Origin of the sequence: Aliikangiella maris (genome assembly GCF_040719265.1) — a bacterium.
In the GTDB taxonomy this organism is placed as follows: domain Bacteria; phylum Pseudomonadota; class Gammaproteobacteria; order Enterobacterales; family Kangiellaceae; genus Aliikangiella; species Aliikangiella maris.
The window spans coordinates 230,687-288,357 of the sequence record NZ_JBFDAH010000002.1; the positions used below are offsets into that span (position 1 = coordinate 230,687).

At 38.5% G+C, this 57,671-nt stretch carries 45 protein-coding genes and 1 pseudogene (2 of these 46 running past the window's edge); 27 read left to right on the plus strand and 19 right to left on the minus strand.

Annotated features, from left to right (window positions below):
- A protein-coding gene (locus ABVT42_RS03015; RefSeq protein ID WP_353873625.1) for an EAL domain-containing protein crosses the window boundary here: on the plus strand, window positions 1-2,539 show its 3' portion. The gene continues 1,718 nt to the left of window position 1, outside the view; the window shows 2,539 of its 4,257 coding nt (coding positions 1,719-4,257); its start codon lies off the left edge, out of view; it ends in the stop codon at window positions 2,537-2,539.
- A 522-nt stretch (window positions 2,540-3,061) separates the two neighbouring features.
- On the opposite strand, the gene ABVT42_RS03020 is transcribed toward ABVT42_RS03015, so the two are convergent.
- The gene (locus ABVT42_RS03020) at window positions 3,062-3,271 is read right to left on the minus strand and encodes a cold-shock protein (RefSeq protein ID WP_353873626.1); all 210 of its coding nucleotides are present in this window, start codon (window positions 3,269-3,271) and stop codon (window positions 3,062-3,064) included.
- Window positions 3,272-3,747: 476 nt separating this feature from the next.
- Between ABVT42_RS03020 and ABVT42_RS03025 the strand changes: the two genes are divergently transcribed.
- Entirely contained in the window at window positions 3,748-4,326 is a 579-nt protein-coding gene (locus tag ABVT42_RS03025; RefSeq protein WP_353873627.1) for a TlpA disulfide reductase family protein, read from the plus strand.
- A gap of 281 nt (window positions 4,327-4,607) precedes the next feature.
- Here ABVT42_RS03025 and ABVT42_RS03030 read toward each other — a convergent pair whose 3' ends face one another.
- Window positions 4,608-6,452 (minus strand): beta-ketoacyl synthase, encoded by a 1,845-nt coding sequence (locus ABVT42_RS03030; protein ID WP_353873628.1) that lies wholly within the window; start codon window positions 6,450-6,452, stop codon window positions 4,608-4,610.
- Window positions 6,453-6,557: 105 nt separating this feature from the next.
- Between ABVT42_RS03030 and ABVT42_RS03035 the strand changes: the two genes are divergently transcribed.
- Window positions 6,558-7,547, plus strand: coding sequence for a GlxA family transcriptional regulator (locus ABVT42_RS03035; protein ID WP_353873629.1), 990 nt, complete (start codon window positions 6,558-6,560; stop codon window positions 7,545-7,547).
- Here the strand turns inward: ABVT42_RS03035 and ABVT42_RS03040 are convergent, their stop codons facing one another.
- From ABVT42_RS03040 to ABVT42_RS03050, 3 genes are all read right to left on the minus strand, one after another.
- Entirely contained in the window at window positions 7,548-8,045 is a 498-nt protein-coding gene (locus ABVT42_RS03040; protein ID WP_353873630.1) for a DUF4124 domain-containing protein, read from the minus strand.
- A 253-nt stretch (window positions 8,046-8,298) separates the two neighbouring features.
- Window positions 8,299-8,634: a hypothetical protein gene (locus tag ABVT42_RS03045; RefSeq protein ID WP_353873631.1), complete on the minus strand. Its 336-nt coding sequence runs from the start codon at window positions 8,632-8,634 to the stop codon at window positions 8,299-8,301.
- Between the two features lie 320 nt (window positions 8,635-8,954).
- Window positions 8,955-9,923, minus strand: coding sequence for a DMT family transporter (locus ABVT42_RS03050; RefSeq protein WP_353873632.1), 969 nt, complete (start codon window positions 9,921-9,923; stop codon window positions 8,955-8,957).
- Window positions 9,924-10,236: 313 nt separating this feature from the next.
- On the opposite strand from ABVT42_RS03050, the gene ABVT42_RS03055 reads away from it, so the two are divergent.
- The 5 genes from ABVT42_RS03055 to ABVT42_RS03075 all read left to right on the plus strand — a co-directional run bounded on the left by ABVT42_RS03055 (window position 10,237) and on the right by ABVT42_RS03075 (window position 15,154).
- Window positions 10,237-11,676 (plus strand): aminotransferase-like domain-containing protein, encoded by a 1,440-nt coding sequence (locus ABVT42_RS03055; RefSeq protein ID WP_353873633.1) that lies wholly within the window; start codon window positions 10,237-10,239, stop codon window positions 11,674-11,676.
- Between the two features lie 217 nt (window positions 11,677-11,893).
- Window positions 11,894-12,286, plus strand: coding sequence for a hypothetical protein (locus ABVT42_RS03060; RefSeq protein WP_353873634.1), 393 nt, complete (start codon window positions 11,894-11,896; stop codon window positions 12,284-12,286).
- 134 nt (window positions 12,287-12,420) lie between these two features.
- On the plus strand, window positions 12,421-12,834 hold the full coding sequence (locus ABVT42_RS03065) for a GFA family protein (RefSeq protein ID WP_353873635.1): 414 nt from the start codon (window positions 12,421-12,423) through the stop codon (window positions 12,832-12,834).
- 464 nt (window positions 12,835-13,298) lie between these two features.
- Window positions 13,299-14,309 (plus strand): DsbA family protein, encoded by a 1,011-nt coding sequence (locus ABVT42_RS03070; protein WP_353873636.1) that lies wholly within the window; start codon window positions 13,299-13,301, stop codon window positions 14,307-14,309.
- Between the two features lie 617 nt (window positions 14,310-14,926).
- Window positions 14,927-15,154: a DUF6316 family protein gene (locus tag ABVT42_RS03075; RefSeq protein ID WP_353873637.1), complete on the plus strand. Its 228-nt coding sequence runs from the start codon at window positions 14,927-14,929 to the stop codon at window positions 15,152-15,154.
- A 255-nt stretch (window positions 15,155-15,409) separates the two neighbouring features.
- On the opposite strand, the gene ABVT42_RS03080 is transcribed toward ABVT42_RS03075, so the two are convergent.
- A complete protein-coding gene (locus tag ABVT42_RS03080) occupies window positions 15,410-16,591 on the minus strand; it encodes an aminotransferase class V-fold PLP-dependent enzyme (protein WP_353873638.1) in 1,182 nt (393 codons plus the stop codon).
- 521 nt (window positions 16,592-17,112) lie between these two features.
- On the opposite strand from ABVT42_RS03080, the gene secA reads away from it, so the two are divergent.
- Both secA and mutT read left to right on the plus strand, forming a co-directional pair.
- Entirely contained in the window at window positions 17,113-19,815 is a 2,703-nt protein-coding gene (gene secA / locus ABVT42_RS03085) for a preprotein translocase subunit SecA (protein ID WP_353873639.1), read from the plus strand.
- Between the two features lie 160 nt (window positions 19,816-19,975).
- The gene (mutT, locus tag ABVT42_RS03090; RefSeq protein ID WP_353873640.1) at window positions 19,976-20,368 is read left to right on the plus strand and encodes an 8-oxo-dGTP diphosphatase MutT; all 393 of its coding nucleotides are present in this window, start codon (window positions 19,976-19,978) and stop codon (window positions 20,366-20,368) included.
- Between the two features lie 126 nt (window positions 20,369-20,494).
- On the opposite strand, the gene ABVT42_RS03095 is transcribed toward mutT, so the two are convergent.
- Together ABVT42_RS03095 and ABVT42_RS03100 are read right to left on the minus strand one after the other, a co-directional pair.
- The gene (locus ABVT42_RS03095; protein ID WP_353873641.1) at window positions 20,495-22,672 is read right to left on the minus strand and encodes a M3 family metallopeptidase; all 2,178 of its coding nucleotides are present in this window, start codon (window positions 22,670-22,672) and stop codon (window positions 20,495-20,497) included.
- Between the two features lie 477 nt (window positions 22,673-23,149).
- Window positions 23,150-23,629, minus strand: a complete 480-nt coding sequence (locus ABVT42_RS03100) for a hypothetical protein (RefSeq protein WP_353873642.1) — start codon at window positions 23,627-23,629, stop codon at window positions 23,150-23,152.
- Between the two features lie 104 nt (window positions 23,630-23,733).
- Here ABVT42_RS03100 and prfB point away from each other — a divergent pair.
- From prfB to ABVT42_RS03125, 5 genes are all read left to right on the plus strand, one after another.
- Window positions 23,734-24,832 (plus strand): peptide chain release factor 2 gene (prfB, locus tag ABVT42_RS03105; protein ID WP_353873643.1). Its coding sequence is split into 2 segments (ribosomal slippage): window positions 23,734-23,808 and window positions 23,810-24,832, totalling 1,098 coding nucleotides; the frame shifts between segments, so codons are not numbered across the junction.
- Window positions 24,833-25,043: 211 nt separating this feature from the next.
- Entirely contained in the window at window positions 25,044-26,612 is a 1,569-nt protein-coding gene (gene lysS, locus ABVT42_RS03110; RefSeq protein ID WP_353873644.1) for a lysine--tRNA ligase, read from the plus strand.
- Window positions 26,613-26,819: 207 nt separating this feature from the next.
- Complete coding sequence (locus ABVT42_RS03115; RefSeq protein WP_353873645.1) at window positions 26,820-27,701, plus strand: substrate-binding periplasmic protein; 882 nt, start codon at window positions 26,820-26,822, stop codon at window positions 27,699-27,701.
- 56 nt (window positions 27,702-27,757) lie between these two features.
- The gene (locus ABVT42_RS03120) at window positions 27,758-28,153 is read left to right on the plus strand and encodes a hypothetical protein (RefSeq protein ID WP_353873646.1); all 396 of its coding nucleotides are present in this window, start codon (window positions 27,758-27,760) and stop codon (window positions 28,151-28,153) included.
- Between the two features lie 255 nt (window positions 28,154-28,408).
- A complete protein-coding gene (locus ABVT42_RS03125) occupies window positions 28,409-28,843 on the plus strand; it encodes a DUF4399 domain-containing protein (protein ID WP_353873647.1) in 435 nt (144 codons plus the stop codon).
- Between the two features lie 70 nt (window positions 28,844-28,913).
- On the opposite strand, the gene ABVT42_RS03130 is transcribed toward ABVT42_RS03125, so the two are convergent.
- The 7 genes and pseudogenes from ABVT42_RS03130 to ygfZ form a co-directional block, all read right to left on the minus strand.
- A complete protein-coding gene (locus ABVT42_RS03130) occupies window positions 28,914-29,447 on the minus strand; it encodes a hypothetical protein (RefSeq protein ID WP_353873648.1) in 534 nt (177 codons plus the stop codon).
- A gap of 233 nt (window positions 29,448-29,680) precedes the next feature.
- Window positions 29,681-30,532 carry a helix-turn-helix domain-containing protein gene (locus ABVT42_RS03135; protein ID WP_353873649.1) on the minus strand — a complete coding sequence of 284 codons (852 nt, stop codon included), beginning with the start codon at window positions 30,530-30,532 and terminating at the stop codon, window positions 29,681-29,683.
- Between the two features lie 268 nt (window positions 30,533-30,800).
- Entirely contained in the window at window positions 30,801-32,543 is a 1,743-nt protein-coding gene (locus ABVT42_RS03140) for a sodium:solute symporter family protein (protein WP_353873650.1), read from the minus strand.
- 97 nt (window positions 32,544-32,640) lie between these two features.
- Window positions 32,641-32,874: pseudogene (locus tag ABVT42_RS03145) on the minus strand (DUF4212 domain-containing protein); the annotation flags it as partial.
- Between the two features lie 40 nt (window positions 32,875-32,914).
- Window positions 32,915-36,436, minus strand: a complete 3,522-nt coding sequence (locus ABVT42_RS03150) for a DUF6701 domain-containing protein (RefSeq protein ID WP_353873652.1) — start codon at window positions 36,434-36,436, stop codon at window positions 32,915-32,917.
- A 93-nt stretch (window positions 36,437-36,529) separates the two neighbouring features.
- On the minus strand, window positions 36,530-37,366 hold the full coding sequence (locus ABVT42_RS03155) for an HDOD domain-containing protein (RefSeq protein WP_353873653.1): 837 nt from the start codon (window positions 37,364-37,366) through the stop codon (window positions 36,530-36,532).
- 13 nt (window positions 37,367-37,379) lie between these two features.
- The gene (gene ygfZ / locus ABVT42_RS03160) at window positions 37,380-38,285 is read right to left on the minus strand and encodes a CAF17-like 4Fe-4S cluster assembly/insertion protein YgfZ (protein WP_353873654.1); all 906 of its coding nucleotides are present in this window, start codon (window positions 38,283-38,285) and stop codon (window positions 37,380-37,382) included.
- Window positions 38,286-38,461: 176 nt separating this feature from the next.
- On the opposite strand from ygfZ, the gene ABVT42_RS03165 reads away from it, so the two are divergent.
- Complete coding sequence (locus ABVT42_RS03165) at window positions 38,462-38,719, plus strand: FAD assembly factor SdhE (RefSeq protein WP_353873655.1); 258 nt, start codon at window positions 38,462-38,464, stop codon at window positions 38,717-38,719.
- A 183-nt stretch (window positions 38,720-38,902) separates the two neighbouring features.
- Window positions 38,903-39,568 carry a hypothetical protein gene (locus ABVT42_RS03170; protein WP_353873656.1) on the plus strand — a complete coding sequence of 222 codons (666 nt, stop codon included), beginning with the start codon at window positions 38,903-38,905 and terminating at the stop codon, window positions 39,566-39,568.
- Window positions 39,569-39,594: 26 nt separating this feature from the next.
- Here the strand turns inward: ABVT42_RS03170 and nadB are convergent, their stop codons facing one another.
- A complete protein-coding gene (nadB, locus tag ABVT42_RS03175; RefSeq protein ID WP_353873657.1) occupies window positions 39,595-41,202 on the minus strand; it encodes an L-aspartate oxidase in 1,608 nt (535 codons plus the stop codon).
- A 483-nt stretch (window positions 41,203-41,685) separates the two neighbouring features.
- Between nadB and rpoE the strand changes: the two genes are divergently transcribed.
- The 3 genes from rpoE (at window position 41,686) to ABVT42_RS03190 (ending at window position 44,395) form a co-directional block, all read left to right on the plus strand.
- Window positions 41,686-42,267 carry an RNA polymerase sigma factor RpoE gene (gene rpoE / locus ABVT42_RS03180; protein WP_353873658.1) on the plus strand — a complete coding sequence of 194 codons (582 nt, stop codon included), beginning with the start codon at window positions 41,686-41,688 and terminating at the stop codon, window positions 42,265-42,267.
- 603 nt (window positions 42,268-42,870) lie between these two features.
- Window positions 42,871-43,650, plus strand: a complete 780-nt coding sequence (locus ABVT42_RS03185) for a sigma-E factor negative regulatory protein (protein ID WP_353873659.1) — start codon at window positions 42,871-42,873, stop codon at window positions 43,648-43,650.
- 235 nt (window positions 43,651-43,885) lie between these two features.
- The gene (locus ABVT42_RS03190; protein ID WP_353873660.1) at window positions 43,886-44,395 is read left to right on the plus strand and encodes a SoxR reducing system RseC family protein; all 510 of its coding nucleotides are present in this window, start codon (window positions 43,886-43,888) and stop codon (window positions 44,393-44,395) included.
- An 85-nt stretch (window positions 44,396-44,480) separates the two neighbouring features.
- Here ABVT42_RS03190 and ABVT42_RS03195 read toward each other — a convergent pair whose 3' ends face one another.
- Complete coding sequence (locus tag ABVT42_RS03195; RefSeq protein WP_353873661.1) at window positions 44,481-45,452, minus strand: phosphotransferase family protein; 972 nt, start codon at window positions 45,450-45,452, stop codon at window positions 44,481-44,483.
- A 250-nt stretch (window positions 45,453-45,702) separates the two neighbouring features.
- Here ABVT42_RS03195 and ABVT42_RS03200 point away from each other — a divergent pair, with 250 nt between their 5' ends.
- The 4 genes from ABVT42_RS03200 to ABVT42_RS03215 all read left to right on the plus strand — a co-directional run bounded on the left by ABVT42_RS03200 (window position 45,703) and on the right by ABVT42_RS03215 (window position 48,740).
- Window positions 45,703-46,155, plus strand: a complete 453-nt coding sequence (locus ABVT42_RS03200) for a TlpA disulfide reductase family protein (protein WP_367023437.1) — start codon at window positions 45,703-45,705, stop codon at window positions 46,153-46,155.
- 13 nt (window positions 46,156-46,168) lie between these two features.
- The gene (locus ABVT42_RS03205) at window positions 46,169-46,399 is read left to right on the plus strand and encodes a DUF4266 domain-containing protein (RefSeq protein ID WP_353873663.1); all 231 of its coding nucleotides are present in this window, start codon (window positions 46,169-46,171) and stop codon (window positions 46,397-46,399) included.
- The gene (locus ABVT42_RS03210) at window positions 46,390-47,682 is read left to right on the plus strand and encodes a DUF3570 domain-containing protein (protein ID WP_353873664.1); all 1,293 of its coding nucleotides are present in this window, start codon (window positions 46,390-46,392) and stop codon (window positions 47,680-47,682) included. The genes ABVT42_RS03205 and ABVT42_RS03210 overlap by 10 nt, the downstream gene beginning before the upstream one ends.
- Before the next feature lie 158 nt (window positions 47,683-47,840).
- The gene (locus tag ABVT42_RS03215) at window positions 47,841-48,740 is read left to right on the plus strand and encodes an FAD:protein FMN transferase (protein ID WP_353873665.1); all 900 of its coding nucleotides are present in this window, start codon (window positions 47,841-47,843) and stop codon (window positions 48,738-48,740) included.
- A 131-nt stretch (window positions 48,741-48,871) separates the two neighbouring features.
- On the opposite strand, the gene ABVT42_RS03220 is transcribed toward ABVT42_RS03215, so the two are convergent.
- Entirely contained in the window at window positions 48,872-49,408 is a 537-nt protein-coding gene (locus ABVT42_RS03220; RefSeq protein ID WP_353873666.1) for a PepSY domain-containing protein, read from the minus strand.
- A gap of 519 nt (window positions 49,409-49,927) precedes the next feature.
- Between ABVT42_RS03220 and ABVT42_RS03225 the strand changes: the two genes are divergently transcribed.
- The 3 genes from ABVT42_RS03225 to ABVT42_RS03235 all read left to right on the plus strand — a co-directional run bounded on the left by ABVT42_RS03225 (window position 49,928) and on the right by ABVT42_RS03235 (window position 57,645).
- A complete protein-coding gene (locus tag ABVT42_RS03225; RefSeq protein ID WP_353873667.1) occupies window positions 49,928-55,720 on the plus strand; it encodes an alpha-2-macroglobulin family protein in 5,793 nt (1,930 codons plus the stop codon).
- 279 nt (window positions 55,721-55,999) lie between these two features.
- Window positions 56,000-56,722, plus strand: a complete 723-nt coding sequence (locus ABVT42_RS03230) for a DUF3581 family protein (protein WP_353873668.1) — start codon at window positions 56,000-56,002, stop codon at window positions 56,720-56,722.
- Between the two features lie 209 nt (window positions 56,723-56,931).
- Window positions 56,932-57,645 carry an AAA family ATPase gene (locus tag ABVT42_RS03235; RefSeq protein ID WP_353873669.1) on the plus strand — a complete coding sequence of 238 codons (714 nt, stop codon included), beginning with the start codon at window positions 56,932-56,934 and terminating at the stop codon, window positions 57,643-57,645.
- Window positions 57,646-57,666: 21 nt separating this feature from the next.
- Here the strand turns inward: ABVT42_RS03235 and ABVT42_RS03240 are convergent, their stop codons facing one another.
- Window positions 57,667-57,671 carry the end of a PepSY domain-containing protein gene (locus ABVT42_RS03240; RefSeq protein ID WP_353873670.1) on the minus strand. 847 nt of this gene lie beyond the right edge of the window, so the window shows 5 of its 852 coding nt (coding positions 848-852); its start codon lies off the right edge, out of view; its stop codon occupies window positions 57,667-57,669.

The window sequence follows — 57,671 nt, forward strand, 5'->3', positions numbered from 1 at the left end:
AGATCTTGTAAAAAAATTTAATGTTAGAAGCGAAAATCCGTTGTCTAGCAATATTATTAATGACCTGCTTGTCGCAGATAAAAATACGGTATGGATTGCCACGGGAACAGGCGGGATTAATCAGTTGATTATCAACGGTAATGAATTGATCGCTAAAAAAATATTTACATTTGGAAAAAATGCCGACAATAATATTATTTCAAATTTACTTAAGCTAGATGGTGATAAATTATGGTTTACTACGGTTGAGAAAATTGGTTACTTAAATATAAAGACAGGTGACTATAAGTATTTTCCATGGATGACAAATGCGGGGCAAAACTATGTGGAGGGTGGACGGTTTGTAGATGAAAACGGTATCTTTTATTTAGGTGGAAGTGAACTTTCAATTTTAAATCCTCAGTTATTTCAAAATAAGCCGCATCAACATAATGTTAATTTAATGGCGGTTGAAAAGTTACATCAACCATTAGATAATTTTTTTCCATTGAGTCATTTAAAGCAGTTTGAATTTTTTCCTGAAGACAGCTTGATATCTTTCTATTTCTCATGTGGCTGTTATGCTTATCCCCAATTGGCAAACTATGAATATCGCTTAAAAGGTGTCGATGCACAATGGATCCCTGCAGGAAATATTAATCATGCAAACTATACTCACTTACCTTCTGGTGAATATGAATTTCAAGTCAGAGCATTTAGCATCAACGGTGACTGGGAAACAGCTGCTGCCAGCTATCCGTTAATTATTCATCCACCGTTTTGGAAGAGTGACATTGCTTATGGTATTTATTTAGTTTTATGCTTGTCGTTGTTTACTGTAATTTTGCACTTTAGACGAATAAAAAATAAAAAAGAGCAGGCCGCGGTAGAAGCCATTCGGCAAAGCGAGTCGCGCTTAAAAGATGTATTGTGGGGGAGTGGTGATGAACTCTGGCAGTGGAATCTTAAATCAAATTTAATTTTATTAACTAACAATATCAATCATCATTCTAGTACTTGGGATAATGCAGTTGAATATGAATCCATTTTTAACTTAATACACCCTGATGATCAGGTTAAAGCTAAAACAACTTTAGAGCGATATTTGCAAGGTGAGAAAAGTTACTATGAAACACAATATCGAATTTATGATGAATATTATGATAATTGGCGGTGGGTGTTGTCTCGCGGCAGAGTGGTTGAGTATGATGAGCAAGGTTTACCCTTAACTATTGCGGGTACACGTAAAGATATTAGTGAGCTTAAAAATACGGAAAATCAATTAAGACAGCTGGCTAATTATGATCAATTAACAGATTTACCGAATCGTTCTTTCTTTCACGAACACTTAACTCATGCTATTCATTTAGCGGCTCGATTTAAAGAGCGAGTAGCCTTGCTGTTTTTTGATCTAGATGGATTTAAACGAATTAATGACTCGTTGGGGCATAGTGTTGGTGACCAGTTATTACAAGCCGTTGCCTCTAGATTGCGTAATTTACTCGATGAAACCGGATATATTGCCCGGTTAGGCGGTGATGAGTTTACAATTATTTTGGAACGAGTTGTTGAACGACAAGATATTTTAGTGATTCTTGAACAGGTTAGTGAGAAGCTCAATCAGCCTTTTCAACTTAATGGCCAAAATGTAATTACTTCAGTTAGTATTGGCGTCGCGATTTATCCAGAAGATGGAAAAACCCCTGATATTTTGTTGAAAAATGCTGACATTGCGATGTACGAAGCAAAGCGCAAAGGTAAACGACAATATTGCTTTTTTGAATCGCAAATGAATGAGATATTAGTTAAACGACTGAATATTGAAACCGAACTTAGTCTTGCGATAGTGCATAATCAGTTTGAAACTTACTACCAACCTAGAGTTTGTGTTGCAGATAATCAATTAATTGGATTTGAAGCACTGATACGCTGGCATCATCCCCAAAAAGGATTTATTTCTCCAAATGAGTTTATTCCAATTGCTGAAGAAACTGGTCAGATTTTACAAATTGGTGCCTGGGTACTCAAAGATGCTTGTCAACAATGTGCAGTTTGGCATCGATCCGGAAATAAAGTGAGAGTTTCTGTTAATATATCTGCACTTCAGTTTCAGCAAACCGATCTGTTCGACAATGTAGAATTTGCTTTGTCCCAATCGGGGTTGCCTGCAAAATATTTAGAATTGGAAATCACGGAAGGAACATTAATCCATAATATTGAACATACGCGAAGTGTTATCCTTAAATTAAAAAGTCTGGGTATTAACATTGCGCTGGATGATTTCGGAACGGGTTTTTCATCATTAGCGTATTTGCAGCAATTGCCTCTAGATGTGCTTAAAATTGATCGAGTTTTTATCAATCAACTAAGAAGTTCGAAAAAATCAGTACGTCTTTCGCGAGCGATTATCAATATGGCGCACAGTCTTGATTTAGAAGTGGTTGCGGAGGGAATCGAAGAAGCCAGTCAGTTAGCATTTTTAAAAGAGGCTGGGTGTGAGGAATATCAAGGGTATTTATATGGAAAACCGGTTCCAGCCTGTGATATACGTTTTGATTAGAGCGATTGTTTTCAGGTTGTTTAGTAAGAACTTGGTGAGATTCAATAAATAAGGTAACGAAAAGCGCGGACCAATTAGTTTTGTCGCTATCTTTAATAACATAAGCACGAGATATGAGAACTGTGGGCTCTATAAAGGGATACTCATTCTAATGAAGTATTGAATCTATCAGAAATGCTCATCTGGTTAGCAATGTTAGCCCAAAAATCCTGCCGCATCAAAATGCAGACTCTTCAATACAATAGTCATTAATAATGAACTGTCTCTTTAGAAATAGACATGAAGCTTTAGATGTGTGCATGGCAAAGCGTCTGTGGCTATACAGGGGGCTAGTTGGGTATTACCTGAAATTAATAAGGATAAACACTTATTAATTGGCTAATCTAGTCAATTATAAAGATAAAAAACAAAGGCAAGCTAGATACTTGCCTTAACGGTATCCCGTTTTAGCGGTAAAACAGTAAGAATTTTTCAAAGATAGCTTGTTATGACTATCTTTATTGAATATTACTTGCTGAGTTCTTATTGAAGAGGAACGATGTTTTCCGCTTGTGGCCCTTTTTGACCTTGAGTAATGGTGAATTCAACTTTTTGACCTTCAGCCAAAGTTTTGAAACCATCTCCAACAATTGCACTGAAATGAGCAAATACATCTGGACCGGACTCCTGCTCAATAAATCCAAAACCTTTAGATTCATTAAACCATTTTACGGTGCCTGTAGTAGTAGACATAAATTTTAAATCCTGTTTGTAAACGAATAACTAACACCCTAATATAGGGCAATTTGCTGGAAGCGGTTGCTATAAATTATGATTAATAAAACGAGGTGTTTGAAACAGACTTCGAAATAGAGTACATAAATATGGAAACTGACATTCAAGCTTAAAGAATTATATACGACTTTATGGTTTTAGCAATGTGAATTTGGTAAGACCAAGGTGATTATAGAATAATCGATTTGGAATTCAAATATTTTATACAAAAATTTGACAAAAAAAGTGGTTTTCCTTGGCTTAATCTCATTGTGGAAGAATAATTAATGATTTTAGCGACCAAAAATTGACACCTTATAAAAAGCAAACTATACCAGAAGGGGATTTATCCAATAATGATTTATTGATAATCTCTTTTGGCTATTATAATGTTAGTGTAGAGACGAATTTAATAGAAAGATTACCTTAATAAATTAAAGGTTACTTGGTTTAAAATGTCGATTAAAAATAAAAAGGTTAGTTTACGACAACTGATGCCAATTATTGTGATTCTGGTGTTAGGTGTGTTGCTCGTTTGTATTGCGATGATTAATGGTGTAAATCAAGGGCAACTCGATTTTGAAGATAGTGAGCATAATCAAATTTTTTCTAGAAGTGCTGCCGACTATCCCGGCTTTGATTGGCAGTTAACGAGCTTAAAAAATGAAGTGGTTCGTCTTTCTGATTTTCAGGGACAGCCGGTACTTTTGGTGTTTTGGGCAACTTGGTGCCCTTACTGTAAACAGTTATTACCAGGAATTGAAAAGCTGCATGAGCAGTATGCGCATCAAGGGTTAAAAATTATCGGGGTAAACATTAATGAAGACTGGAAACCTCATGTTTACTGGGAAAACCACGGTTATCAGTTTGATAGTGTTTTAGAAGGTGACGAAATTGCTCGACATTATGGTGTCGCAGGGACTCCTACGGTCGTCTTTATTGCGCCGAGCGGTAAAGTTATGGGAGTAAAAGCTTTTCATGATCCGAAAAACCCTTTACTTGAAAAATTTGCCAATGCTTTTACAAAAAATTAAATGAGAAATGTGAATTGTTAATACTCAAAAAGTTATCTGTTAAATCGCTTTCTTAATTTTCAAAGCCATGCTTATTTTGTCAATTCTAACGTCGTTATTAGTGATCAGCTTAATGCTTACACAATTAAAACTTTAGCCAAATAATGGGATGAGTAAGTTAGCCCGAAAGAGAAGCATCTCGTTCAAATAAAGAAATAAATTAACCAGATAAGTTGATTTTTTAATAATATTAACAGGGAGGTTAAACTGGCTTATAAATACTAATAAGCCAGTTTAAATAACTAATCGCAGTAATCTGAATAAGGATTTTCAGTCGAAAACTTAAGTTGGTTTTTAAATTTATCCAGACTAATTCCTTCAGTGGTAATTTTAAGATGTTCTGCTTCCATGACCTCAGTACCAAAGTGATAAATCAATTCTTTATTACCATTGATTACTGATTCGTCATATTGTTTAGCCACTTGTTTTACCGCTTGATTTTTTTCCTGGTAAGTTTTAACTACGGCTTCACCATATTTATGTGCCAGCATTTGCATGGTGGTTTGCGGTGATAAAATTAAGGCCGAAGCATTATTTCCACCAAATCCTTTTGAATTAATTACGGTCGCTTTAATTTGTTCGCCCCGTTCACCAACATAGGTATGCTTAAGGCAAAATGACAAATTCGAATCAAAAACATCATCGGCAATTTTTTCGATTGTATTGATTGCAGGAATATAACCATACTCCCAAACGCCGAGAGAAGCTGCCAGTTGATCGCCAGCGGCAGGTCCCAGAGAATGACCAATATAAGCTTTTATTGCTGCTACCGGCCATTTTTCAATTCCAAATGTTTTTGCAATTTCATTTAAAATATGTGATTCAGTCACCCGGTTTTGAGGAGTACCTGTACCGTGTGCTTGCACGTAGGTTTGTTTAATGCCTTCATCACCTAAAATATTTTTAGCCAGTGCCATTGCTTTAGCTACAGTAATATAGTTACCAATACCTGGAGAAGAAATTGACTTTTTATTGGCATCGGCGTTAACAAACACATCAGGAACCGCAGCATAAATTGTAGCGCCCAGTTCGAGAGCAAGTTCATCATCCATTAAAATAAAAAATTGTGATGCTTCTGCTAGGGTAAATCCGGCATTGTCTGAAAATGGACGACAAGCGCGGCGATTATTGGCTTCTTGAGTATTATCGAGTGCTGCAATTTGAGCATCCTCAGCCAATGCTCCCATAGCTTTAAAGCCCTCAACGACATCTGGTTCAAGCGGTGCTTCTGCGCCGCCGACAATAACGACCCTGGCTTGGCCTGATTGTATATCGCCGATTCCTTGTCGCAAGTTGTATAACAAGGTTGCACAAGCGCCCATGTTGGTGCCAGTCGTGCCAACGCTATTGATAATGTAACTGTTGATAAAGTCGGCCGGCATTTGAGCAAGCATCAATGGCATTTGCTTGGATGATACGCGACCGCCTTTTAACATCGCCTGATGAAGACCTTTACCGCCATATTCATCAAGTTGACCAATCGCTGAACCGGCGTAAACTGAAATTTGTGATGGATCTATGTGATCTAGTATGGTTTGCCATTCGATGCCTAATGAGCGAATAGCATCAGTTGCACCATAAACCGTCAATTGAAGGCCTTTGGGCTGGTTTCGTGAGGTGTAAAGCTTGCCTGCATCAAACCCTGTAGGCAATTGTGCGCCGCTAGTAACTGCGGGTTTGTGATAATCGTAAGTCATCACTTCCAGAGAGCCTGCAACCGTCACGCTGACTCGCTCATTATCTAACTCGCTGATAGACCAGTTATCGGGCAAGTTTTCGGGTAAATCGCGCTTGTTGGTTTCAAACTTGATGTCTTGTCCGTTTGACTTCATAGTCGTTTTTCGGTGTAAACGGATACCATTAATATCAAACGTCTGGGGTTCAATTTTTCGAATCAGTGTATGGTCAAGCATGTACTCACGCTGATCCGCTTCAACGCCCATGAGATTGGCCAGCCCTTTAAACATTGGTTGAATATCATCTTCTTTGAGGGCATCGTGTACCAATCGGCGATAACCATGATGAAATGAACTTCTACCTGCGGCGTTTATTCCGCCAAATCCGACTATTACGGGTAATTTCTTCATAAAACCCACTAAAAATGACAAAAAAATTACAATGTGAATATAGTTTATTTGACCTTCACCAAAATGGTATAGGATAATCAAGCCAACAATTTGTAGGAAACGGCCATGAACCCCTCAATTTTCGTGTGTTACCCCAAAGCTTTGCTGACGAGTATTACCTTACCAATGGAAATGATCGCTGCCGCTACGTCAGTGGCGCGTATAAAGTGCTGCTCTAATCGACATTGGCGGTGTCATGTGGTTTCATCATTGAATAATTTGCAACCGATTGAATTTGCTAACGGTATCAACATATTACCCGCGTTTTCTATCAACTCTGCCCCGCTGGCTGATACGATTTTTTTGCCACCTATTTGGGGAAAGCCGGATGTTATTGTTGAACGATCCCCCCAACTTATCGACTGGATTGTGAAATGCTATGAGTCAGGCGTGCAAATCTGTGCAACCGGAACAGGGGTTTGCCTTTTGGCCCATGCTGGATTGTTGGATGGAAGTATTGCCACAACTCACTGGTATTACTTTGATGAGTTTGCCCGTAAATACCCCCAAGTTAATTTGCAGCGTCACCATTTCATTACTCAGGCTGGTAGGTTGATCTGTTGTGGCAGTATTAACGCGCTTGTTGATTTGACCTTATATTTTATAGAAAATCATTTTGGTACTGAAGTCAGTCAAGTGATAGAGCAGCATTTCAGTCATGAAATCAATCGAACATACGACAAACCTTGGTATAGCACTGGCGCTGCCCGGCATCCAGATGAGGGGATTATTGAAGTACAGCAGTGGATGAAGTCTCATTATTCTCAAAATTTTAATTTAAAAGCCTTGGCCGATTTGGCAAATATGAGCGTCCGTAATTTTTCGCGACGATTTAAAGCCGCAGTTGGTAAATCTGCGTTGACCTATGGCAATGACCTAAAAATGCAGATGGCAAGAGACTTACTAAAAAACAGTAATTTAAGTTTGCAAGACATTGCCGATCAGGTAGGGTTTAAAGATAGCGCCTACTTTTCACGACAATTTAAGCTAAAAAATAAAATAACACCAAGCGAATATCGTGAAATGGTGCGAGGAAAATTATTTAATATTGAATAATTAATAACATTCCCTGAGCACTTGCCAGCGTTTGTCTTTTAGCTCATCTTCCTTGCGGTCGTATGAATAGGTTTTACGGGCTCTGAGATCATTTTCATGTTGCTTGATTTCCCGTTTTAACTTTTCGCATTTTGATTCATTATTGGTTGATGTTTGTCTACTGGCTGTTGAAGTTTGATAAACAGGGGCTATTTTTGGGGATTGGCTAAAAGATGTTGTTTTAACATCATCAATCGGGATTTGTTTAACTTCGAGTGAAGTATCTGCGGGAGGTGTTTCGCTAAAATGTATTTTCCCCTGTTGATCAGTCCAACGATACATAAATTGCGGCTGTGGTTCTATTGTTGGCCCGGCCGGTTGAGAAGTGGTCACCGGTTGAATAGTTGGTGGCTGTTGTACTGGCTCGGTCATAATATTTTGATATAAAGCCATTAAAGGCTCTCGAGCAAAAAGCACCGCAGCAGCAATGATTAAAAATAAAATAAACACAATTCGCATAAGTGAAAAATTATCCAATGTTAAATACAAACTTAATTCTAGCAAAATTCACTATAGAGTGGCATGACAATATATTTTAATTGCTTATTAAAACTCTACTATTGAATAAAAACTTAATGGTGGACCCTGCCCGTATTAAGATTCAATTGGACCGGGTCCTAAAGACGACTGTTAACTTGTTTTATTGTGAGGCATATTGGGAAGAGTTAACGACATTTGAGGTTATCTGTTTTTTTATAATGGTCTTTGTTCATTATAAAACATTAAAACGCACGATATCATAGGAGTTACAAGTTGTTCTCACTTCAAAGCGGTGGTTACCTTGTGGTGCTTTTTGCGAAAATTGTACCGAAAGTTGATCGTAGAAGTTTGCTTGTCCAATCTGGACGCCGTCTAAATACCAATAAGCGGTATGTTGTCCACCCGCGCAGGTTACACCAAAACTGGTTGTAAAGTAGTTATTATAAGAGTTGCCACTAATCGGGTAGACAATATTCACTGGCGCATTGGCAGAAAATACAACAGATGAAGCAAGAGAAAGACTAGTGATAGTAATAGCTTTTGCTAAGAGTTTATTAAAATTCTTCATGAGGTGTCTCCATTTATGTAAGGTTGAATTAACTGCTTTGCTTTTTTGAAAAAGCAACCTTAATAGTAACAACTTCGTATGAATTAAAAGTTGAAAAATAAATTTTACCCTGTATAAAAATTAATATTTTAAATATTATAGCAGGTTGAAAATTTAACTTGTTCGAATTTAATCAAAAGTCAGTTGTATAGAATATTTCTTACTAAGAAAAGAAATAGAAAATGAAAAGCTAAATTACTGAAAACTCAAATAACTAATTAAAAAAGCCCAACCATAATGAAGATGGGTGGTTGGGCTAAAAGGGCACTTAACAGTGCTGACTAACTCGGTTGCTTAATTTTCTTATTATCTTCAAGGGTGCATAAATTCTCGGTAACGATTGGCTCTGGATTCAAGCTGGCGAAAAACTGCTTTACTTTTTGAGCTGGAATTAAAACAAGTAAATTGCCGGTTGCAACAAATAAAAAACCGATAAAAGTAAAAATTGTCCATGTGAATCCTTCAAATAGCGTGCTTAAAATGACAGCGACAATCGGAAATAAAACAATGCTGTAGCTGGCTTTATCGGGACCAATGTTTTTAAGTAATACAAAGTAACTGTAAAAAGCAATTACAGTGCCAAATACCGACAAGTACAAAAGCGAAATTAAATAGCTGGGTTGGGTGCTTATTGTAAATTCAACTTGATTGAAAAATGCAACCAGCGTTAAACCAACGGTGCCATAAAGCATTCCCCAACCACTTGATTGTAAAACTGGATAGTGGTGGTTTGAATTGCGCACACTAAGCATATTACCTAATGAAGCAAAAATAATACCCGCCAATACATAGAAAATACCTGACCAGGTAACTTGTGCAGATGTCTGTTGACTGATTTCAGGCCAGAATAATACGGCAATTCCTGCAACACCAATTGCGGCTCCAAGGTAGGTTTTCAGCGTAATCTTTTTGCCAAAAAATATTCGCGTATTGACAATGTTCATTAAGAGTAACATCGAAAAAACAACCGATGTCATGGCAGAAGACAAATGTTCTTGTGCTTGATAGAGCATCAGATAATTGAGGCAAAAGTTCAGTATTCCTAATAATGCAATGAATAAGTGTTGTTTAAACGTAAACTTCAAGGATAATCCAAAAAGTCTGCAAAATATTAGAATTAAAATGGCGGCAATCAGAAATCGGTAAATTAGCGAAGCTTCGATTGCAACATCGCCCAATTGAAACTCTATTGCAATCCAGGTCGAACCCCAGATTAAAACGGTCAACACATAAAGTAATGTATTTTTCATAACAAATAACTCTATCACCTACAGTAAAGTGATAAATAATGGCAAGGATGATCAATATACGCTTTATGTGTATACTTAACATATACAGAAAAACAAAAATACGACATATACAGATTTTGTTTTGAGATATTTGCCTTCGCTACGCTAATTGAATAAGTTTATTTAAAATAAAGTAAGTCAAGTAAGAATGTAGATGGAGGTTTTGTTGTTCTGCTTAGGCAAGCCGTTAGACTAAACTGGCAAATGGAAGTGTAGTACAAATCACTTTTATGCATAATAGTTCGTTGATTCGAATGGTATAGAGAGTACTTTTATGTCGAGTATTATTCAAAAAAATAGTCAGCAATTTTTGTATCAGCAAGTCATCGAGTTGATAGAGGCAATGCAAAGCGCCGGCTCTTTACGGGCAGGAGATAAACTGCCATCGCTGCGCAAGCTTAGTCAACAGTTGGATGTGAGTATTCCTACCATCAAACAGGCTTACATTGAACTGGAAAGGTTAGGGCGTGTTGAGGCTCGTCCCAAGTCGGGGTATTTCATTCGTTCGGGTGGATTCGATATTTCGACGCCGAAAAAACCAAAATTTATTTCTCGTCCGGTTCCCGTTCGCTGTCAAACTTTAATCGAAGAAGCTTATGATGCGGTTCATTCCACCAATATTTTGCCACTCGGTATTTCCCATCCCGTGATGGCGTGTCCAGCAGATAAAAATCTGGCGCGAATAATGCGCCGAGTATTAGCCTCTGCTGGTCCTAAAGTCATGGCATATGGCCCAATGGATGGATATTTACCCTTAAAACGCCAAGTCGTTCAACGCTACCTTGAGCGAGGTGTCGCGGCGAGGCATGAAGACTTAGTGATCACTAATGGTGCACAAGAAGCTTTGGCTATTGCGGTTCAGTGTGTCGCTAAACCTGGAGACATTGTTGCCGTTGAGTCACCAACCTATTTTGGTATTTTAGAATTGATCGAAAACTTGGGAATGATGGCTCTGGAAATACCAACTTGTGACGAAGGCCTTTGTCTGGATGATTTGGTGGAATCTTTAGATAAACATGATGTAAAAGCCTGTTTGTTTTCATCATTGATTAATAATCCTACCGGGGCGGGATTGAGTGATGAAAAACGCCAGCAATTAGTCGAAATTGTTGAATCAAGAAATATCCCTTTAATTGAGGATGATGTATACAGCGAACTACATTTCTTCGATAAAGACACAATACCGATGCAGGCTTATTCGAAGAAAGGATTAGTGATTACTTGTAGTTCATTTTCTAAAACTGCCGCGCCAAGTTATCGAATTGGCTGGGTGCTTTCTAATCGCATTGAACAACGAGCCAAAGGATTTAAGCGTGCTATTTCATGTTCATCGTCGTTACTCAATCAATGGGTTATCAATGAATATTTACGTAGCGGCGACTTTGATAGAAATATTCGCCGGCTACGCCAGATACTGCGCACTAACAAAGACCGTATGCGTAATTTAATCGCAGAATGTTTTCCGCCCAAAACGCGTGTATCTGATCCCAAAGGTGGTGGAGTGGTGTGGGTTGAATTGCCTGTTGGTTGTGATTCAACCGCTCTTTTTCATAAAGCGGTTGAAGCGGGAATAAGCATTACGCCAGGTACTCTGTTTTCTGCTTCAGGTAAATACAAGCGTCATACTCGAATTAGTTATGGCTTACCTTGGACAATAGAAGTCGAAGCCGCAATCGAAAAACTCGGGCAGATTGCTTATCAATTATTAGAGTGAGTTAAAAAATAGTAGACCATCATGTCATTAAAGAATAGTATTAGTGTCGATATTGGACTAAATTAGTGATTTATGTTTTGTTACCAAATGAAGCAAACAAACACGCTAATTATTGGTAATTTAAAATACAATACAGAGAGGTTATCAGTAAATTGAGTTGTAGGACTAGATAATTCTTAAAACATTGGCAAAGTTTTGCTTGTTAAAGGGGACCATCATGGAGTCAATCGTATTACCCGTTAAGCTGGAAGATAGTTTGGAAGGACTCGCTGAATCTGTTGGATTACTTTCACAAACGCCACACAGTCTAAAAATACAGTTTCAGACTAAAGACGCGATATTAGGATTAATCAAAAGTGGTGTTAAAGTAATTGAAATTCCAATGAAAAATGTACTGGAAATCAGTATTAAAAAAAGTATTTTCAGTCATAAAATTATTATCAGTGTTGATGATCTAAATTACGTATCACAGCTACCTTACACTGGTAATCATGAAATTTCTCTAAGTGTCTCTCGCAAAAATATCGATCAGGCTATCGATTTTGTACGCTCAATTCGTTTAGATATGTCAGAGCGTGTATACAACCAAGCAATTAAAGATGCCTCTTAACACTTTGATTCACTATTAAAAGTACATTGATGACAAGCTTGATTTGTTAATTTTCCACAAAAAACACTGCCAAAATATATAATATTGCAAAGTTTAAAATATCATAGAGTATTAATTAATAAGTAGGTCTAGTTATGCCTGTTACTGTTCAATGTTTGTGCCATGCTGTTTCGATGACTGTCGAAAATCCGCATCAATCCGTTGGTGTGTGTCACTGCTCTACTTGTCGAAAATGGACTGGTGGACCAATGATGGCTGTTGATTGCGAATCGGCAGTAGCCATTACCGGTAACGATTCATTGGGCATTTTTCAATCATCCGAATGGGCCGAAAGAGGATTTTGCCAAAAGTGCGGTACTCATTTGTTCTATAGAATTAAACAAACTAACCAATATATTGTACCTGTTGGTTTATTTGATACGGCAAACGAATTTAATTTTGATCACCAGATTTTTATTGATGAAAAGCCTCACTATTATGATTTTGCCAATAAAACACACAATATGACTGGTGCAGAGGTTTTTGCAAAATATACTCAAGGGGAATAAAATTATTTAAATTTATTGTGCATAGTACTACTTTAGTAGGAGTCGTCTTTTCTTAATTGGCGGGTCTTTTATCGAGCGACACGGATAAATTCAAACTTTCTTACCCCTATATTTCAGCTTCAGTCCGACTGTTTAGTTTAATTCTAGCGATTTGCAATTTATCTTCTACTATTTAGGTACGAGAAACATTGATCGTTTTGTATGGCCAATTGCGATTAAATGTGAATATTAACGGTATCATTATTATCGTAAGCATTTTCTTATTTTTTTATATGAAATTTTTGCTAATTGAGCCAAACCACTAAAAATGTTCATCAAATGCTTTTTCTTTGTAACATTCAATTGAATGTCCCGGTCATTAGAATTAGTATGAGGTCAATTAGTGACTTCTGTTTATCAGATTAATTATTTTAATCATTTAAAATATAGTGAAATTTAACCACTTAGCCCTATCAGGTAACGCCATGCATACCCTAAATAAGATTTCTTTAATTATTTTATTCCTGAGCATAATGTGTTCAGCCGCTTTAGCAAAAGGACAATCGTCTGTTGCAGCTACGATTAATGGTGAAAGTATTACTTTCGAACAATTAGATAGCAGCAATAAAATTCAAATTTATGAAACTGAGCTAAAACTTTTTGAATTACGTTCTAATCAACTTAAAGATATTTTGATTCCAAAATTTATTCAATTAGATAATCGAAGTAAAGGATTGACGACACAACAATATATGGATAAATACATTGTACAGTCGATTGAGATCTCGCCTCAAAAAATTGAAGAATTTGCTAAACAACAAAAAATACCCGACGATAAATTAGATGACGGCTTAAAAGATCGCATTCGTAGTTATCTAAATCGCCAAAATATTGCAACAGCAATGGAAAGTTGGTATCAAAAACAATTAAATAAACACCAAGTAAGTATAAATCTGAAAAAGCCGATAGAACCAAAATTTGAAATTGATGTTGGTAGTGCACCTTATTTAGGCAAAAAAGATGCGCCAGTAACGATGATTGAATATTCTGATTTTGAGTGCCCATTTTGTGCTCGTGCAAATGATACGGTAAAAACGCTTCTCAAAAAATATGGCGACAAGATCAAATTTGTTTATAAACATTTTCCTTTAGATTTCCATAAAAATGCACAAAAGGCTGCCGAGGCGAGTATGTGTGCTCGTGAACAGGGAGAAGATTATTTTTGGCAACTTCATGATCAAATGTTTGATGATTATCGCAATCTTTCGGTAGGGGTGATAAAGGACAAAGCTAAAGCTTTAGGACTAGATACCGAACAGTTTGCTAATTGTTTAAATACTGATAAATATGCAGACTATGTTGCGCAAGATTTTAAACAAGGACAACAATTGGGAGTTGCCGCAACTCCCGTTTTCTTTATTAATGGTCGTATGATAAATGGCGCTCAACCTGTTGATATTTTCATTGATAAAATAGAACAAGCTCTGGCTGAGTAGTTATTGAGGCCATCGCAGGGTTACGCGCTGGTTGATGTAATCTGCGAATGCTCACAATAGGCTGTGTTCGTATGACACAGCCTTTATGATTTTTAGTCGGTCGCTTGATTGTAATAGTCGATGCTCTTTATTGTGCAGACTTATTTTAGAACTCTTAAAATTAACGGTACAACACGCAACTGCTCAGATGACTTTCATTGACTTAACTGGATAAATCTCTTGATGTAAACCGCAAAAACAAACAGCGCAATCGACCTCATGTATAATCTATAAATGCTTAGCTTGTAACCATGCGATCATATGACTGCATGACTACATAACTCAAACCGCACAATCTAAATGGTCATCGGACCAATAGCAAATATTTTCTGTTGCGACAGTTAATTTAAAATTTGTTGACTTCTTATTGAATATTTAATCAGGTCGGACTTTTTAAAAACTATTTGCGAGTGACTTAGATAATAATTCCTGAGTAAAACAGTCAAGATTATGTCAATTTTAAATGACATTATTATAAGAAATGGCTTACAAGAATTGAGGACATTTCGCCTGCCAAAAAAATCACTTGAGTACTAAGATCTTTAAATGTGATAACAACAATAGCAATTGGGAATCGTATGATAGGCAGATTAAATTATCGACGCAGTGATCCTTTAAATGTAACTTTTCATCAAACTGAACGAATGTTCAACAATGAACTTGGATTTTTTTATAAAGTTCGAGGTGGTAAAGCCAATGGTCCGTTTAGATCGTTGGAACATGCAGAAAGTGATTTAACAATTTTTATCAAGATTTTGAGAATTGAACAAGAGTTAGACACTGAAAATTTGCAGCTTCTTTCTTGAAGTGTCCGTTATAACCAGAAATCAGCAATATAAGAATTCATTATTGCCTGGGTGTTCAGACAGTGATGCTTAAGATGAAGAGCGAAGATCAAAGTAACAAAACTTAAATCTTAACAACAGGTCTGAGCAGTAGTTTGGTGAATCTCGTTGCTGTTCACCATTCAGCTACAAAAAACATCTACGAAAAATCCAAAATGATAAATATTTTTAAATTGTGTAAACTGGAGCATACCGCAAATATTTTTGGACAAACGATTAGTTTAAAATCGCAGGTAGCTTTTTCAAACACGTTAACAAGTTCATGATGTCCTGCTCCGTGTTATACATGGCTACCGATACTCGAACGCAATGCTTAAGCTTCATTGCCGCTAAGCAAGGTTGTGCACAATGATGACCGGCTCTCACTGAAATCTGGTTATCAGCCAATACAGTTGCAATATCATGAGAATGAAAAGCCTTGCTTGTAAATGATATTAAGTGCCGACTATTTAATGAAGAATGTATTTTAACATTTAAACTTTTCAGCTGGTGGAGTGCTAATTGAATCAGTTGGTTTTCGTGTTCCCAAACTGCATGCTTGTCGAGTAAATTAAAGTACTTGAGTGCAGCATTCAAGCCCACTATTGCTGGCATGTTTGGCGTTCCAGCCTCAAATTGTGAAATATCATCATTCAATAAATAATTTGAATGCGTAACGCGCTTGACAATGCCTCCCCCCAAATGATGCGGCGTAAATGCTGACGGTGTTCGGCAATATAAAACACCAATGCCGCTGGGCGCATAAAGTTTATGACCTGAAAAAGCATAAAAATCACAATCAATCGCCACAACATCGACAGGATAGTGTGCTATCGCTTGAGCGCCATCGATTAGCGTTGTTACGCCATAAGATTTAGCCAGTTTCATCATTGGTGTTAAATCTAAAAAATTGCCTAATACATTACTGGCCTGAGTACAGGCAAATATTGCACAGCGATCGCTGAGGTGTTTTTCTAGCAAGGCTAAATCAAAGGTGAAATCAGATTTAAAAGGCAGTACGTTTAATTTGGCTCCCGTATTACTGGCCAATCGCTGCCAAGGTAGTAGGTTAGCATGATGTTCCATTTGAGTGACCAGAATCGAGTGATTCGGTTTGATTTTATCACTGAGATGTGATGTAACCTGATTAATGGACTCAGTCGTACCCGAGGTAAAAATAATTTGCTTTTCACTGGCATTGATAAATTGTGCAACATTGGCACGACACTGTTGCATTATATGATTCGCATTTTCGCTAAATGCATACATTCCACGGTGTGGATTGCCATGGCCTTGAGTTAAATAATCATTGATAGCTTTAATTACACGGTTAGGTACTTGGCAGCTAGATGCTGAATCAAGATAACTGCCTTGTGCATGCTTAATTGCCGGAAAGTCTTGGTGCCAGCTCATTGTCATTGTTGGATTACTTCCAGTTTGTCAATTGTTCGTATAGAAAAGCCTGTAGTTGGATGAGCTTGCTTTTCGCAAAGCATCTATTAATTTTACGCAACTTTATACGTTAGATAAATGCTTGATAACGGCAATTTAGCTCACCTTAGCTCACCTGGTTGATTTGTAAACAGATAGAGTGCTGAGATTAGCGCTGTATAATATTCAATCTCATGATTTATTCGCAATAAATGTGTTTATTTCACAAACTTGTTGTGATTTCTAAAATTATCCCCATCAATTGTCACTTAGCAGCAGTATTTTCATTTCGCCAGTAACGTTAATCTAGTTTTATCTGTAGTGTTCGGCAGTCTATGAGTGTACAATTCTGCGATTAATTTTTAATGCACAAATGCGATTTATTATTAAGAATTTAAAGTAAATTCCAAAATATTTTTATCGCAAATGCACTCAATATTGGCCGCTTGCGTCCAGATTGAACGGTTAATAGTTTCAATAAATCAATAAAAATTAGGAAGTTAGAGTCCATGTTTGGGAATATTCTAACCAAAGTATTTGGTAGTAGAAATCAGCGAGTCGTTAAACAACTCAGTAAGCGAGTTGGTCAAATCAATGCACTCGAAGAAAAAGTTCAAAGTTTAACCGATGAAGAGCTGAAGCAATCTACAGAAAAATTCCGTGAGCGACTGGCTGCCGGTGAAACGCTGGATGACTTGCAGGTTGAAGCCTTTGCAGTTGTGAGAGAAGCGGGTAAGCGAGTACTCAATATGCGTCATTTTGATGTACAGCTCATTGGCGGAATGGTATTGCATCAGGGCAAAATCGCGGAAATGCGCACCGGTGAAGGTAAAACGTTGGTGGCGACATTATCGGCCTACTTAAATGCTTTATCGGGCAAAGGTGTGCATATTATCACCGTAAATGACTATCTGGCTCAGCGTGATGCTGAATGGATGGGACCATTATATGAAGCATTAGGACTATCTGTCGGTGTAATTCTGTCTGGTCAGGATACTGAAACGAAACGTGCAGCTTATGCAAGCGACATTACGTTTGGAACTAACAATGAGTTTGGTTTCGACTATTTGCGCGATAACATGGCATTTTCAACGGAAGATAAAGTGCAGCGAGATTTACACTATGCAATTATCGATGAGGTTGACTCTATTTTAATTGATGAAGCACGTACACCACTGATTATTTCTGGTGCCGTAGAAGACAGTTCGGCACTTTACATGCAGATTGACCAACTGATTCCCGAACTCAAACCGTTAGAAGATGAAGAAGATCAACAAAGTGGTGATTATTCGGTAGATGAAAAGTCCCGCCAGGTATTTTTAAGTGAAGCTGGCCAGGAACATGTTGAGCAGTTGTTAATCAAAGCTGGATTATTAAGCGAAGAGCAATCACTATACAGTGCCAGCTCAATCTCCTTATTGCACCATGTTAATGCGGCGTTAAAAGCGCATGTTTTATTTAAAAATGATGTTGATTATATTGTCCGTGATGGCGAAGTTATTATTGTTGATGAACATACTGGGCGTACTATGCCCGGACGCCGTTGGTCAGATGGTCTGCATCAGGCTGTTGAAGCCAAAGAAGGTGTTAATATACAAAATGAAAACCAGACCTTAGCTTCGATCACTTTCCAGAATTTATTCCGTCTGTATAAAAAACTATCGGGTATGACTGGTACGGCAGATACCGAAGCATTTGAGTTAAATCAAATCTATGGATTGGAAGTTTTAGTGATTCCAACGAATAAGCCAATGGCTCGACAAGATTTAGGTGACTTGATTTTCTTGACCAAGCAAGAAAAATATAACGCTATTATTGAGGAAATCATTGAACGCCGTGAGAATGGCCAGCCCATACTGGTTGGTACAACTTCGGTAGAATCATCAGAAATTTTATCGAAAGTTTTAAAGCAGAAAAAAATTGATCATCAAGTACTTAACGCCAAATTTCATGCCAAAGAAGCAGAAATTATTGCCCAAGCAGGACGCCCAGGCAATGTGACAATTGCCACTAATATGGCAGGTCGTGGAACTGACATTGTATTGGGTGGCAGCTTACAAGCGGATTTGGATAAATTGAAAAATCCAACCGAAAAACAAATTAAAGAAGTTAAAAGTACCTGGGAAGAAAGACATCAAAAAGTTCTAGATGCTGGTGGGCTTGCCATTATTGGTACTGAACGCCATGAATCTCGTCGTATTGATAATCAGCTACGTGGTCGTTCTGGACGCCAGGGAGATCCAGGGGCTTCGCGTTTTTATCTGTCTTTAGAGGATGATCTGATGCGAATTTTTGCTTCAGATAGAATGGCTGGCATGATGCAAAAAATGGGCTGGGAAGAAGGCGAAGCAATTGAGCACAAATGGGTTTCTCGTGCTATTGAGAACGCTCAGCGCAAAGTGGAAGGACGCAACTTCGATATCCGTAAAAACTTGCTTGAATATGATGATGTTGCTAACGATCAGCGAAAAGTTATTTATGAGCAACGAGCTGAACTAATGTCAACGGACGATATTTCTGAGACTATTCAATCATTACGTTTTGATGTGATTAATACTGTTTTTGCGCAATATATTCCACCACAAAGTATTGAAGATATGTGGGATATTGAAGGGCTGCAAGAACGATTAAAAAATGATTTTATGATTGAGCTGCCAATTAAACAGTGGCTAGAAGAAGATGATAAACTTTATGAAGAAACGTTGCGCAATAAAATTATTGATGAGCTGAGTAGTGTTTATGAGGCTAAAGAAAAGCAGGTTGGCGAAATGGTTATTCGCCATTTTGAAAAATCGGTAATGCTGCAAAACCTCGATAGTCACTGGAAAGAACATTTAGCATCGATGGACCATTTACGTCAGGGAATAGGACTACGTAGTTATGCTCAAAAAAATCCAAAACAAGAGTATAAAAGGGAAGCTTTTGAGCTTTTTTCTCAAATGCTGGAAAACATTAAGTTTGATGTCATTTCAATTTTATCAAAAGTTCAGGTACGCGATGAAGAAGATGTTGATGCAATTGAACAGCAACGTCGCCGTGAGTCAGAAGCGCAAAGAGTTCAGTTTCAACATGAGCAAGGCTCTGCAATGCCTCAACAGGAGTCGGCTGATAACTCGCCATTTGTTCGAGATGGTGTCAAAGTGGGACGAAATGAACCCTGTCCTTGTGGTTCGGGTAAAAAGTACAAACAGTGTCATGGTAGATTAAATTAATTCAATAAAATTAATTGATTCACTGAAAAAGACAGACTAAGGTCTGTCTTTTTTTATGGTTTAAGTTGGTTTTAGGGAATTGCTTAAACGATAAAAAGTGTTTCGATTATTATTTTTGCAATCAACGATTTAATAAAATATTTAACAACCAGAGGTATCAATGTCTGTAGTTCGCGTAGCCGCAGGAATTATTTTAAAAAATCAAAAGGTCCTTATTGCACAGCGTCCCATGAGTAAACATAAAGGCGGGTATTGGGAGTTTCCTGGTGGCAAGATAGAAAATCAAGAGACGCCAGAGTCAGCACTCATTCGTGAGCTAAAAGAAGAGTTAAATATTCAGGTACAGCAAATGTCTGAATATATGCAGCTTAATTTTCAGTATCCTGAAAAAACAGTAGCATTAAGTTTTTTTCTGGTAGAGTCTTTTATCGGTATTCCCCGAGGAATGGAAAATCAACCGGTTCAGTGGGTGTCTATCGATAAACTAGTGCAGTTACGATTTCCTGAAGCTAATTTGCCGGTAATAAAAAAACTGCTGGTCGATCACGCATAAAAATAATGACTATGCTTAGGTTTTCGCATATTGATTATTTGTTTTTGTCCATAGTTCTTGACCATTACAGTTCACTGGTTTAGGTGTGGTATCGGGTGATCACCGATACCACTGGGTTAGTCATTCCTATTTTTTATCAGGTAGCGGAAAGCCTCGATCGCGCATGAGCGCGTCAACTGTCGCGTCGCGACCTCTAAAGGCTCGATAGGCATCAGCTGGATCAATTTTGTTACGAATACTGAACAAGTGTTTCACCAGTTTGTCTGACATTTCTTTATCATAAAAACCGCCTGGTGCGTTAGCGAAAGCTTCTGCGGCATCTGAAGTTAAAACTTCTGACCATAAGTAACCATAATATCCAGCAGAATATCCTTCAGAGCTGAAAATATGACCAAAATGAGGTGTACGGTGCCGCATTACCAGTTCTGCTGGCATATTCAGTGATGCTAGAGCTTCACGTTCAAACTTATCAGGATCGTCTGTTGGTGGTTGGGTATGCAACATTAAATCAACAAATGCTGAAGCAACCGCCTCGGTTGTCGTAAATCCAGAATTAAAAGTTGCTGCTTTCTTAATTTTTTTCACCAATTCAGCAGGCATCGCTTGACCCGTTTTGTAGTGAACTAAAAACTGATTGATTACTTCATCGGTCATCAGCCAGCGTTCTAAAAGCTGCGATTGGAATTCGGTATAATCTCGTACACCAGAATTTAAGGTTGGGTATTCTACATTCGATGCCAGTGCGTGCAGAGCATGTCCAAATTCGTGGAAAAAAGTTTCGGCATCTGACCAAGGAACTAAAGTCGCTTCACCGGGTGCACCTTTAATAAAGTTTGAACTGTTTGATGATAATACATTTTGTTTACCGTCAAAGGTTGTATGGCTGCGGTAACTGTAAGCCCATGCACCTGAGCGTTTTCCTTTGCGCGCAAATGGATCTAGATACCAAAGACCAATATGTTCACCGGTTTGACTGTTGGTTACTTCCCAAACTTTAACATCGGAATGAAATACCGGAACAACACCTGATTTTATTGGCGTAAACTTAAATTGAAATAAACGTTCTGCCACATAAAACATAGCTTCGGTGAGTTTATCTAATTGTAGGTATTGTTTTACTTCATCTGAATCCAGATCATATTTGGCTTTACGCACTTTTTCGGCGTAATAGCGGTAATCCCAAGGTTTTATGTTATCGCCCATTCCCTGTTTGTCGGCAATTACCTGCATGTCGGCCACTTCTTCTTTAACTCGTCCAACTGCAGCAGGCCAAACTGAGCGTAATAAGTTGAGTGCATTTTCAGGTGTTTTGGCCATTCGATTTGACAGGCGCCAGGCGGCATAATTTTTATAGCCCAAGAGTTGTACTCGTTCGTGACGAAGTTTAAGTATTTGGCTGATTATTTGATTATTGTCGTTAGCATCGCCGTTGTCGCCACGATTATAATAGTTGTGCCAGACTTTTTCGCGTAGTTCTCGCTCATCGGAATAGGTTAAAAATGGATCCATTGATGAACGTGTATTAGTAATCGCATAACTGCCTTCTTTGCCTCGTTCTTTGGCGGCGCTGGCAGCGGCATTGATAATTGACGGAGGTAATCCACCGAGCTGTGATTGGTCAAGGAAAACGACATATTTTTCTTCATCAGCCAATAAATTGGCTGCAAATTGATTATGTAATTTGGCCAGTTGCTGGTTAATTTCGGCGTAGCGCTTTTTAGCATTGCCTTTTAATGTTGCACCATTATGAGCGAATGAATCATAAATCAATTCAACCACTCGTTGCTGAGAAGAGTTGAGCTTTTTAAATTCACTGCCTTGATAAATACTTTGAATGCGCGCAAACAGTTTTTCATTTTGCGAAATTTTAGACCAGTATGCTGAGAGTTCTGGGGCCATTTCGGCATTAATTTTTCTAAATTCTGGCGTTGATACACTGTAATTCCAGATTCCTTGATAGGTTGAAACTCTATCAAAGTCCTGACCAGAACGCTCGAGTGCAACGATGGTATTTTCAAAAGTTGGTTTGGCTGGATTATTAACGATGGCTTCTATTTCAGCTAAATGGCGTTTGATGGCTTCTCTTAATGCTGGTTTGAGATCACTGAGTTTTACCTTGTCGAATGCGGGCAGGCCCTGATATGGACCTTGCCAAGGCGATAGTAATGTATTTTGAGCCAGTGACGATTCACTTAAATCATTCATCACGATCGGCTTGGATGGTGTATCGGTTGCAGGGTGATTACTGCAACCCAGTAATATCGCCGAAACTGTTACGGCCAATATTTTATTTTTTGTCTGCATAGGTATAGCCTCAGAGGTTGAATTTTGATGCGAAGTATTAATATTGTTATTGTTATCGAGTCTTCTAATAAAATGTTCTAATTTAGTCTTATTAAATGATTTTGTTTATCTGCGTATAACATAGTAATCTTGCAAAAATTTCGACACTAATTCAGTGAAAGATTTGCAATTAAATTATGTTGATAGCTGTGTACGCCATTATAGATAATGTGATTGGCTATCTCAAAAATTAAAATGTAACGGATTTTTGTCACACTGATAATGACTTGTTATAAACCAGAGTAATCTCAAGTTTAACGCTTATTTGGGGTTAACTTCGACAGGTTGTTCTCGATGTGCACATCTCTAAATGCTTATCTCAATTTAACTACCGATTATTTCACGACTTGATTATATTAACGATCGGATTATTTAACGATCCCGTCATGCTGACCGGGAGTAGCGCTGCAATAATCCGATCTTAATCCTGTATGCTTGCTATTTTTTAATGCCTCTTGCCGCTTGATTAGATTTGATATCATCCAGATCGGGGGTAAGCTCATAGCAATATTTCCCGGTACCTTGCCAGCTGATGTCAGTAACCATACCTGATGGTGTATAGGTAACTAACCGACTACATGCATCATCATTTCCGCCGAGGTTAAATAATGATAATCCAATACCAATGCCAGTGTGACTTCCTCGATGTCCTGTGCCGATGGATACCGAAGTATTACCTTGTTCACTGGTTTGATTGAGCCACTCGGCATATTTCTTTCCATTAGCCTCTGTCTGCTTGGTAGGCAGTCCCCAAAACTTGATTAATTCATCGATATTAATACCACGCCAAGCGTTCATGCGATCGTTGATTTGTTGAGGAGGTATACTGGTGCAACCAGTCAGAATTAAAACGAGAAAGCTAAAAAATAGCACATAAGCTGGTTTGGTAGCGAAAAATAAATAGTTTGAATGCTTCATATTAATAATTTCAATGGTTTTTAATAATAACTTTAACTGGGCTAAAGCACTTTGTTTTAGTAGAATAGCGCCCTTTAATATTAGCAACCAGCAATAATTTTACGATGATTGAAGTCACATCTATTCGCGAAAGAATCAAAGAATTACAAAGTCGAAAATCCTCGCTCAGGGGGTATCTTTGACTACGATACCAAAAAAGATCGCTTAATTGAGGTTGAGCGCGAACTGGAATTACCTGATATCTGGAATGAGCCAGAAAAAGCGCAAGCATTAGGTAAAGAAAGAGCTGGCCTTGAAGTCGTCGTTAATACCATTGAAAAACTCGATGCTGGATTAGATGATGCCGGTGATCTGCTAGAACTGGCATTAGAAGAAAACGACCAGGAAACGGTGGCAGAGCTGGTTGCTGACCTGGATGAATTAGATAAAGAGCTGGCAAAACTCGAATTCAGACGTATGTTCAATGGCCAGATGGACACAGAAAATGCCTATATCGATATTCAAGCTGGTTCTGGCGGAACTGAAGCCCAGGATTGGGCGGATATGCTGTTACGCATGTACTTGCGCTGGAGTGAAAGCCGCGGATTTAAGGCTGAACTGATTGAAAAGTCCGACGGTGATGTCGCTGGCATTAAAAGTGCGACCATTCAAATACAAGGCGATTATGCATTTGGCTGGGTACGTACCGAAACTGGTGTTCATCGACTGGTGCGCAAATCACCTTTTGATTCGGGGAATAGACGACATACTTCGTTTGCCAGTGTTTTTTGCTATCCTGAAGTAAAAGATGATATTGAAATCGAAGTGAATCCAGCCGATTTGCGTATTGATACCTATCGTGCCAGTGGGGCTGGTGGACAGCATGTCAACAAAACCGATTCGGCCGTGAGAATTACTCACTTACCAACCAATACGGTAGTGCAGTGTCAAAATGATCGATCACAGCATAAGAATAAAGATCAGGCAATGAAGCTGCTTAAAGCCAAGTTGTACGAACTTGAAATCCAAAAACAAAATGCTGAAAAACAGCAAATGGAAGATTCAAAATCGGATATTGGTTGGGGGAGTCAAATTCGATCTTATGTGCTGGATCAATCGCGAATTAAAGATTTGCGAACCGGGTATGAATCAACCAATACACAAGCCGTACTGGATGGCGATTTAGATGGATTTATCGAAGAAAGTTTAAAAGCCGGACTTTAGGGCGAGTGCTGATTTCAAAACAGAGTTCGTTTTACAAAAACTAACGAGTCGTTGCAAAGTTAGTATTGGTAATTCTAGATGGATAGCCCTAAAAACAAGCCATAGTTTTAACCGCAGCGTGTCAATATTTTTTGGGTAAAATTTCACGCAGTTTAAAACTGAACGTAAATAGAAGTTTCACACTTTTTTGCTTAAACCAATAGACAAAATTATGAATAATCAAAACTCAGAGAATCAGACTAATGCTGCTGAAATATCGGCAGAAGACAATAAATTGATTGCCGAGCGCCGGGCTAAACTGGCTAATATTCGACAACAATGTGATGCCAATGGTCATCCTAATCAGTTTAAGCCAAAACATTTGACCGCTGATTTACAGAAGAAGTATGGCGGTAAAAGCAAAGAAGAATTACTTGAAATGAACATTACTGCCAGTATTGCTGGTAGGGTCATGGCTAAACGAGGCCCATTTTTTGTAGTACAGGATGTTGCTGGAAGAATTCAAACCTATGCCAGCAAAGAAGCACAAAATGACATTAAAACACGCTGGTCAGGTATCGATATTGGTGACATTATCGGGGTTAAAGGTCAGTTAAAGCTTTCTGGTAAAGGGGATTTATTTGTGAGTATGGATGAATATTCACTGTTAACAAAATCATTGCGGCCGTTACCTGAAAAGCATGCAGGTTTAAAAGATCAGGAAATTAAATATCGTCAGCGTTATGTTGATTTAATCATTAATGAAGAAACCCGCGAAAACTTTCGTATTCGTAGCCGGGTTGTTGAAGGGATTCGTCGATTTTTGGTTGAGCGCAACTTTATGGAAGTTGAAACGCCCATGTTGCAGGTAATTCCCGGGGGCGCTGTTGCCAGACCATTTATAACACATCACAACGCAATGGATATCGATATGTATCTAAGAATTGCGCCTGAACTTTATTTAAAGCGACTGGTTGTTGGTGGATTTGATCGGGTTTTTGAAATTAATCGTAACTTTAGAAATGAAGGTCTGTCGACAAGACATAATCCCGAATTTACGATGTTAGAGTTTTATCAGGCGTATGCCGATTATCATGATTTAATGGATTTAACTGAAGAAATGTTGCGTACTCTGGCAGAAGATATTTTAGGTTCTGCAAAAGTCATTAACACGATTAAAAATGAGCAAGGTGAAGTGGTTGAAGAAATTGTTTATGATTTTGGACAACCTTTTGCCAGACTATCGATGGTCGATGCAATACTCAAGTTTAATCCTGAATTTGACGCGAATGTATTCCATAATCCTGAAGAAAACTTTGCACAAATTAGACAGTATGCCAAGCAGGTTCATGTGAAAGAACCTGAAGTTGATGGAATTTGGGGCCCAGGTAAGTATATTTGCGAGATTTTCGAGCAAACCGCTGAAGAAAAATTAATTCAACCAACATTTATTACTGAGTATCCTTGGGAAGTTTCGCCATTATCGCGACGAAATGATGAAAATGCTTTTATCACTGATCGTTTTGAATTTTTTGTTGGTGGTAGAGAGTTAGCAAATGGCTTTTCGGAGTTGAATGATGCGGAAGACCAAGCTGCCAGATTCCGTAAACAAGTTGAAGAAAAAGATGCTGGTGATGATGAAGCTATGCACTTTGATGATGATTACATTAACGCACTGGAGTATGGATTGCCGCCTACTGCTGGTGAAGGAATTGGTATTGATCGATTGGTTATGCTGTTTACTGATTCTCCGACAATTAAAGATGTCATTCTATTCCCGCACATGAAACCCCAAGCTTGAACTATAATTTAAATTTCTCTATTCTGGATATTAATCTGGAATAGAGATAATCTTTTCTCTATATTTTACTGACATTCTGTTTAAATTTTGGTAATTTATACCGGATTTTTGAAAAATATACTTAAAAAATATCTTATTTGACTTAATTGGCAGAAATTAATTAAGTATGTTCGAAATACATTCAGTGTGATTTTTAGCGAGAGATGTGTGGTACTCAGTAAGCTTTACAAGCAAGCTTTATGGTTTGTTCTAGTAATTATCGGGGTTATACTTTTTTGGTATTTTAACTCTTCGTTTTCGGTTGTCTCAAATTCTCAATCAACCCATTCTGTTGAATCAGAAGCTGCAAATTCTAATGCGGCACAGGGAGTATTCCAACACGGTGATGCTTGCTTATTAAAGGTTGGCTGGACTGATTGGCCACCTTATCTGGTTGCCAATGATGAAAATCAGCCGAGTGGATTTCAGATTGAATTTATTCAATGGGTTTCACAGCACATAAACTGCAAACTTACCTATCGGCGACTCACTTGGCAAAATGCTTTAGGTGCTATTCGGACAGGTGAAATAGATGTACTAGGACGAGCTTCTAAATTTATTGAACGGGAAAGATATGCGCACTTTTCTGAACCTTATCGTATGGATATGTTGGCACTGACTGTCAGAGAGGAAACTCGAGATAAACACTCAGTTAAAAATTTGCGTGAGTTTTTTGATGCGGGTTTAAAGCTTGGAGTGCTTCAAGGTGGTTATTTTGGGCCAGAAGTTGAAGCAATTCGGCGAGATATTAAGTATCGCGCTAATTTTATTGAATATCCGCTAGAAATCGATATTATTAATGCGTTAGATAATTTAAGTGTTGATGGTATTTTTGAAGCTCCATTTACCATTGAACAGTCGATAACAAAAAATCAAAATAAACATCGCTTTGTTAAATATCCGATAGAAATTTTAATCGGGCCTTTGCATTTTATGTTTAGTAAAAAGACTGTGTCCAAGCAGCAAGTTGAAGCATTTAATCAGGCAATGAAAAAGGTTAAACAAAGTCAACAATATAAAGATCATTGGTTTTGGACCATGATTCAATAAAAGCGGTAATTCAGTTCAATTAATCCGTTTTTATTTTAGTTTTACGGGGCAATACGGTGACGGTGCAAGGTTTAGAAAACATTGCTTACGATGTCAGAATGAAGCAGGAAGATGACATGTTACGCTATGTGATTACTGGTGAGCGTTCAGTGGATTCCGCTTATTTATTGTGGGAGCGAATTTATCAGGATTGTGAAGAACATAATCTTTTTAAAGTTCATGCAACGGTATTATTAAGTGGACAAATTTCTAAAATGGAAATCCCTTTATTGATTAACCGATTGATTGCATTGAATGATCGCCGTCAGATTACCTGCGCTTGGGTAGACCATAATTTTACTTCTTATCTTGATAACCTGGTTGGAGAAAAAATCCCACGTCCCAAATCAATGAATATTCGTATATTTAATAATGATCAGGAGGCAGTTGCCTGGTTGCGGGCACAGCGATAAGGTAAGAGGTGTCTGTTAAGCTGATTTATCGCCGAAAGATGTGATTGAATTCGCGTTTGACAGTGCTTATCTTTGTTAGAGTCTTGCCGTTTAATAAATAAAATATCTCTGCATTACGCCCAATGATTATCAATAATTGTGTGGTATCAGCGCACAATATATTTTATATGACAAAGATTAAAATCGACTATTATCAACCACTGTCGAATAAATATTTTTAACAAACTTTTCAATTAAAAAATAACAGGAAAAATCATGATGAAAAAATTAAAAACTTGCTTTGCGTTGCTACTTGCAGGATTATTTTCAGCCAATCTGATAGCGGGCGATCAACTTAAAACTTCACCGTCGCCTGATGGTGCTAAAGTTTATATTATTTCGCCTAAAGATGGAGAAGAAGTTTCATCAACCTTTACTGTCAAATTTGGTTTGTCGGGCATGGGCGTTGCGCCTGCCGGTGTTGATAAGGCGAATACTGGGCATCACCATTTAATCATCGATGGAAAGGAACTGCCTAAAGCGGGTGTGCCAATGGGAGCAAATGTTAAACATTTTGGTGGTGGACAAACTGAAACTAGTGTGACTTTGCCAAAAGGGAAGCATACATTACAATTAATTTTAGGTGATATGCTACATATTCCTCATGATCCAATGGTCGTTTCTGAAAAAATTACAGTTATTGTGAAATAAATTTTGCGTAAAATTAAATACTAAAAAAAGGCCTGTTACACTGGCCTTTTTTTTAGTAGGTAAGTGGTTATTAAATTTCATAAATATGTCTGATATTTCCATTTCTTTTATTGTGTTTTACTCTGAATTCACGGTACTTTCTGCCGTTTACTTTAAATACCAAAGTATACCGAAAAGTTTTGTAACCGGACTGAATATTGTTGCTTCGAACTACCTTGGCGCGACGTAATCCATACTGATCTTTTATTTCATCAATTGCCCGGTAAACATTATCAATCGGAAAGTCATAATCATAAAATTCGCTTAATTGGTGCTGTTCTCGTGGGCGCTTTACTGGATGGCAGCGTCCCCCACCTAACTCAATAAAGTACTGTTGTTCTGCGGTAAATTTACCTTTTAAATGATGATTCCACGAATCATAACAAGTAAATAACCGGGTGCCATGCGAGTAGTCGGGCTGATGCCAGTTTTGCTGATGATGACGATAGACTTTAGCTTGTTCTGATTGATTTTTCACACGAACCTGTTTGTCATTTTTAAACCCCGCCGCTTGCGTCAATGTAAAAGGGATTAACAGTATCAATAGCAATGTGTTTTTCATCATTAAGTTACCTTATTTGTTTTGCTTAAGGTCTAGTATGACGGATACGACTGAACTCAACATGAATACCCAAAAAGTCAAATATTGTCGTTGATAATTAATTTAGCGACTCTCATCATTGGACAACAATTCGATTAATCCCGCCAAAGCGCCAAATAACACGCCGCCAACAGGCCAAATAATCCAGGTAATTCCCCAATTCATTGTCCACAAACTCCAGCCTAAATAAATAGCAACTAACAGCGGCCAATAGAAGGCTGCAAGTGCTTCAATTTTTTTTTAGTTTTCTTACGCTCGCGTGGGTGGAATTCACCTTCTTTAATCAGACTTCTATAAGCCGTATGGATTGCAGATATTGGAATGATAATGTATAAGCCAATTGCGATCATAAAAAACATGACGCACAACATAACTAGGATAATCGCGCTCCCTTTTGACGTAAAAACAACAAGTAAAAAAGGCACCACACTTAAAATAAAAAGAGCAATTCCAATAGAGAGTTGTTGATGATATTTATTCGTTATTTGCTGTAATTTTTCTTTAAAGATACTTTTGACGCCATATTCTAATTCAAACTCGTCGTTATCAATGATCGAAATCTCGCTAGAAAACTGACCTGTTCGAATAAAAAAGCTCACCGCCAATGAAATCATGACCAACATGATAACAATACCTGAAACGGCGGCAGTATCAGAGCTCAGGTTCATTTGGTCGGTTTCTGCTAAGGCAATTAACAATAGCAGGGGCACAACTGCAAATAGACAAAGGAGGACTCCTTTTATGGTTATTTGAGTAATTTTTTCTTTGCACTCGACATATCGATTTGCTTGTTCAAGGCTTATTTTGACGATATTTTGTTCGATGTCACCGTTGATTGACTCAATAACTTCAATGTTATCTTTTAATAAGTAATCGGTAGTCACTCCAAATATTTCTGCCATCATTATGATTTTATTTAAGTCTGGGATGCTATTAGTACTTTCCCATTTGGATACCGATTGGCGTGAAATACCCATCTTTTCCGCAAGTTCTTCTTGTGACCAGCCAAACTGTTTTCTTAGTTTGATAATTTTATCTGCAAGTATCATTCAATTTATTCCTCTGTCTGTATTTCTTAGCAGCATAGGAAGTTGGCCAGTTGCGAACCACCAATTAGACATTATATTTTGTCAACCAGCGGTTGCGATTTAGTAGGTTTATCTAAAATACTCAATAAAAACATTAAATTAGCATGGTTTTGCAAATAAAATGCTCATCGAACGCTATATATTTTGAACGGCTAAAATCAGCCTCGAAAGAGGCTAATTGTTAAAGATAAACCTGACCTTCAATTATTATACCTTCAATATTGCCATACTAATGATGATGTGCCGCTGCTATTTGGCTATTATCTGGTCGTCTAAAATTATCCACCAACGCTTGAATATGGCTCGGTGCTGGCTGAGTAAAACGGCTGATAATCATAGCTACGCTAAAGTTGACGATTGCGCCAACAACGCCAAAAGCATTGGGTGATATGCCTAAAAACCAGTTTTCGGGTAAATCACCAAGAAATGTGGTGCCGGGAATAAACATGATTCCTTTATGCTGAAAGACATAAAGCATGGTAATGGTTATACCGGCAATCATCCCCCAAATAGCCGCTTTATCATTCATTGTGCGCGAGAATATCCCGAGCATTAATGCTGGAAAAATGGAAGAAGCGGCCAATCCAAAAGCGAGTGCGACCGTTCCCGCGGCAAAACCTGGCGGATTTAACCCAAGATAACCTGCAAATAAAATAGCAACGCTCATCACAATACGGCTAGTTAACAATTCACTTTTTTCACTCAAATCAGGTTGTATGACCCCTTTGATTAAATCGTGCGAAATGGCTGAAGATATCGCGAGTAACAGTCCTGCAGCGGTTGATAAGGCTGCTGCAAGTCCACCTGCGGCCACCAGGGCTATGACCCAACTAGGTAAATTGGCTATAGCCGGGTTGGCCAGCACCATAATATCTCTATCGACCTTGACCATTTCATTGGTTTGGGGGTTGGCACTATATTGGATTTTGCCGTCGTTATTTTTGTCTTCAAACTGAAGGAGTTCAGTTTTTTCCCAGTCTTTAAACCATTGGGGACGTTTTTCATATTCTAGATATTGCCCCGGTGCAGGCTCAATTGTTTTCATTAAATTTAATCGGGCCATTGCGCCAACGGCTGGTGCAACGGTATAGAGCAGGGCAATAAAGACTAACGCATAACCTGCTGATGCGCGTGCGGCTTGAACTGTCGGCACGGTAAAAAAGCGCATAATGACATGAGGTAATCCAGCTGTACCTATCATCAGTGATAAGGTGTAGGCAAACATGTTGAGGTTGCTGCCCATTTTTTCGGTGGTATATTCTCTAAATCCCAAATCGGTCACTACCTGATCCAGTTTATCTAGCAAGTAAACGCCACTGCCGTCTGCCAAGGTACTGCCAAGACCTAGTTGAGGAATTGGATTTCCAGTGAGCTGTAACGAAATAAAAATAGCGGGTACGGTATAAGCAAAAATCAAAACACAATATTGAGCGATTTGTGTATAAGTGATGCCCTTCATTCCGCCCATTACCGCATATACCCAGACAACCCCCATACCGATGCCAAGTCCTAAGCCATAGTCGACTTCGAGAAAGCGCGAAAAAGCAACACCGACGCCTTTCATTTGACCAATAATATAAGTTAATGAAGCAATGATTAAGCAGACAACCGCAACAATGCGAGCTGTTTTTGAATAAAACCGATCTGCGATAAACTCTGGCACGGTGAATTTTCCATGTTGGCGCATATAAGGGGCTAGGCACATGGCAAGTAATACATAGCCACCGGTCCATCCCATCAGAAAAACTGAGCCACCATAACCAAGAAAAGCAATCAGGCCAGCCATTGAAATAAATGAGGCTGCACTCATCCAGTCTGCACCGATTGCCATGCCGTTTTGAATTGCCGAAATACCTCCGCCTGCGACGTAAAAGTCACTGGTGCTGCTTGCTCTAGCCCACCACGCAAGCGCAAAGTAGAGTGCAAAAGATCCAAAAACAGTAATGTATGTGTAAAGTTGTAATTCGGTCATCCTATGACTCCCGCTTGGTTTTAGGGAGTGTTGGCTGATTTACCTGTGGAGACTCTGATGAACTGGTTTGCGATTTTGATCGTTCTTTTAGTGCCTGATACTTGCGGTCGAGTCGGTTCATTTGCGCACTGTACCAGAATATTAATGCGACAAAGGTATATATTGCCCCTTGTTGAGCAAACCAGAATCCCAGTTTATATCCACCAATTCGAATCGTATTGAGTGGTTCAACGAGCAATAGACCAAAGCCAAAAGAGACAATAAACCAGATACACAGACAAATTAAGATTAACCGAATATTTTCCTGCCAATATTGATTATTATTATTCATTTCTACTCCATAAGCGGGATGCGACGGATAGTGTGAGTTGTTAGTTTTTTAATTCTCGCCAGTAAATGATTCTATCACTCCCACGATAGTGCCCAAAGTTCAAAATACCGACCGGATTATCATTCACTAAATCTTCATCCCAGTCATAAGTCAACCAACTGAGCGTGCTCAGATTATAAATCGTTTCAACGCTTCCAAAATTGCCTTCGCCGGGAGCCGAATAGAGTAGTCCGCTGGCAAGGATGGATTGACCATTACTCAGTGGTTGATTGGTGGTTGGAAAAAATATACTGGTTTCGCCGTCATTCAGATTATCGGTATAACTGGTAGGCGTTAAAATACTGTTGGTTTGTATATAGCTGGTACAGTTATCTAGCGTATTGGTAAGCCATTGTGTGCCGTTATAATACTCGCTGAATAGTCGGAGTTCGAGTGAACTTGTTTCTGGCCCATAAGCGTCGATAATTTTCAATCGGCCGAGACGATTATTCACGGTGGCAGAGCTGATAATGCCGCTGACATCATCTGAATCTTGTGCAGTAATGTTGATTTGTAATTCGACCGGCGCGGAAAAACCGGCAAACTGGTAGTAAAGATCAGTAAAACTGGCGGTTGATTGACCGCTGGTATTAAATATTATCGGTGAGCGTGTTGTACTGAGATTGCCTGTTGCTGTTACCCCATTTAGCGTATCAAACGGGGTAAGTGTGATGGTGCCGATTTCAAGCTTGGCAAATTGACCATCGTAATTTGCAGTGGCTGCGTTTCCTTGATTAACCGCTTGAATACCAAAGACTAAATTATGAGATTGACCAATTTTATTAAGACCGGTCACGCCATTATTAAAACCCGCATAGCTGAAACTACCGCATTGTGCTGAGTAATCAGTGGTTATGGTGAGATTAAATTGAGCAGGAATAAAACGTCCAATATTAATTCTTTGACCTGTGATGTTGTCTGACGTAGCCATAAAATTGCTGGATAGCGCATCAATTTGCAGGATGCCTACTTCGTCCCAGTTTTGAGTAATAGTGATGATACCTGGTTGGCTGGCTGTTGGAGCAGGAAAGTTACTAAAATCTATCAAAGACTGGCCCAGTGAGCCATTACTATTAGTGACAAGTATGGCTTGTGGCTGTAAAGATATATTTCCGCTGATTTGTGAAATATTGGGAGTAATACCGTTATCGGCCAGGTTACCGCCGCTGTCGGGAATGGCGTCATTGTCGGTATCGATAAAAGGGTCGGGGATGCCATCGTTGTCTAAATCGTCACCTGCCTGCCAAAGTACACTGCGTATGGTCATGCCAAAGTTGTCACCAGCGATGGCAAAAACGGTATCATTTTCATCATCAGCATAAGGGCTGCCCGCTACCTGTAAATCGTAACCAAATGGTCTTACAACAAACGGACTGACTCCGCCAATGATTTCATCGACATTCCCCGAAGTGGGATCACCAATACCAGATTCATCTTTAGCTCCTAAAGAAATTTGCCCAACATCGTTATATTGCACTGTTAGAGTGGCTTGTCCCGCGTTAAATGTAATATTTTGAGGGCTAGCAGTGACCTGTGTTGTTGCAATAGGTGTTGCATTAACCAATACCTGTGTAGGACTGGTGGTCGGAGTTTGATAAGTTGACCACAAATGAATTGCCTGTGTGCCATTATATTCTTCAATCACGCCACAATTACTTTGCGTGGGTGTTTGCCCAGCAGCTGTCAGGACTAAATCAAAAGGTTTACCTGCAACCTGAGTGGTAATCGGAGCGGGACTGACAACAAAGCCATATGGCCTGAATGTGATATCTCCTTCGGTGTTATCATCGGTTGTGATTCCTTCTGCAACATTGATATTAGTTGCCTCTGCCACAGTGTTTTGTAAATATAAAATAACATTGCCTGAGTCAGCTTCGACGAAGGTATAGGTTGCAGCACCATCATTGTCATTGGCTGTATCGACTAAAGTACCTTGCGCCAGATCGGTACTATTATTGGATTCATCGAGCGTGAACCAGTTACCATGATTGGTCACTAGCGATAAATCGATAGTACCGCTGTAATCAGTTATAACATCACCACTATCGTCAACGGCAGCAATTGTTATCGGTTCGCGTAGGCAGTTGATGCCGTTACTATCGTGAGTGACGACAAAGTGATCAAGTTCGGGCGCACAGGGCGTATTTTCAATACCGATAATAGTGATATTATCAAATGTAACGTATTCTAAAAATCCACCATAATTAAAGGTGATTTGAAACCTGATTCGTGTATTGACTGTAAGATAGGGTGTTAAATCAAAGGTATATGTCCCAGAGACTTCATTTTGATATTGACCTAATACTGTCCAGCTCGCACCACCGTTAGGTGAAACTGCAATTTCAAAGCGATCAGAACCTTCCAGAAATAATGAAGAGTCTATTAAAACGGAAAGATTTGCACTGGTGAAATTGCTTAAATCAATCTCTCGTTCAATTGCTGGAAATCCACCAGTGTCTGGTGAATCGTCAAGATATAATCTGCCTCCGAAAACAAAAACATTACCCGTTGTTGCGCTGCCGTCATCGTCACTTTCAAGCCAATTACCAGCCCAACCGGAGCCGCCACTATAGGTACCACTGGAAAAATCATCCGAGATAACCGTGGTACTACTGGTACTTAAGTTAAATGTTGTGCTTTGGGTTGGATAAGATGTAGAAACGGTATAAGTCGTGTCTGGATCAAGTGATGATGTCGTTAGCTCAACGGTTGTGGCATCGATATAGTTGGCTGCCAGAATACTGATACCGTTGTTTATAGCAAAGTTATTAATATCGGCGGCTCTCGCGGGGGAAATAGCGGAGGCAAAAGTGAGTGTGACTTTGCTGACATCGGCACAAGTGGCAGCTGCTTCGGTAAGGGTAGGAAACTGACGGATCCATAATAAATCAATGCTGTCATTGACAAGCGCGGTGTCTGAAGAATATTGGGTATAATCAGTGTCACTGACTTCAATACCAATAGTGGCACTTCCACCAGTTGCTTCGTCATTACCATAGCGAAAGCGGACATTACCATTTTCAAAAATAACAATCTGAAACGAATAGCTGGTGCCAGGTCCGTTATATCGTGGCACATTATTCCAGGATGCTACAAAGCGGCGGTAGGGCGCGGTTCCTAGCGTATCGTAGCGGATGGTTCCACCAAGCGATGGTTCAAGGTCGTCCCAGTAACCGGCAATGACTCTATCTGCCGGTTCTTCATAACCCGGTCCGGCGGTAACGCCGGTGATTGGTAATGTTTCATTGGTATAGTCTTTATGAAATCCTTGATTGGCGCCAAAATGTAACACGCCGTTTGCCATGACTCTAACCTGGGTATAGGCGGTTTCACCTAAATAAAAAGTGAAGCCGATATTAACTAATTGATAGTCATCATCAATCGGATAATCAGTCTGTGAGGCATCATTATTCCAGACAACATCTGTCGTCACGGTATCAAAGGCTTCGCCGGTAACAACCTGCACCTGATAAGCGGCATTTACTGCGCTAGCTGAAAATAGACAGAGCGTGAGCCACAGCAAAAAACAACCGAAACTAGAAGGTTTTCGGATATTCAAGTGTAGGGGCGGAGTGTGTTTTTTTATTCTATTTATGTTCACTCAATTGATATTAAATTATGATAGGGCTTGTTTGGCTTCTTCAACTTCCTCTGCCAATTCCTCTACATGATGTACATCTACTTCATGCGACAAACCTAACTTGCGGAAAGCAGGTACAGTCGAGGTATCTAAATTGGCATAGGGATTATTGTCTTCGGGGTATGATTGCAATTTGGCAACCGTGACGACATCGGCATAATCGGCATTTGGTGATTCATCACGGGTAAAGTCAGTACAGGCAGCAGGAACATGGCGTAACTCTTCGGGAAAGTCCCAAGCTTTTAAAATAGCTCGGCCCACTTTACCTTGTAACTTAAATATAATTTTATCCAGTACGACTTCGTGCTCAAGTATATCGGGGTTTTCTTCGGCCAAAGTTAATATTGGTAGTATACCTATTTCGTGAACCAGTCCGGCTAAGGTCGCTTGATCGGGTTTTAAATTGGTAAAATTGCTGGCCAAAACGTGGCTGATTGAGGCAACTTCAATAGAATGTTCCCATGAAGCACGCAGTCGTTTATCTACGGCATCATGGGTTGCTTGAAACATCTGCTCCATCGCCAGACCTGTTGCCAAATTACGCACGAAATTGATCCCCATGCGGGTGATTGCCAATTGTAAGTTATCAACAACAACTGCACCACGCATAAGAGGGCTATTGGCTACTTTTATAATACGTGCAGCCAGTGCCGCATCCTGTCCAATCACGCCAGCTAAAGTACCTGAACTGACATCAGGATCATTGACTGCTTCGCGTATTTTTAATGCGACCTCTGGTAAGGTTGGCAAAGTCAATCGATCGTTGGTGATGGCGTCAACTAATTCGGCTAAAAATTCTTTTTCCAGGCTCATTTAGGTGTTTCAGTTATATTTTTGAGATTAGTTCAAGTATAGGTCCATTTTCATTATTCAACCTAAAAATTTTATTTTCCAGATAGTTATCTTTTATTAATGCCAAAATCGACACATTTTCATCGTTGGCTGCCGCGCAAATTACCTCGCCCACAGTTTTATCACCCAACCACAATTTGCTTTTACTGATTACGGTGACAGGCTCTTGGGTTTGCAATAATTGCATATGGGATTTTAAACTACCTTTGTATTGCATTCGCGCAATCACTTCCTGGCCAGTAAAACAGCCTTTATTAAAGTCTACTGCGCCTAATTCAGGTAAGTTCAAATTGTGTGGCAAAAACTCATTTTGGCTATTAATATCCAGCCAAGGAATGCGGTTTTTATTTAACCAGTAAAGCCAATCACCTTGCTTACATTTACGGAAATTTACAACCGCTGCATCAAAATCAGATTGGTATTTTTCAGAAACCAGATAAAAAGAAAATATTTGGTTTTCTGGTTGATTCAATTGCTCGATTCGAAATTCGTGACCAACGCTTGAAGGAATTTTTACTGCTTCTGATGTTGCCTCTGCTGCCAGACCAAATACTTGTTTTTGATCTGAAATGTCGTTGATTTCAATTTTAAAAAAAACGGCATATTTTTTAATATTAGCCAGCGCTTGTTCGATCGTTTCACGAGATAAAATCAAAATTACCGAGTCGTCAATTTTACCAATAAAAAATAACGCTACACATCGCCCCTGAGGATTACACATGGCGGATAAGCTTAAAAAAATTGTGGATATATTTTCTGCATTGGTGGTAATCTGCCCTTGCAGAAATCGAACACTGTCTGGACCTTTGATTTCGATACAGCCAAAGTCAGATAAATGTGCAAGTCCAGGAAGTGGAAGGTTAGTCAAAGATTGATTCATGTGTCATGCTTGTCTTTGGAATTGATGAGGTTTATTTTAACTCAAATTAGTCTTTTGAAAACCCCACAAAAGTCCACGTATTATATTTATTGGTAACTTTTTTAATTATCGATATAATTTCCTTGAGATTGATGCTATTGGTAGCATTGATAATTTGTTGAATATTTGAGTTTTTGATGAATGAACCACACTTAAAAAATCGATTAGCCTGGCAGTGTCGCCGAGGAATGCTCGAGCTAGATGTGATTTTAATTCCTTTTTTGGAACAACACTTCGATAGTTTGACCAGCCAACAACAAATAGATTTTGCTGATTTATTAACACAGGCCGATCCAGATTTATATACATGGATAATGGGGTACGGTAATGCCACAACTCAAACCGATCAGCAAATGGTTGATATTATTCGCGATAAAATGAATATTACTAGCTAACAATCGAATAATGTTAAACATGTCGGTGATTAAACTGTTGGCGCTAGTCGGCTAGCGAGAAAAATGTATGGCTTGTATTGTTTATAATATAAGCATTTCTGGTAAGGTTGGGCATTTCGTCTGAACAATTGCCATTTTGTTTAAGTCAATAGGAATTTGGAATAAAGAATAAGGAGTATTCAAATGAAAGTTGCTAGTCGGTTTCCGATAAAAAATTGCCCGTTTATTTTAGGGATGATCATTGCCATTCATTGGGGATTTAAACTCAGTTTTGTACTTGCCTATTATTATGCACAAGGGTGGCAGTTGAATTCGGTTAATCTTGAGTTGCTCAGTTATTTTTGGTTGTTGAATATAATTAATGGTTGTTCTCTCGTTGCTTGTTTAATTCGCTTACAGCAAATTACCCATGCGCCTGATGACTTATGTTGGAATGGTGAAAGCTGGTTAATTAATGCAAATACCCATTTAAACCGAGTTGAGTATTTAACGTTACAATCGCAAACTTGGGTAACGCGTTATGGCTGTTTATTGCATTTACAAAAAGAGCAAGGTATCGCTACGTCAAATACTGATTTACCAGTCTCTATTGGGTTGGATGTGAATCCGTCAGAAATTATTCAGTTGAGCACGAAATTTCCTGTTATTTCAAAATTGCTATCAAATGCCTTATTTAATCGATTTGTGCTAAAGCACTTATATAACCTGCGCGCTCAATTCGCGGCTAAACCCAATGCTTACTATTGGTTATTCACTGCAAGCGGACTGGGGGAAAGAAGTTACCGCGAATTATGTTATCTCGTATTACAAGATCGTCTCAGTCAACAAAGCCAACACCCTATTGACTGAGTGAGATTAGTTTGAATTTTGGCCTATCAATCTAATTTTGAAACTATCGTATCCTTTGCGGCTTGATCGGTGTCCGGATAATCAAGTGTATAATGCAAACCTCGGCTTTCTCGTCGGCGCATGGCGCATTCAATTATCAGTTCGGCAACGGTTAACAAATTACGTAATTCGAGTAAGTTACTGCTGACTTTAAAATTGGAGTAATATTCTTTAACTTCTTGTTTTAACAGTGCGATACGTCGTTGCGCTCGTTCTAGACGCTTGGTTGTTCTAACAATACCAACGTAATTCCACATTAAATGCCGCAGTTCATGCCAGTTGTGTGACACGATGACTTCTTCATCGGAATCAGATACCTTGCTTTCATCCCATGGTGGAATCTCGACATCTATCCGATTAATTTTATGATCATTCAATTTGATGGATTCTGCTGCTGCTTGCGCATAAACCAGACATTCCAGTAAAGAATTGCTAGCCATTCGGTTGGCACCATGCAGTCCGGTAAAGGCGACTTCGCCAATTGCATATAAATGTTTGAGATCGGTTTTAGCATTTAAATCGACCACTACGCCGCCGCAGGTATAGTGTGCGGCGGGTACAACCGGTATTGGCTGCTTGGTAATATCAATATTCAGCGCGAGTAAACGTTCATAAATGGTTGGAAAGTGAGACTTGATAAAGGCATCATCTTTGTGACTGATATCCAAATAAACACATTCAATTCCCAGTCGTTTAATTTCATGGTCGATAGCCCGAGCAACGATATCTCTGGGTGCAAGTTCCGCGCGCTTATCAAAGCGTGGCATAAAGCGTTCGCCATCGGGCAATTTCAAGTAAGCGCCTTCACCGCGCAGCGCTTCAGTAATCAAAAATGAATGGGCTTTACTATGAAACAAGCAAGTCGGATGAAATTGGTTAAACTCCATATTGGCGATGCGGCATCCGCTACGCCATGCCATAGCAATACCATCACCACTGGAAACGTCCGGGTTGCTTGTGTACAGGTAAACTTTACTCGCGCCACCCGTTGCTAAAATAACGTATTTTGCTTTAAAAACTTCGACCTTTTTGGTGTTTCGATTAAATGCATAGGCGCCAAGGACGCGGTTTTCGTGGCCAATTATTCCCATTTTATGCGAAGTAATTAAATCAACAGCGTTATATCGTTCAAATATTTCAATATTAGGCTGTTGCAAAATCTGGTCTGACAGCGTGGTTTGTACTGCTTTGCCTGTCGCATCTGCCGAGTGAATGATACGACGATAACTATGGCCACCTTCTTTAGTAAGATGGTAACCATTTGAATCGATAGATGAAGGCTCCTTACTAAAATCAACCCCTTGCTTTATCAACCACTCAATGGCCTCACGACTGTTCTCAACTGTAAAGCGGACTGCCTGCTCATTACATAGTCCCGCACCTGCAATCAATGTATCATTTACGTGGGAATCGATTGAGTCTTTATTATCCAAAACTGCGGCAATACCGCCTTGGGCATAAAAAGTTGCCCCTTCGGTAAGTTTGCTTTTACTTAAAATATTGATTGAAAATTGGTCACAAAGATTGAGTGCACTTGTAAGGCCGGCTGCGCCGCTACCAATAATCAGCACATCTGAGTCGTGGTTTACTGTCATAATATTTTAATATTGATAGGAAATCCGCGTATTTTGCGAAATTTTTCCTATAAAATCCAATGTTAATATCTTATGTTTAGTCGATTTAGTCAGAAAAAGGTATGATAAAATAACTGTTTACTCTAGCAAGTGCTTAGTAAGTGATTTATTTAGTACCGTTAACAAGATTTTGTAACAAAGAATTCCGCAGCGATGAAATTGAGGTGAACTATCGGGTTAGTTGGTTTTACTTGCTATAATAGCCAACAGGTTATCTTGAGACCGTATTGATTTATTATAAGTCAATGATATTTAAGCGATGGAACTAAACAGGTCTGATTGCTGTCAACACTTGCAATGATAAAGGTATAAATGCTCAACTCTCTCTGCTAGTAGAAGAACTTGGGGTAAATCACGATAAATTTCCTGACCGAATGAATCAATCATTGAGCAATCTGTAATTGAAGTCGTTTGGTTTGTTGTATAAATGGAAAATAATAATAGATGACAGAAACAACCGATGCCGAATTGGTAAAGAGAGTTCAACGAGGCGACAAACACGCATTTGATTTGCTGGTTTCTAAATACCAAAATAAAATTTTTATGATTATTGGTCGGTTTGTCAGCGATCAGGCCGAAGTGTTTGATGTGGCACAGGAAACCTTTATTAAAGCTTATCGAGCGTTACCTAATTTCAGGGGAGATAGTGCGTTTTACACCTGGATTTATCGAATTGCGATTAATACCTCAAAAAATTACCTGACCGCTCGAGGGCGGCGCCCACCTTCATCTGATATTGACTCCCAGGAAGCCGAAAATTTTGGTGTTGGGCTCGCTTTACGAGAGAATGCAACACCTGAGCGGCTAATGATGAAAGAGCAACTTGAAGAGATTATTTTTCAAGCAATTAATGATTTGCCCGAAGATTTGAAGACGGCGATTACATTACGTGAAATAGAAGGATTAAGTTACGAAGAAATCGCGGAGTCAATGGATTGTCCAGTGGGTACGGTCAGATCTCGAATATTTCGGGCTAGAGAAGCAATCGATGAGCAAATAAAGCCGCTAATTGATGGGGATAATTAAATTATTTTCAATAAATGTGAGTTAGTTTGAACTTTTTGTAAATCAATATGTCTGACATGACAGCTTAAATTAATCGCTAATAATTGGTAACACTAATAATTGGTAATACTAATAATTGGTAATAATAGTTCACAGTAATTAATAGTTGTTAAAAGTTGAAGAAGCCTTGTTTGACTAAAGCCCGTTTTTCCAAAACTGGCGATGTGTATAATGGTGCAAACTATAGTATTTTACAGTGGAATGCGTTTTTAGAGGGCATTTCGCCAAAACTGAAAAAATACATCGGCTGATTTGGAGCTGGAAAGAAACAATTACGTCTTAAGCTATGGTTAAGCTTGGGCTAATGGTATGAGGCGCGAATTTTTACTAATTTCGATGATGTAAAAGCTGATACAAAGCAAAATGGGTAAAAAGTTGCATATTAGATATATCAAAAATAACATAGGATTACATTATAAGCTTACATAGTAATGCGCCATTGTTTTCTTATATCAGATATATCTGTATTGATTTGAATAAACATTAAAAATTGTTTTATTACAATAAGTTAAGTTGATTTTAATTAACTTGATTTAGCTAATCAGGGTTAAGAGTCGTTTATATATGTCAAAATCTACAATAGATAATCATTCTTCAAACAAGAATCAAAATTTATCTGATTTATTGGATGGTTATGGGGATGTATCACAAAACCTGAATCAATTGTTGTCTGATAAGCAACAGCAGCAAACATGGAAACGATACCACATGGTGAGCGCTGTTTTGAAAAAAGAAAATTCGGCGCATAGTAGTGAAGCATTTTTGCAATCAGTTTCTGAATTAATAGCCGATGAACCTTCGATTATTGCTCGACCTCAAGTTAAGAATAACGCCATCTCCACAAATGATACCGCTGGTGATATTCAGCACGTGGCGAAAACTACCAATGTTGCTTCAATATTCTGGAAAAAAGCCAGTGGACTGGCTGTTGCGGCATCAGTTGCCTATGCAATGATCTTTTCTGTTGATTTGATGGAATTTTCAACACAAGCCCCTTTGAATTCGCAATTTGGACAAACGCAAGCCAGCAATTCTCCAATGGATGAGACTCAAGTTAGTTCTTCTTTGACTGCACAAGCAAGTGCTCAAGGAATGACTGAGGTTGATAGCAAAAATAACCTAAATTTATTTGCGTCTTTATCGGAGTCTGATGCTGCTGAACAAGAGAGACTCGATAGAATCCAGGCGATGATTAACAATCTCAATAAAACCAATGCTAATTTTAATGAGCAATATGTTGGTGGAGAGACCGTTGTATCGGTTAAATTGAAAAAAGTTGAAGAATTAGAGAAGCAAGTCCGAGATATGAAGAAACCTTCGGAAATTAAAAGCCGGGAAAAATAGTAGATAATTCGCTCGTTTTTAATTAACTTTCTAAGTACATTAAAAAAGCCAGACTGTTTAGTCTGGTTTTTTATTATCTGCCATTTCGATATAATGAGTTCTCGAAGCGACGTATTGAAAGAAACGTGGATTTATCGAGAATGTCTGCTGGCGCATCGTTGGATGTTTTCAATGTGTTAAACGTGTTAATGATAAACGCAGTGCTTAACTTCACCAATTCAGAGTTGATAAATTTATGAATACTGAACAGCCAATGCTTTATGAAACTGGGCTTGTTACTAAATTAGAAGGTGATATTGCCTGGGTTAATACCAAGGCTAAACTTGCTTGTTCATCTTGCAAAATTGCATCTTCGTGTGGTAGCGGTATTTTGGAAAATTACTTGTCAGGAAAAATTTTTGTCTCGCCTATTGAAAACCGATTAAATGCGTCAATCGGTGACGAAGTTATTATTGCCGTTGCCAAATCAAGCGTTACCAAAGCCTCTCTGCTGGTTTATTTCGTTCCCCTTTTGGGATTAGTCTGCGGTGCTATTGGCGGTACTTTAGGATTTAACAGTGAGCCAGTGACAATTGCTTTAGCCATGCTCGGATTGCTTATAGGAATTATGGTGATTAGATTCAACCAAAGCACTCTTCAACAAAATAGCGCGTTTATCCCCAAAATGGTCAAAAAGAAGTCTAGCCCTTTATCTACTCGACCGCCGAATGAAATTTCGGTACTTAGTCTGCCTACCAAAAATTAAGTGCTTTGCTTGGGCTGAAGTGGCTCGGGATTAATGAGGTGGCATCTATCAAATTGTTGAACACTCTAGATTAACGTGATTTAGGTTAAATAGGGAATAGCTGTTGCCCTATTTGCTCCCAAGTATCGCGCGGTGCTGATCGTGCTACCTGAGCCATAACAAAATTAAAATCACAGGCTGGTCTCAATAGCGAAGTGACCATCAAATCCGTTTGTAATTGAGGGCGATTACTATCTGACAATAATGAATAACTTCTTAATAATGTTTCGCACAGTTGCTTATTGCCTTGACACAAAAATAGTAAAGGTGTCGCTAGCTCTAATAATCGACTGCGTCCAATAATGGCATCGCCAAAATCTAAAATACCACTAACTGTCGGTTTGTCATTTTTATGAGCGATCATAATATTCCAAGGATGTAGATCCATATGAATAAAAATGTCTTGGCCATCATCCATTTGATAGGGATTTTTTTCTAAATAGGTTGGGAGTTGATCGAGTAATTGTGGCGCAATATTTTTGCGTTGATGACGAGCTAAACAGTCAGCATAAAGTTGATTGATATATTCTGACCAGCTTGCTCGCAAAGGAGATTCCATAGCGACATTCACCTGGTGTAAGGTTCGCATAAAATACCCGACTTCCTGGGTAATGATAGATCTGTCTTCAAGTGACATGGTAGGCCATTTTACCGCCAGATTTTCACCGGGCAATAGCGTCATAATCACATAAAACCAATTGTTTATTTCACCATACACCAATAAATTTGGAATTGATAAAGGCAGCTTTCCTGAAAGCAGTTGAATTGATGCTACTTCAGCTTCGCCTTGGTATTTCCAATTAGGTGGAACAATTTTAAGAATGTATTCGTTACCCACATTAAATAGGGCATTTGACCCTTCGCTGATTTGACTAATCTTCATTTGCGACAAGTTGTGTTTTTGCAAAAGATAGTCGATTACTGGCCGCCAATAAGGTAGTGTTTTTTTTTCGACGATGTTTATTGCCTGAAAATAATCGGGGTTTTCGGGAATGATGTCATCAAATGTATTTGGCATAAATAAAATTATTATAATAGGTGAATAAAACCGAGATAAATTATCAGTGTCAATTATAACGGGTTTAATAGTAATGAAAATAATTAATGTTTTTATTTAAGAAATAAAAATTTCTTTGTTGAATAATATAACGCTTTATTGATAAAAAAAAACAATTGACTATTGAACTTTAGTATAAAATTATATTCAGATAAGTACTTAGAATAACAAACATTTTCGTTACCCAAATAATAGTGATAAAAGGCCGTTTATGAATAAAACAATGCGTTTAATAATGACATTGATTATTGTTTTTATTTCTCAGTTATCTTTCATGCTTCCCACAAAAGCAATCGAAATTACCGACTATAAAGGTAAAGTTTTGTATCTGGATTTTTGGGCATCTTGGTGCATTCCTTGTCGCAAGTCGTTTCCGTGGATGAATGATTTGCGCGAAAAATACAGTGAAGATGAGTTAGCCATTGTTGCTGTTAACTTGGATAAAGATAAAAGTCTTGCCCAAGATTTTTTAGAAAAATACCCTGCCAGCTTTTCAATTGCCTATGATCCTGAAGGAAAACTTGCTAAAAAATATCAAATACCAGGCATGCCAAGCACAATAATATTTGATAAAAATGGAAAGGTTGTTGATGCGCACAGTGGTTTTTTTGCAAAAAAAATTCCTGAGTACGAAGCAAAGTTAGAAGCAATTATTAAAAAATAAAGTGAGGCAAATTGTGTTAAACACTAAGTTAAAATACTGGTCAGCTTGTTTGTTGACAGGTATTCTGTTAACTGGATGTTCGTCTTGGGGTGTATCGCCCTGGGAGCGTGACTTGCTGGCCAAACAGGCAATGGCAATTAACAGCTCTCCAATGGATCAGGCTATTGATGAACATATTTACTTTAGTAAAGAAGCATCAAGTGGTGGTAAAAGTTTTGCCGGAGGAGGCTGCGGATGCAACTAAAAAATAAAAACACCCGGTTAGTTGAAAAGTTGGCGGTAGCGACAGCAACCTTATTGGGAACAAGTGCAGGAGCGCAAAATGCTGAAGAAGACTGGCAGTTTGTCGGGACCATGTTGGCTTACTCCGAGCCAGATCGAGTGTCAGCATTAGAGATGATTTTAACTGCAGAAAAATCTTACGATGATACGGCTAAGCTAGCATATAAAGTGGTCTTTGATTCGTTAACTGGTGCTTCGGCTAATGGCGCGATTGAACAGGACCAAGTACAAACTTTTACTCGTCCATCGGGTAACGGTCAGTATTCGATTAGTGCGCTTGACACACCCTTAGATGATACTTTTAAAGATACTCGTGTACAATTTAATGTGAGCTGGAGCGATACTTTTTCACAAGATTATTTATATACGGTTGGTACGAATATTTCAAAAGAGTACGACTATATTTCTTTGGCGGTTAATGGTGAAATTGCCAGGAATTTTAATCAAAAAAATACCACTCTTTCTGCGGGGCTTTCTTTTGCCAGCGATAGTATCGAACCTGAAGGCGGGCGACCACTGGCATTTTCATCTATGGTAATTGATCAAGGGCAATTTGCCGATGATGCCTCTTATCGCGCAGCATTTGATACGACTCGAATTGATGGTGATGGTAGTGTTGATACTGCAGAATTGTTATTCGGATGGACGCAAGTAATTGATCGTCATTCTATTATGCAACTTAACGTTGGTTATGCCGATATGAGCGGTTATTTAACTGATCCGTTTAAAGTATTGTCATCAATTGATAGCAATGCGCAAGCACAGGATTATCGCTATGAGAATCGCCCCGATTCGAGAAGTCAATTCTCATTATTTGGTTTATATAAATATCATCTTGATGAATCGGTAATCGACATCTCTTATCGAATGGTTGACGACGATTGGGATATTCAGTCACATACACTTGACTTTAAATGGCATTTATTTGCAGGCGAAAATACTTTTTGGGAGCCTCGAATTCGTTATTATCAACAATCTGCAGCAAATTTTTATATGCCTTATTTAGTTGAAGGTGAAGCGCTTCCTGAATATGCAAGTGCTGATTATCGGTTAGCAGATATGACCGCATTAACGCTCGGCTTAAAATATGGATTTATGATTGGAGAAAACCGTACTGAGGTGCGTCTGGAATATTATCGACAAACACCTGATGGAAACGGTGCTGAGAAAGTTGCTGCAGCCAGCCAGTATGATTTGTATCCCGAAGTTGATGCCTATATATTACAAGCAACCTATTATTTTTAGATAGCATACTATTTCTCTTTAGTTTAACTTCTTTTAGTTAAGCTAAAGAGTAAAATAGAAAATAATTAATTTGAAACATGTCAGCTAGAAGCGAACAATTGAAAAAATTGATTGTAACTAAATGAATTGATTGTAACTTAATAGATTGGAAATCTAGTGTGACTATTGCATATTCAGTCAGTCGTAAGCCGAATCATTCTATAGTCACCTTTCAGGCTATGGCCAGTCCTTGTGAAATTTTACTGGCAACTCATGAGTTATCTGTGATTCAAAGTATTATGCAAACAGTAATACCAATTATTGTTGAGTTTGAAAATAAATACAGTCGCTATCAGCAACATAATCTTTGCTGGCGTTTGAATCATAGCGCAGGGGAAAAAATCGCGATTGACTTAGAAACCTTTCGAATGTTGGAATACGCAAAAAAACTTTATCAGCTAAGTGAAGGGCTATTTGATATTACCTCTGGCATACTTCGGCGCATTTGGCAATTTAAGCCTGGCGCTATGCCACCAGACGACTTAGCGATTAGTCAGACTCTACCACATATTGGCTTTCAAAATATTGAATATGATGAACAGTATTTTACTATGCCTGCCAATATGGAAGTTGATTTTGGCGGGATTGGTAAAGAATATTGTGTTGATAAAGTTTGTGAAAAAATCAAGGTGCTTTGTGAGCAAACGCCTTTAAATTTTTTAGTTAACCTTGGTGGCGATTTGCGTGCGGTGCAAATGCAAAAAAACTTTGAAGGATGGCAAGTAGGGATTGAAGCAAGTAGTGTTAATGATAAGCAGCAACAGCTGATTCGTGTGCAAGATGGTGCAGTCGCCACTAGTGGCTCTACCAAGCGCATGTTTACTTTTAATGATAAAGTTTATGCACATATTTTAAACCCAAAAACCGGTTATCCAATAGAAGGAGCACCTCGTTCTATCACCGTATTAGCTGCAAACTGTTCATTAGCCGGCGGCATGAGTACTTTGGCTCAATTAAAAGGAGAGGAAGCCGAAAATTTTTTAAATCAAACGGGATTACCATTTGTGTGTCGCTGGTAAAACCGGCGGCAATGTTTTCCCTCACACGAGAAAAACTGGTTGTGTGAAGGAAAAGACATAAAGAAAAATTTAAAAATTGCCTAAAAGTAAACCAATGGCATCAAGCGCTGAGTTCAGCGGCGAGAGCCTAACTAACTGGCTAGCGCTATCATTGTAATTAATCCCACAGCGCTGATAACCCAGGTTTTTTGTTTTAACATTGGGGAGCTAATCCCTAAGTAAAAACCTGTTAATAAAATAAAAACTAATCCGAGTGCGACTAATTTTTGGTAATTGCGAAACAGACTGGGTCCGTGTCCTTTATGCAATTCGATAATGTGATAGACAAAGTCAGGCGTATGTCGAGTAACTTCAAGCTGATCCCCTTGTTGCTCGAATACATAAAAGGGCTTTGATGTAGGACGAGTAAAGTAGCGATTGCCTCCACCTTTAATATAATCAAACTCATAGTCGATAGTGTTTCGTTGGAAAAACTGCTGTACCTGACTTTCGATATTATCAGCTTTGATATCAAACTGAGTATCGACTTGACTATAGACAACTTCTTTTTCTGTTCCGCCTTTAATATCTAATAGGTAAAGTCCGCCTGATACGGCAATCACGAGAATAACCGGAGAAAAAAAAGCAGCTAAATATAAATGAATACTAATGAGTAATTTTCTTGACATAAGTAGTAACCTGACAAAAGTAAAAGTTCTATTCTATTTTTTGCAATCTAATCGTTGTTGATGCTCAATAACCACGCTTTATGAGGAGGCAACTGATAACCTTATCGATTTAAGGCTCTCAGCATGCCGCATTCACCGCAAATTAACATTGATTCTTATCAAAAATAACCGCCAATACAATAGTGATTATGCGATATTTGGTTTGAAATATTAAAACAGATGAAAGGGGAGAGTAAATAGTTTTAAATTTACAAAGATTTAACAGATTCAAAGTGATTTTCTTTTATAATCGGTTGATCGTCCATGAAATTTAAGTCACCTTAGTGTCGAATTGGTCTATTTAACCCGTTTTACAGGGTTAAGGCGTTAGTGTTTGCGTGGGTCTGGCTAAAAAGGCGAGGTTGTATTCAATAGTTATATCCAATAGTTGTATTTAAAAAATACACTAATTGTTAGGGTTCGGCTGTGATTTCATAGTGCCAATGTATCTAAAAAATTAACAATATTCAGGAAGCTATCGTGTTAAATTCAAATATGCTGCGTTATTTCTTAACCTTTATATTGCTGAGTCTATTGCTCAGTGTCTTAATAAGTTGCTCTGTTCAACATAAAAACGCATCAGAACTACAGCTAGAATCTCCGTTGGAGTCTCAATCCGAATTTAGCGTTTCTAAGCCTGACGTTGATATTATGCAGGCTAAAAAGAACTCAAAGAGTTTTGATACTGATTCTGCAAAAGTAGCCGTTACTAATGTTTATCAGGATATCAACATCAATTATGCGCGATTAGAGCTTTCTTTCTCTCAGCCAATGAATCGTTTGTCTCCTGAAAAAATTCAATACTCAGTTAAGCCTGATGCAACCTGCTTGTGGAGCTGGAGCGATAAACAACACTTAATTTGCGAACTGAATCAACAGGCAGGTTACCAAGCCGCAACGAGCTACCAATTAACCCTGCAAAATGCTCTACAGAGCCAAACTGGAATTGCCCTGACACCCTTTGAGTTTCAGTTTGAATCCCCTCGACCCCAAATTCGGTCGATTTCCACCGACTGGTTATCACCAACGTCGCCAGAAATAACGGCTTATTTTAATCTACCTATTCGCGCTAAAACTTTAGAAAACAAGTTGTTTTTAATTAAGGGACAACAACGAATATCTTTAATGGTATTTCCTAATCGCTCGACTAAAACAAATAAAGGAAGAGAGAGCAGTTTGCAAGAAAGAGATGATATCTGGATTCTCAAGCCGAGAAAAAAGCTAGAAGCCGACTCAAGTTATCAATTATTACAAACTGCCGGTATCTACGCGAGTGTTGGTAATCTCGCGTCGAAAGAGCAGATTTCAACCGAGCGTTATTCTGAAATTAAAACTTATGGTGATTTTAAATTAGTACAACGTCATTGCTGGGTTAATGGCAACCAACACCAAATTTGTTGGCCTAATCAGCAGATATTTTACGAGTTTTCGGTACCTTTTAGCACTGAACCATTAGAACAATGTCATCGAGAATTTGCACAAGCTAATATTCACTTAGTGACAAATAATCAAATATCGCGACAACTTAAATTAATAGGTACCGTACCACAAATGAAGCAACCGGTTCCATGTCTCGATAAGCTGGTCGATATATTCGGACGCCCCTTGAGAGGCGAAAGTAAAATACTGCTAGAAACTCGTGACTTTCAACCCGAACATCAATTTAATTATTATCAGGACATTATACCTATTAATGAACCGCTTATTGCTGATTACTGGTCGATGAATGTTGCGAAGGCCAAGCTTACTTACCAAGCATTTTCGACCAATGAAAAATTACAATCCGAGAGAGTGTCGCAAGAGATTCTATTAAAAGCGGATAAAAATCAACGTTTAAAAACCAATATCTTTTCCTACGCTGGCGATGAGTATGTCAATTTGACAGGGTATATCGAAGCGGAAGATCTCCCAGAACAATCATTTAATATTCAAAAGAGCCGGTATAATGTTATTACTCAAATTACACCTGAATCGTTACTTATTTTTATTAGTGATATTTATACTAATCAGCCGATAAAAAACTTAAAACTGACCGTTGATTTTCAAGGTTCTTATCAGGTAAAAACCGATGATTCTGGTGTGGCTATCGTGCCATTAAGTCAAGTTGAAAATTTTCAAAAACGATATTCCAGATATGATAATACTATCGATTTAACTTTCGATAACGGAGAAAATCTTCGACTGAATTATGATTTTAATGTACACCTTGAAAAAAATGAGCCGATTAATATTGATTATCGTCATACAAATATTCATGACGATAATGCACAAAAAACAGATGGTCAATCGGTCATTTGGGGGATAACCGATAAGCCTATTTATCGTCCGGGTGAGCAAGTGCAATTTGCCGGTTTATTACGCAAGATTGATGGCGTTAATACTCAACTTGTAAAGCATCACCTACCAACTGAGATGGTTGTGCTTAATGAGTATGAATACTGTAATAAAAATGATTGTGACAATATATATCAAAATAAAAAGGTTAATTTTGATGAGTTTGGTCGTTTTTCGGGGCAGTTTACTATTCCTCAGGAAGCGAAAAATGGTGTCTATTATATTAAATTGCTTGATAAAAATACCGGACAAACTCACTCGTATAACAGCTTTTTAAAATTTACTATTGGCCAGTTTAAAGCACAAACGATTGAAGTGAAAAACATGCCACAAGTGCCTGAAATATTAACCGATGAAAGTTTTTCAGTGAAAAGTCAGGTTAATTATTATGCTGGTGGGGCTTATATTAATGCGCCTGTTTTGCTGAGTTATGCGCTTGAAAGTAAAGCCTTTAATGAATTGGTAAAACAATTTCAAGATTATATTTTTACGCCTAATATAACCAGTGAGAAAGTTGTACCTGAGTTTCGAGATTATCAAATTCAAGCGGGAGCGACAGATAAAAAAGGGGAGGTGATTACTCAGTTATCTCTACCTGCGGAGCCTGTAAACTTTGCCCAGTTAGCCATTCGTGCTGGGGTAAAAACCGACTCAGGAGAAATGCATTACAGCCGTGATAGTCAAGTAGTCTTTTCTCGTAAGCCTTATTATGTTGGCATTAAACAAATGGACTGGTGGTTAAATGCCAACCAACCAATTAATTTGCAAGCAAAAGTTGTCAATTTATCGGGCGAAGAAAAAAATAATATTCGTATTCATTATTTTTGGCAAAAAACGGTTGGCTTATGGGAGCACAATCGATTTGACAGTGATGCAGAAGAAGAGCCGGTGGTTCCAATTCAATGTTCGAATCATAATTTGCAGGCAAAGCAACTCACTAATGATTTTAATCGCTGTTTGTTTACGCCACAAAAAACCGGTTATTACCATTTTATTGCGCAAATTATCTATCCTGACGGCTCAACTCAACGTTCAGCTTCAACCCACTATTTGTATCAAGATGATCAACCGGGAGATGAGCAAATTAAACTTCAGGCGTCGGTGGATACACTGGCAATTGGTGAAACGCTCAAGTTTAAATTACAGCATGGCTATCAAAGCGCATCGGCTTTAATTCTTATTCATCGTCAACGACTATTGGATTATCAATGGGTTTCTTTAAAACCGGGTGTGAATGACTTATCGATTAAAATTAAAGAGTCGTATGCGCCTGGTTTTGACATGAGTATTTTTGTGAACTATGGCGATTTAACAGAAATTCATTTTGATAATTCGAGTAAGTTGGTTAAAGCGGTGCAACAACGTTTTGATGTTACACCGCCGAAAATTAAACCCATAGTCGAACTGACATTATCGCAATCAAAATTAAAACCAGGTGAAACGCTCGATGTTAAATTAAAGAATCAAAGTAAAAAAAGCGCAGCGGTAATTCTAGCTGTCATCGATGAAAGTTTGCTCAATCAGATGCCGAATAACCGATATTATCAGCTTAATGATCAGGTGATGGATCCCGCTGCACTCGATTGGCAGCAGCCTGCACACCAGTCACTGGTGAAACAGTTGAATTATGCTAAACATCAAGAGAAGGAATTGATGCGCCAAACTTATGATGGAGGGCTTTATGACAGTGAACAAAAGGTTGTTATCACCGGTAGTCGATTAGCGCGGCCTGAAGCACCGCTAGTAATGGAGGTAAAGCTTAAAGATCGCGTTGCCAAGAATCGGGGACCAATAGGTGCTGGTAAACAATCGGCAAGTTTGACAATTCGCGAACTGCTGCGCGAGTCAGCCTATTGGAATTCATCGATTATTGTAACTGCGAAACGGACACAATCACTGCGTATTAAAATGCCGGATAATCTCACTCGTTGGAAAGTTATTGCGATTTCCAGTGATTTGACTGGGCAATTATATGTTGATGATGACTCAATTCAATCACAACTGGATTTACAAGTTTATGCTCAGGCACCTCAACAAGTGACGGTAGGTGACCAAGTAACATTGACCGCAGAAATGGTGAGCTTGAAAAAGTTACCACAAGTTTCAATGAGCTCACAAGTTGCGACTGATAGAAAAACACTCGCTAATGCTGCAACGGCTCTAACTGAGAGCGAATTGATTGCTAACCAATCATCGGTATTTAAAAATATTCAACAAGGTGAGCGTTATTCGGTAAAAGCGGAATTTAACGTGCCTGATAGTGATGCTCTTTTCTGGTTAAGCAAAGCTGAGGCATTTGAGGCGGGCCAAGATGTTTCTGATGCGCTATTACAAAAAGTACCGATCTATTCGACGCATTTAAAACGTCATGTCTCATATTATTCAGTATTGCCTGAGGATACTCAGCTTAATATGAATAAGCCTGATAACTATGCCAGCGAGCAAGCCAGTTTACAATGGAATTTATCGGGTAGTGTGATCAATCAATTAACGGGAACATTTGATTACATGCGCGACTATCCTCATCAGTGTTGGGAACAAAAGTTGAGTCGAGCGATTGTGGCAGCAATTGAATTGAAAGCTGGTGCTAAAACTTATTCTACGCAACTTACTGGGCAAATTAATGATGCCATTGAGTCAATGAAAAAATTTCAGGCAGAAAATGGTGGTATGGCTTTTTGGAAAAATTCAAATGAATTTGTCAGTCCATTTTTATCAATTTATACTTATCAGTATTATGCGCGTCTAGAGCAGCCGAAACAACATTTTAATCCGCAACAAATAGATAAGTTAAAACGCTACTTGATTGGATTGCTTGATGATAGTCAGGTTGATATTTTTCAAAAAATACAAGTGCTCAACGCGCTAAGCCAGTATGCCGAAAATAGCCGAGTGATTGAAAATTATTATCCTAAATTATTAAAATCCATTAACGAAAAGTCGCCACAATTACTTAGCGAACTGTTATCTATTGCCAATAACTCACCGAAATTTAAGGCAGATGCTGCCGATTATGAAAGTCAGCTATTAGCATTATCTCGCACAACCAATAAAAAGCGATTGTTTGTTAGTGAGTTTGAAATGCCTTGGTATTTTTATGATTTTGATGCAAAAAAATATTGTACTGCGATTGGCAGTCTGACAAAAAATCAGACAGACAAAAAAACAGTTTATCAATTTGTTAATGCGGCTTTTGAAAGGCGCCGTGATTTAAAAGGCGACTTTGGAAACACCATCACTAATGCTTTGTGTGCCATTGCAATTAGTGATTATGTTCAGCAGTATGAAGGCGCGAATCAGTCTACCGAAGCTCAGGTTGTGCTAAATGATGAGCGATTAAAATTGTCAGCAGACCAACCGCAACGGTCGGTCAATATCTCATTAGACCAGCCGTTAAATACTCAATTTGAATCTTCTGTTGATGGTTCGGGGTATCTGACAACAACTTTAACTTACTTTTATGATGCGATGACTTCTCCGGTAGTCGCCAATGGGTTTGCATTATCTCGCCAGTATTTGAAGTATGAATTGAATGATAGTAATCAGGTGAGCTGGCAAAATGTAAATTCTGATAATCTGCAAGTGGGTGATATTGTGAAAGTCAGGTTAAAGGTAAATAATCCGCTTGCTCGTCGCAATGTGGCTTTGAGTGATGTGCTACCGGGGGGCTTTTTCGCGTTAGATGAGCAATTGACGGCACAAACTGCACATGCGGTTGCTAATGATGTCCTGCAAAATAGCTGGTTTTATGAAAAGCAACTTTCTGCACGTTATGCTCGCTTTTATGCAGATTACTTACCGGCGGGGGATTACACCATTGAATATCTGATTAAGGTGACGCACAAGGGAAAATTTGCGGCGTTATCTGCAAAAATTGAAGAAATGTATGATGATGATGTTTTTGCAACGTCTAAAGCAACTCAAATCGTTGTTCACTAAAGGTTGAGCAGCTTATTGAAACGGCTGATTAAAATTTTTATCAAGATTTTGCTGATTTTGGATCTTTTATCAGTCGTTGAAATAAAAACTTGAACAAGTGTTTAAATTTTTATTTGAATTCGGAATATAAACAAAATAAAAACGAATTTTGATTCTAAAAATATAATAATTATTAAGAGAGTCTACTTGAATATTTGAGATTTTCAGCAACAAAGCGTATAGTGCGCGCTAATTTTTTTATTGGGTTTTAACCTCAATTGAATGTTTTCCGGAGCGACCATGTTTGTTGACCGTTATTTTGAATCATCGGCGAATGGCATTAATATTTCAAAAGTGCAAGGCAGTGACTTTGCTAAAATTATTGCTGGTGACTTCAATCCATTACACGATATTGATAACACGCGCTTTTGTGTTCCTGGTGATTTGCTATTTGCCGTTGTGTTGCGTCAATGTGGTGTCAGTCAATCGATGAGTTTTCATTTTAAAGAAATGCTTGGTGGCGATGTTGGTCTACAAATACATCAGACAGAGCAACAGATTCAAGTTATCGGGGAAAATGATAAAAACTATTTAAATGCTGATATCAGTGGTGACTCTACCCAAAATGGAGCTTTTGTTGAAACGCTAATCCATAACTATGTGGCATTTTCAGGTGAAACTTTTCCCAATATTTTAGTCCGTTTGATGAAAAATGAAGGCGTTATGATTAATGTCGAAAAGCCTATGGTTATTTATGAAAATATGCAGCTGACTTTTAGTCGATTTACAACTGCCGGACCCGATGTTGTGCTTAAAGAGCATTATTTGGAAGTGAACGGTAAAAGAGGTAAGGTCATTATGCAGTTTGATCTCAATGTCGATGGTGAAACGATTGGGCAAGGAAAAAAACAAATATTACTGAGTGGATTGCGCCCATTTGAGCAAGATAAAATTGATTGGTTGGTTGATTTTTATGCAAACCGCAAAAGTAATTACCTAAAAGAGCACGCTGCTAAAGAGTAATTACTTTTTGATTTATTGAGAGAAAAGACCTGACTTGCCTTGATTTTATCTAAATTAGTGCTGATTTATCCAAGGCAAGCCTAAAATCCCGCACTTTTAGGACTTTGTTGGCATTTATCATTTGCTTTATTGAGTAAAAAATCCTACATTATCAGTCAGATAGAATAATATTAAAGATTTTTATCACGGATAATTGCGGGTATTTTAATATGACAGCCAAGGTTATTTCTATTGCACAGGCTAAAGGGGGCGTCGGCAAAAGCACTATGTGTGCTAATTTGGCGGTGACTTTTTCACAGTCTTCTAAAGTATTAATGATAGATTGCGATCCGCCTCAAAATTCACTGTCTGCCTGGTTTTCAATCCGTAGTAATTTGTATGAAGAAACCGGTTTATCTTTGGTTCAAGCTGGAGATTATACCCAACTAATTGATTTAATTGAGAAAAATAAATCCTCTTATGATTTTATTTTGATTGATGGTGCCCCTCATGTTAATCCAGTAGTACGTGCCATGTTGTTACTGTCTAATCTCGTGATTGTTCCTCTTGCGCCATCATCGGTTGAAATCTGGTCGTTTAATACCTTTGAAGCCTTGATCCATGAGGCCGAAAAGCTCAATAAAGCACTCAAAACTAAAATTTGCTGGAACCGGGTAAGACGGCGGGTTAAGTCTTCAGAAGAGATTATTCAAGCTACTGCTAAAGACTCAAAGTTAACAGCCCTTAAAAATCAATTAACCTTTCGTGTTGCCTATATGGACTCTTTTGCTGAAGGGTGCAGTGTTTATGAGTGGACCGATCCAATTGCCAGCGCCGAAGTGTGGTCGCTTAGCTCAGCAATTAAACGAATTATCAATAAAGCTGAAGTCGTTAAGCTTTCAAAATCAGCCGCAGTGCAAAATTTTATTAAGCAGGGTATCTAATTGGATGAGTGCTGCCGAGCATTAGC

Bases quoted from the DNA above. Each gene is read 5' to 3' on its own strand.
- ABVT42_RS03020 (WP_353873626.1), bottom strand. From the start codon at position 3,271: ATGTCTACTACTACAGGCACCGTAAAATGGTTTAATGAATCTAAAGGT.
- ABVT42_RS03025 (WP_353873627.1), top strand. From the start codon at position 3,748: ATGTCGATTAAAAATAAAAAGGTTAGTTTACGACAACTGATGCCAATT.
- ABVT42_RS03030 (WP_353873628.1), bottom strand. From the start codon at position 6,452: ATGAAGAAATTACCCGTAATAGTCGGATTTGGCGGAATAAACGCCGCA.
- ABVT42_RS03035 (WP_353873629.1), top strand. From the start codon at position 6,558: ATGAACCCCTCAATTTTCGTGTGTTACCCCAAAGCTTTGCTGACGAGT.
- ABVT42_RS03040 (WP_353873630.1), bottom strand. From the start codon at position 8,045: ATGCGAATTGTGTTTATTTTATTTTTAATCATTGCTGCTGCGGTGCTT.
- ABVT42_RS03045 (WP_353873631.1), bottom strand. From the start codon at position 8,634: ATGAAGAATTTTAATAAACTCTTAGCAAAAGCTATTACTATCACTAGT.
- ABVT42_RS03050 (WP_353873632.1), bottom strand. From the start codon at position 9,923: ATGAAAAATACATTACTTTATGTGTTGACCGTTTTAATCTGGGGTTCG.
- ABVT42_RS03055 (WP_353873633.1), top strand. From the start codon at position 10,237: ATGTCGAGTATTATTCAAAAAAATAGTCAGCAATTTTTGTATCAGCAA.
- ABVT42_RS03060 (WP_353873634.1), top strand. From the start codon at position 11,894: ATGGAGTCAATCGTATTACCCGTTAAGCTGGAAGATAGTTTGGAAGGA.
- ABVT42_RS03065 (WP_353873635.1), top strand. From the start codon at position 12,421: ATGCCTGTTACTGTTCAATGTTTGTGCCATGCTGTTTCGATGACTGTC.
- ABVT42_RS03070 (WP_353873636.1), top strand. From the start codon at position 13,299: ATGCATACCCTAAATAAGATTTCTTTAATTATTTTATTCCTGAGCATA.
- ABVT42_RS03075 (WP_353873637.1), top strand. From the start codon at position 14,927: ATGATAGGCAGATTAAATTATCGACGCAGTGATCCTTTAAATGTAACT.
- ABVT42_RS03080 (WP_353873638.1), bottom strand. From the start codon at position 16,591: ATGACAATGAGCTGGCACCAAGACTTTCCGGCAATTAAGCATGCACAA.
- secA (WP_353873639.1), top strand. From the start codon at position 17,113: ATGTTTGGGAATATTCTAACCAAAGTATTTGGTAGTAGAAATCAGCGA.
- mutT (WP_353873640.1), top strand. From the start codon at position 19,976: ATGTCTGTAGTTCGCGTAGCCGCAGGAATTATTTTAAAAAATCAAAAG.
- ABVT42_RS03095 (WP_353873641.1), bottom strand. From the start codon at position 22,672: ATGCAGACAAAAAATAAAATATTGGCCGTAACAGTTTCGGCGATATTA.
- ABVT42_RS03100 (WP_353873642.1), bottom strand. From the start codon at position 23,629: ATGAAGCATTCAAACTATTTATTTTTCGCTACCAAACCAGCTTATGTG.
- lysS (WP_353873644.1), top strand. From the start codon at position 25,044: ATGAATAATCAAAACTCAGAGAATCAGACTAATGCTGCTGAAATATCG.
- ABVT42_RS03125 (WP_353873647.1), top strand. From the start codon at position 28,409: ATGATGAAAAAATTAAAAACTTGCTTTGCGTTGCTACTTGCAGGATTA.
- ABVT42_RS03130 (WP_353873648.1), bottom strand. From the start codon at position 29,447: ATGATGAAAAACACATTGCTATTGATACTGTTAATCCCTTTTACATTG.
- ABVT42_RS03135 (WP_353873649.1), bottom strand. From the start codon at position 30,532: ATGATACTTGCAGATAAAATTATCAAACTAAGAAAACAGTTTGGCTGG.
- ABVT42_RS03140 (WP_353873650.1), bottom strand. From the start codon at position 32,543: ATGACCGAATTACAACTTTACACATACATTACTGTTTTTGGATCTTTT.
- ABVT42_RS03155 (WP_353873653.1), bottom strand. From the start codon at position 37,366: ATGAGCCTGGAAAAAGAATTTTTAGCCGAATTAGTTGACGCCATCACC.
- ygfZ (WP_353873654.1), bottom strand. From the start codon at position 38,285: ATGAATCAATCTTTGACTAACCTTCCACTTCCTGGACTTGCACATTTA.
- ABVT42_RS03165 (WP_353873655.1), top strand. From the start codon at position 38,462: ATGAATGAACCACACTTAAAAAATCGATTAGCCTGGCAGTGTCGCCGA.
- ABVT42_RS03170 (WP_353873656.1), top strand. From the start codon at position 38,903: ATGAAAGTTGCTAGTCGGTTTCCGATAAAAAATTGCCCGTTTATTTTA.
- nadB (WP_353873657.1), bottom strand. From the start codon at position 41,202: ATGACAGTAAACCACGACTCAGATGTGCTGATTATTGGTAGCGGCGCA.
- rpoE (WP_353873658.1), top strand. From the start codon at position 41,686: ATGACAGAAACAACCGATGCCGAATTGGTAAAGAGAGTTCAACGAGGC.
- ABVT42_RS03185 (WP_353873659.1), top strand. From the start codon at position 42,871: ATGTCAAAATCTACAATAGATAATCATTCTTCAAACAAGAATCAAAAT.
- ABVT42_RS03190 (WP_353873660.1), top strand. From the start codon at position 43,886: ATGAATACTGAACAGCCAATGCTTTATGAAACTGGGCTTGTTACTAAA.
- ABVT42_RS03195 (WP_353873661.1), bottom strand. From the start codon at position 45,452: ATGCCAAATACATTTGATGACATCATTCCCGAAAACCCCGATTATTTT.
- ABVT42_RS03200 (WP_367023437.1), top strand. From the start codon at position 45,703: ATGAATAAAACAATGCGTTTAATAATGACATTGATTATTGTTTTTATT.
- ABVT42_RS03210 (WP_353873664.1), top strand. From the start codon at position 46,390: ATGCAACTAAAAAATAAAAACACCCGGTTAGTTGAAAAGTTGGCGGTA.
- ABVT42_RS03220 (WP_353873666.1), bottom strand. From the start codon at position 49,408: ATGTCAAGAAAATTACTCATTAGTATTCATTTATATTTAGCTGCTTTT.
- ABVT42_RS03230 (WP_353873668.1), top strand. From the start codon at position 56,000: ATGTTTGTTGACCGTTATTTTGAATCATCGGCGAATGGCATTAATATT.
- ABVT42_RS03235 (WP_353873669.1), top strand. From the start codon at position 56,932: ATGACAGCCAAGGTTATTTCTATTGCACAGGCTAAAGGGGGCGTCGGC.